The sequence below is a fragment of the Photobacterium lutimaris genome, from assembly GCF_003025555.1.
Lineage (GTDB): Bacteria > Pseudomonadota > Gammaproteobacteria > Enterobacterales > Vibrionaceae > Photobacterium > Photobacterium lutimaris.
In genome coordinates, this window is record NZ_PYMH01000015.1 from 56,676 (window position 1) to 114,346 (window position 57,671).

Consider the following 57,671-nt stretch of genomic DNA (forward strand, 5'->3'; position numbering starts at 1 on the left):
GCCGTCGGCAATGCTTCGGATCAGCAAGAACAAGGCCGATGATGCGTTGCGGATCAAAGAGCGGGTAGCAGCGTTTGTCGAGGCGGAAAACCAGCGGGCACCGACCGGAGTGACCCTGACGCTGACCAATGATCTCTCGTCGCTTTTGTGGGATCGCCTGACCATGATGATCAGAAACGGCTGGCAGGGCGTCGTGCTGGTCTTTGCCGTGATGTGGCTGTTTTTCTCGTTCCGCTATTCATTCTGGATCGCCGCAGGTTTGCCGGTCGCTTTTCTTGGCAGCATGTATTTGATGGCCGCTTTCTCTTTGTCCATCAATATTATGTCGTTGGTCGGCCTGCTGATGGCCATCGGGATCATGATGGATGATGCGATAGTGATCTCCGAGTCGATAGCCTCCCACCTTGATCGCGGACAGAAGATCCAGGATGCAGTGTACAACGGGGTGAAGAAAGTGCTGCCGGGGGTGGTGTCATCATTCCTCACCACAATCTGCATTTTCGGTAGCTTGATCTTCCTTGAAGGGGAGATGGGCGCGGTATTGCGGGTGGTACCGCAAGTCTTGATCCTGGTGCTGTCGATCAGTTTGGTTGAAGCGTTCTTGATTTTGCCTCGTCACCTTAGCCATTCATTGCACCGGCAAAAGCAGGAAACACTGCCACCTACATGGAAGCGGAACTTCCTGATCCGGTTTGAGCAATTTCGCAATGAGCGCTTGGTCAATTGGGTTGCGCTGGTGGTGCAATGGCGTTACCTGTTTGTCGGTGGGGTGATTGGTTTGCTGTTTGCCTCCTTTGCCTTGCTGGCAGGTGGCGGCCTGAAGTTTGTCGGCTTTCCGGAGCTGGATGGCGATATTGCCGAAGCGCGGATCATCTTGCCGCCGGGCTCCACACTAAGCCAGACGGAAGCGGTGGTGCATGAGGTGGTGACGTCGGCGAAACGTCTCAATGCGCAATGGAGCGAACGCAACGAAGATGGCATGTCATTGGTCAAGAACATTACCGAGCAGTTCAACTTCAATGCCGATGCTGACGAAAGTGGCCCGCATGTCGCAACTGTCAGGCTCGATTTGCTCAGTGCCGAGATCCGCAATAGCCTGATCGATGAGTTTATTGATGCGTGGCGGGAAGATGTCGGTGAGCTGGCCGCGCCGGTGGCGTTGGTCTTCAAGCAACCGGCGATGGGGCCGGGTGGCCGAGCCATTGAGGTGCGGATGCAGCATGATGACTTGGCGATGCTCAAAGCCGCCTCTATCGAGACCCAGCAGTTCTTCAATGAATTTGCCGGGGTATCAGGCGTGCTGGACGATATGCGGATGGGTAAGCCGGAAGTACTGATCCGTCTGCGTCCGGGAGCCGAGTCCTTCGGGGTCGATGGCAAAATGATTGCTTCACAGCTGCGGGCGGCGTATTTCGGCCAGACTGCCGATGAGATCCAGATCGGGCCCGAGAACATTGAAATCGAGGTGATGTTCAACAAAGAGCGGGCGGCAGATCTGCAGGTCCTCTCAAGCTTTCCGATCATTTTGTCTGATGGCAGCCAGATCCCGCTGGCCTCGGTGGCAATTCTTGAGCATCAGCGTAACTATGTGCGGATCCAGCGTATTAACGGGCTGCGCACCCTCAGTGTTTATGGTGATCTGCAAGAGAGCGTGATCAGCTCCGGCGAGGTGCTGAGCCAGTTCAAAACCAAGCTGATGCCTAAGCTGCAGCAGGATTACCCAGGGCTGCGCTTTGACTTCGAAGGGGCGGCCAAGGATACCGCGAAAACCGGGCAGTCGATGGCAACAGGGTTTATGCTGGGGATCTTCGGGGTGTTTGTGATCCTCAGCTTCCAGTTCCGCAGCTACCTCGAACCCTTCGTGGTGCTGCTGGCGATACCGTTGGCCCTGATCGGGGTATTCTGGGGCCACTTGCTGCTGGGCCATCCGCTCAGTATGCCCAGCATGATGGGTTTTGTCTCGCTGGCCGGGGTGGTGGTCAACGACTCCATCTTGCTGGTGCAGTACATCCGTCACCACCTTGATGATGGCGACGACATAGAAAAAGCCGTGGTAGAGGCAAGCCGAGAGCGCTTCAGGGCGGTTTTCCTGACATCGCTAACCACTGCTGCCGGCTTGTTACCGCTGATGCTGGAAACCAGCTTGCAGGCCCAGGTTATCAAGCCGCTGGTGATCTCGATAGTGTTTGGGATCTTTACCTCAACCCTGCTGGTACTGTTCATGATCCCGGCGGCATACGTGATCTTGTCTGACTTCAAATTGGTACACCGCCATGAAAATTTAGCCTCCGCTTAATTTCCGGCAAACCGTTGGCAATCCTTTCGCAACAGGTATGTATGCTGCGCGGAAGGATTGTCATTATCCCTCCTCTAAAGCGTCACTGCGTTGTCATATCCCTTTTCTAATCTGATCCAGAGTTAATCAGCTTAGGATCTCGACAATGACCTTACTGACACCGTTACAGCGAATTGATTACGCATTTTCGGCGCTTTGCCTCTGCCACCGTTTCAACCTTCAAGTTGCGCGTTTTAGTCGTGCGATATCCCATACCGGGGATGGTCACCTGTATGGGATTTTTGCAGCACTGGCATGGGTTGCTGATCCTCTGCAGGGAGCAGATGTAGTGACAACTGGGTTACTTGCATTCGCCCTCGAACTTCCGGTTTACCTTGTTCTGAAAAATTGCTTGAAGCGCAATCGCCCGGAAGCGTTGCCGAGCTTTATTACACCATCGGACAAGTACAGCTTGCCGTCGGGCCATACCGCCGCGGCTTTTGTTATGGCCTCGCTCATCACGGCATTTTATCCGGATACCGCCTGGTTTATCTGGCCGTGGGCGGTAGCGATAGGTTTCTCCCGTGTGCTGCTAGGGGTGCACTACATTACCGATGTCATTGCCGGGGCGCTGCTGGGCATATTGTGCTTTCAGCTCATGAGTTTCTAAGGAGTAGCCAGTCAATGAAGATTCTTTATGGTGTTCAGGGGACGGGCAATGGCCATATTTCACGGGCTCGAGAAATGGCCAGGGCATTTTCGGTTCTGGGAGCCGATGTCGACTTTCTGTTTTCAGGCCGTCCTGATAATCGCTATTTTGATATGGATTGCTTCGGTCAGTTCCAAACTCGGCGTGGGCTGACCTTTGTCACCGAAAATGGTGAAGTGAGCCGTTGGAAGACCCTGACCAGCAATCACTTGGCGACGTTTTGGCGTGATGCCCGCAATCTCGACTTAACCGGCTACGATGTGGTACTTAATGATTTTGAGCCGGTTTCTGCCTGGGCGGCGAAAAAACAGCAGGTTCACAGTATCGGGATCAGCCACCAGAACGCTTTTTTGCACGACATCCCAACCCAAGGCCAGACCTGGTTTGATGGCTTGGTACTGCGCAGTTTTGCTCCAACGGCCCAGCAGTTGGGCGTCCATTGGTTCCATTTCAACCAGATGATCCTACCGCCTATCGTGCCGATGGGGGAAGTATCGCTAGCCAGCGATCAGTCGGTATTGGTTTACCTGCCTTTCGAGAACCTGCAGGCGGTACTTGGTTTGCTGACCCGCTTTACTCAAGTCCGTTTTTACTGCTACCACCCCGAGGCCAGTCATGATAGTGAGTATGGCAATATCAGTATCCGTAAACTCAACCGAGAAGCGTTCCATCATCGACTGCACCGTTGCTGCGGCGTGATAGCCAACGGTGGGTTCGAGCTCCCCTCTGAGGCGATGCACTTGGGCAAGAGACTATTGCTCAAGCCATTGCATGGCCAATATGAGCAAATCAGCAATGTCATGACCTTGGAGATGATGGGGCTGGCCAGCTCGATGAGCTACCTCGATCCTGCTGCGGTGAGAAATTGGCTGGACAGTGATCCTGCCGGCCGGGTGAAGATACCCGATGTGGCGACGGCGATAGCTCATTGGGTACTATCGGGGAATTGGCATAACTGTGATGAATTATGGCAGCAGCTTTGGGAGCGGGTGGAATACCCCGAGATCGTCCAAGAGGCAATGATTGAGTGGTATACCAATCATGACGCCACTCGCTATAGAACATCGATAACGACGATTTAACATCTTCGCACTCGTTGTTAGTTGAAGGGCCGGTGTTGGCCCTTTTTGCTTTCTTTTAACCCTTTAATTTTGCTTATAATTAAAGCTTTATTTTAATTACAGATATTTTAGAACTTTTTACATTCCACCTAAGTATATGTATTGTAAGTCTTTGTATTCTGAATTCAGTTTTTTACATATAACGGCACCAATTTGCTGATACTCGCCTATTTATTTCGTCAATCTATTTGAAACATACTGGCCTCACCCCGCAAGAGGGAGTCAGTTTTCAGAGGCATCGGATTGCCCAACTATTCACCGGCGGCATAACGGATTTTGCCCCATAATGGTAATTAATAGAGGCAAATAATGGCACGCAGAAATTCATCTATTCACCCTGCTGATGGGTATAAAATGGAATCCAATTTACGTAGCGTTGATCTTAATCTACTGACCGTGTTCGATGCAGTGATGCAGGAGCAAAATATTACCCGTGCAGCGCACAACTTGGGTATGTCCCAACCGGCGGTGAGCAATGCCGTTGCGCGATTGAAAGTGATGTTCAACGATGAGCTGTTTATCCGCCATGGGCGCGGGATCCAGCCGACCCAGCGTGCCAAGCAGCTATTCGGTCCGCTTCGCCAGGCACTGCAACTGGTGAAAAACGAACTGCCATCTTCCATCTTTTCGCCGGATACCTCGACCCGCACGTTTAAACTGGCCGTTTGCAGCCCGTCGGATATGCGCTTTGCTCCGCGTATCTTGAGCCAAGTAACCGAGCAGGCTCCTTATGTCAGAGTACAGGTTGAAGCTGAGATGGATGCCGATCTGACCCAAAAGATGCGCTACCAAGATATTGATTTTGTAATTGATTATGTGCGTTTTGACGAGCCTGGTTTTTGCAGTACTGAATTGTTCAGCGATGAACTTGTTGTGGTGGCTGCCGGTAACCACCCGCGCATTGGCGAGACCATTACAGAGGCCGAGTTTGGCCAAGAGCAGCATGCCGTAATGACGTCGATCCCTGGGGTGAAGATGTTTGCCGACCATATCTACAACAGCCATGCCAGCTATCAGGAAGCCTACCAAGGGGTGAGCCTGAGCAACATCATGTATGTCGTTAGCCAGTCTGAGCTGATTGCCGTGGTGCCGCGCTGGCTGGCTAACGTGACTGCTGCCAGCCAACAGCTGAAAATTTTACCACTGCCGGTTGAGTCGGCCAGGATTTCGGGTTACCTCAGCTGGCACGAGTCTTCGCAGAAGGACAAAGGCCATATTTGGATGCGTGACCAACTGCTAGCCGTGTGTGGTGACAGCTCTATCTAATCGGATTGACTATCCTTTGCGAACAGACGCCAGCGATTGCTGGCTTCTGTTTTTCATAAAGAGTGAAATTATGCCGTTATACTGGTAGTAAACGGTTAGTTAGACGTATTTCCTTACATTTTGTAGCCACGCTATTAGGGAAAGGTAGAGCCTTTGTAATATCTGGCTTTTCAATTCTGGTCGTACCAGAGAAATAGGGTTTTTGTGAGGTCACGGAGTTGCCTTTCTCCCTACGTCACGGGTAGACTCCCCAGCGGAATAGGCTTACAGGTGTAAGCCAGAATGGCAGAGTAGTTATGGCTAAACGTGAATTTCATATCGTCAACCGTATTCGTTCACAAGTTGAACGCTTAGGTGATCAGGTTGCATTACGCCACCAAGTGGCAGGTCAATGGCAGGATATCCGCTGGAGTGAGTTTGGTGAGCAGATCCAACAGCTCGCGTTGGCTATGGTTGGACATGGCCTGAATGTCCAAGACAAAGTCGGTATTTTCTCCAACAACATGCCACGATGGACAGTGGCTGACTTTGCAACACTGTATAACCGAGCTGTAACTGTCCCCATTTATCCAACCAACACCCCGCAGCAAGCGGCATACATTATCAATGATGCCGGGATCCGCATCTTGTTTGTTGGCGAGCAAGCTCAGCTTGATGCTGCTGTTTCAGTGGCTGGTGACTGCCCAGAGCTTGAGCATATCGTGGTGATGGGTGAGGTAGAGAGCCTGACCGAACACCCGTTAGTCATCCGCTTTGACGACTTTGTAGCGGCTGCCGAGACTGCGGCGCAAGACACCCTGGCCCAGCGTTTGGATGACGCGGCAATGGATGATCTGCTGACTTTGATTTACACCTCGGGCACTACGGGCACGCCGAAAGGGGTGATGCTCGACTATGCCAACATCGGCTCACAGCTTGAAGGTCACGACCAGAAACTGGCACTGGAAGAGGGCGATGTGTCGCTGTGTTTCCTTCCTCTGTCGCATGTTTTTGAGCGCGCATGGACCTTCTATGTATTGCACCGTGGCGGGGTAAACTGCTACCTGTCTGATACCAACCTGCTTAAAGAAGCCTTGGCCGAGGTGAAGCCGAATGTCATGGCGGCGGTGCCAAGGGTTTACGAGAAGATTTATTCCACCGTCCACGACAAGGTTGCCCGTGCACCTTTCCAGCGCAAGGTGATCTTTACCTGGGCGGTTAACATGGGGGCCCGCATGGCCCTGGCGCGTCAGGAGTGCCGAGAGCCATCTTGGATGCTGAAAAAGAGCCATGCTCTGGCAGACAAGCTGGTATTGTCGAAGCTACGGGCCATTCTTGGCGGCAATATTAAGTTTATGCCGTGTGGCGGTGCCAAGCTGGACGAGGGCATTGGCCGCTTCTTCCATGCTATCGGTATCAACGTCAAGCTGGGCTATGGCATGACGGAAACCACGGCGACGGTATCGTGCTGGGATGACAAGTGCTTCAACCCGGATTCAATCGGTATGTCGATGCCGGGTGCCGAAGTGAAGATTGGCGAAAACAACGAAATCTTGGTGCGTGGCCCGATGGTGATGCGCGGCTATTACAATATGCCGGAAGAAACCGCCAAAAACTTCACCGAGGACGGCTTCCTAAAAACCGGTGATGCGGGTCATATCGATGAGGACGGTAACGTCTTTATTACCGACCGTATCAAGGAGTTGATGAAGACCTCCGGCGGTAAGTATATTGCTCCGCAGGTCATTGAAGGCGCCATAGGTAAAGATCACTTTATCGAGCAGATCGCGGTGATCGCCGATACGCGCAAGTTCGTATCAGCCCTGATTGTCCCTTGCTTTGAAACGCTCGAAGAGCACGCCCGTGAGCTGAACATCAAGTATCATGATCGGATGGAGCTGGTTAAGCACAGCCAGATCATCGAGTTGATTGAAAAGCGGGTGATTGAATTGCAAAAAGATCTGGCCCGCTTCGAGCAGGTGAAGAAATTTACCTTGCTTCCGAGCGCCTTCTCGATGGATAAGGGTGAACTGACACCGACCCAGAAACTGCGCCGTAAAGTCATTCAGGATCGCTATCACCAGCAAATCGAGCGGATGTACGAAGAAAGCCACAAGGCGGCGAGTAAGTAGTACTCGGTGCCAACCGGATGAAAAAAGGAGAGCCTCGGCTCTCCTTTTTTATTTGCCTATCGGTTCTGAGTATTGCCGCGAGAATTGGGATATTCCAGTCGTTAGTGAGCGCTGTGGTTTGAGCAGTTGAACCTACCGGTGATCGCTACTGCTACGAAGCTATATGCTGCTCACTACCGTTACTTCAGCCATTATCTTGATGGATATTTGCTCATTTCAGATGAAACTTGTTAACTGCTTTTGGGCAATAGACTTGATTGCTAAAAAAACGTTACAGTTGTTGCGGATTACTGCTTGAGTTATGACTCTGAGCAGATGACATAGCGTGAAAGCATGATTTCATTTTATTAGGCTAAAAATAAGCCCTAACTATGTTATATCAGCCTGTATAGCTAATTGAGGTAGTCAGGAACATTTGGCTGCGGTATTCCCGTTCTCAGACTAGCGCAACCCGTGCTGATCTCCCGCTGCTTGCCCCTCCAGTCAAGCCGCCGGTATCAGGCCGCTAGCCGACAGCAAGGAATGAATTAGCTATGCAGGGTGGTATACGCGACCTGGAGGCAGAAATATGGAAATGTTGTCCGGCGCCGATATGATTGTTCGTTCGATGATCGATCAAGGCGTGAAACATATCTTCGGATACCCTGGCGGTTCAGTACTCGATATCTATGATGCGCTGCATGAGAAAAGTGATATCGAGCATGTACTGGTTCGGCATGAACAAGCAGCGGTGCACATGGCAGATGGTTACGCCCGTGCTACTGGTGATGTCGGCGTGGTGCTGGTGACATCTGGCCCTGGCGCTACCAACGCGATTACGGGTATTGCAACTGCGTATATGGACTCCATTCCAATGGTCGTACTCTCCGGCCAGGTCATGAGCAACCTCATCGGTAACGATGCCTTTCAGGAATGTGACATGGTGGGTATTTCCCGCCCTGTCGTCAAACACAGCTTCTTGGTTAAAAAGCCGGAAGATATCCCAGAGATCATCAAGAAAGCCTTTTACATTGCCGCTAGCGGCCGTCCTGGCCCGGTAGTTATCGACATCCCTAAAGACATGCTCAACCCTGCAGAGAGTTACCCGTACAAGTACCCCGAGTCGATTGCGATGCGCTCGTACAATCCGACGACGCAGGGTCACAAGGGGCAGATCAAGCGTGGCCTAAAAGCTTTGCTCGCCGCCAAGAAGCCGGTGCTGTACGTCGGCGGTGGGGCGATCATGGCTGACTGTAGCCCGCAGCTGATCAAACTGGCCGAGAGCCTCAATATTCCGGTGGTCAACACCCTGATGGGACTGGGGGCTTTTCCTGGCTCGCACCCGAATAACCTCGGTATGCTGGGGATGCACGGTACCTATGAAGCGAATATGGCCATGCACAATTCGGATTTGATTTTCGGTATCGGTGTGCGCTTTGACGACCGCACCACCAATAATGTCGAGAAGTACTGCCCGAATGCCACCATCATGCACATCGATGTCGATCCCTCATCCATTTCCAAGACGATTGCCGTTGATATTCCGATTGTCGGCTCGGCCGATACCGTACTGAATTGCATGCTGAAAATGCTCGATGAGCAAACAGCCCATAATGACGACGCCGCAATTGACGGCTGGTGGAGCGAGATAGCATCGTGGCGTGGTCGTCAGTGCCTGAACTATGCCAAGGATAGTGAACGTATCAAGCCGCAGGAAGTTATTGAAGTACTTCACCGGTTAACCAATGGTGATGCCTATGTGGCTTCGGATGTCGGTCAGCACCAGATGTTTGCTGCCCTGTACTATCCATTTGATAAGCCTCGTCGCTGGATCAACTCTGGTGGCCTTGGCACCATGGGCTTTGGCCTGCCTGCCGCGATGGGGGTGAAATTTGCCCTGCCTGACGCCGAGGTCGTGTGTGTGACCGGAGATGGCAGTATCCAGATGAACATCCAAGAGCTGTCGACGGCGTTGCAGTATGATATCCCGGTTAAGATCATCAACCTGAACAACCGTTTTCTCGGTATGGTTAAACAGTGGCAGGATATGATTTATCAAGGCCGCCACTCGCACTCCTACATGGACTCGGTACCGGACTTTGCCGCGATTGCAGAGGCCTACGGCCATGTTGGGGTACGGATCTCCGATCCGAATAAACTGGAAGAAGAGTTGGAGAAGGCACTGGCGCTGAAAGACCGGTTGGTCTTTATTGATATCAGCGTCGATGAGACCGAACATGTCTACCCAATGCTGATCCGTGGTGGGTCAATGAGCGAAATGTGGCTGAGTAAAACGGAGAGAACTTAATATGCGCAGGATTGTATCAGTACTTCTTGAAAATGAGGCGGGCGCATTGTCACGGGTAGTCGGGTTGTTTTCCCAGCGCGGCTATAATATCGAGTCTTTGACGGTTGCCCCGACCGATGACTCGACGTTATCCCGCTTGAATATTACCACCAATGTTGAGGATGATGCGGCACTGGAGCAAATTGAGAAACAGCTGCATAAGTTGATTGATATTCTCAAAGTCAGCAACGTGACTGAAAGCGAGTATCTCGAGCGTGAGCTGATGCTGGTTAAAGTCAAAGCTAGCGGTTTTGCAAGGGCGGAAGTAAAGCGCACTGCCGATATCTTCCGTGGCCAGATCGTCGATGTGACCAGCCAGATCTACACCGTCCAGCTGGCCGGTACCAGTGATAAACTCGACGCCTTTATTTCAGCTGTCGGAGAGGCAACCGAGATTATCGAGGTTGCTCGTAGCGGAGTGGTGGGCATCGCCAGAGGTGAGCGGGCGCTTAAGGGCTGATCCCGAACGAGAGAGTGTCTCAGGTATACAACACCCGGTGCTTTCACCGGGTTTTGTTTTTTTTCCTCCCTGAAAGTCTAGCCTTATTAGACTAAAGTCTAATAAGGCTAGGTGCCAACCGGGTAGTATGGCACTAGGGGGAAGCGATGAATCATAAATTCTTGGCAAGGCTGACAGTGCTTGGCCTGTTGTTGCTCGGTTTCAATGTCAGCGCCTTGTATTTCCTGCTGGCGGTATTGGTGCTCAACACTCACCACAAGGAGATTTTCTGGTAGTGCCAGTAACTACTCCAGATCACCTTTGATCATTTCTAGGGCGCGCTCTGAATGCGTCGCCATAATCGCGAGCGCCTGCTCGGTATTGCGATCCAATACCGCCTTCATCATTGCCTCATGCTCGCCATTATCGTGGTAGCGCTGTTCAAACTGGCGGTGGCGGCTTACCCATATATGGCGATAACGTTCAATTTGCTCGCAAACCTGACGGTATAGCGCCAGCATCGTCGGTGACTGGCTGCCTGCCAGCAGGGCATGGTGAAAGTCGCTGTGCCGTTGCTCCCACTCAGAAAAGTCGGTGTTGGCTTGCGCCGGGTTTAACCGACTCAGCTTGTGAAAGCTGGTCAGGATATTGAGCTCCCAAGTTTCATCCCCGTGCTCAATGGCACGTCTTAGCAGGATTTGCGATAGCTCTTGATTGGTATTGAACAGATCTTCCAGTTCAGCTGCCGAGACATTGGCAACCCAGCAGCCTTTCTGCGGGGCGAAGTAGACGTATTTTCGCCAAGCCAGTTGGACAAGGGCTTCACGGATCGGTGAAGCGCCGACGTTGTATCGTTGCTTCAGATCGGCAACAACGAGTTTTTGGCCGGGGGGTAGTTCTCCTGTCAATATATCCTGGCGGATCATTTCCATGACTTTATCGGCAAGGGTAGGGCTGGACACGTTCTTCCTCATTGTGTTGTTTCAGCGCAGCAAAATACGCAGTGTTACCCGCAAAGTTAAACCCAAAAGGCATATGCTCCAAGGGAATATCGCATGGTGAAGTATATCGAGGAAAAAAGTGGAGGGCGATTGCTAAGTTTCATAATTGTGAGAGGTCATCACAGATCACCTCGGTGATTGGTTAGGAAACCAGCAGGGGATGTTATACCGACAGCAAAAAAAAACGGGAGCCGAGGCTCCCGTTTTAACAATCAGCGCAATGACACTTATAGTACGTGTACAGAAGCTGTGTTAGTTGTGCCTGAAGCAACTAGAGCGCCAGATACCATAACAACGATATCGCCTTTCACGCCTAGGCCAGTTTTCAGTGCAATCTCTTTACCGTGCGCGTAGAACGCGTCAGTGTTGTCGATAGACTCAACAACAACAGGAGTAACACCCTTAGTAAGAACTAGCTGTGCAGCCGTCTTAGTGTTAGTCGTTACAGCGATGATGTTTGCTGTTGGGAAGTACTTACGTACTGAACGTGCAGATTTACCCGCTTCAGTTGCAACAACGATCAGTGGAGCAGCTAGTTTCTCAGCTGTGTCTACTGCACCTTTACATACCGCTTCAGTGATACGTAGGCGTGGGCTGTCTAGGCGAGAACCTAGTTCTGCTTTAAGCGCGCCATCTGTACGTGAACAGATTTGAGCCATGATAGAAACAGACTCAACTGGGTATTTACCCTTAGCCGTTTCACCAGATAGCATTACTGCATCAGTACCGTCCATTACGGCGTTCGCAACGTCACCCGCTTCTGCGCGAGTTGGACGTGGGTTGTTGATCATAGAATCAAGCATCTGCGTTGCAGTGATAACCATCTTACGAGCGCGGTTACACTTCTCGATCATCATCTTCTGAGCGAAGATAACTTCTTCAGCTGGGATCTCAACACCTAGGTCACCACGAGCAACCATGATACCGTCAGATAGCTCAAGGATTTCGTCGAAGTTGTCAACGCCTTCCTGGTTCTCGATCTTAGAGATGATGTGGATGTTTTCGCCGCCGTTTGCCGTAAGGATCTCACGGATTTCCTTAACGTCAGACGCTTTACGGATGAAAGAAGCCGCAACGAAGTCAACGCCTTGCTCACAACCGAATACTAGGTCAGCTTTATCTTTTTCAGATAGTGCAGGAAGGTTTACAGAAACGCCAGGTAGGTTAACACCTTTGTTCTCACCTAGGTCACCGTTGTTAAGTACTTTACACTTAACTTCAGTTTCGTTGGTTTCTAGTACTTCCATTTCGATCAGGCCGTCGTCAACAAGGATAGTGTTGCCTTTTGCCAGGTCTTTAGCGAAGCCAGGGTAAGTTACCGCCACACGGTCTTGGTTACCGATTACAGAAGTGTCAGTTGTGAACGTGAACTCCTGACCAGCAACAAGAGAAAAGTCTTGACCGCCTTCAAGCTTGATAGTACGAATTTCTGGACCTTTAGTGTCTAGAAGAATCGCAAGTTGCTTACCTGTGTTGGCCATTACTTCACGGAAGTTAGTGATGCGTGCAGCATGCTCTTCGAAGTTACCGTGAGAGAAGTTAAGGCGCATTACGTTCATGCCAGCATCAACTAGCTTAGTAAGCATTTCTACAGATTCTGTTTTAGGTCCAATCGTACATACGATCTTGGTCTTTTTCATTGAGAATGGTCTCCGGACGAACTTTTACCCATGGGAAATTTGAGTCACAGGTTATACCTGAAAAAACGTGTGATTGATGTTGAAATACGCCTACAAAATGTGGCGAACGTCAAATAAACGCAACGTCGTTCCCGGTGTCGTCTGTGACAATACAAATTTTTCAAAAATATTGCCTTACAGAAGCAGTTGGATTGCTTTTGTAAGGCATCTCTTGTGAGCCAAAGCAGCCGTTAACACTGAAGGGCTATTGGCAAGGTGTCATCAGTATACTGTAGCTGCATGACGCTTGTGTGTCTCCCTGACATAAATTGGCAGGTCAAACAAGGGGCATATACTAGCATAGTCAAACTGTTTAATCACCTTGTGATAACGCGCAAAAATTTAACGCTTGCTCAAAGAGAGGGTGAGATTATCTACATATTTCACAGATTTTTTTTGTTTATTATCAATTGATGATTTATTTAGGAGAGAAAAATAAATCAAAAGTCGTAGGCCGGTTAAGCTTTCAGCAAGGCTGGGCGGAGTTGTGCTTTGGGAAGGGGGAAAGCTGTGCGACAAATAGCAAAAAGCCTGATGAGTTTCCTCATCAGGCTTTCTAAATTCTTTACCACAAGAGAAGTGGTGGCCCCTCCCAGACTTGAACTGGGGACCAAGCGATTATGAGTCGCCTGCTCTAACCACTGAGCTAAGGGGCCAGTGTGCGAGAAATTATATGGGATGGTCAGGCGCTTGTCTAGCGAATAAAGTGTTTGTTTTGCTTGCTTTTTAGGCAGTTAACAATGTTCGCGCGTTATTGCTGGCTGCTGAAGGTAAGTACTTGATGATGGAAACGAAAGGCATAAAAAAACGGGCCAGATGGCCCGTTTTTATCAATCGTGTCAGGATGCGTGGTTATTCATCCAGGAAGCTGCGCAGAACATCTGAGCGGCTTGGGTGGCGTAGCTTACGCAGTGCCTTGGCTTCGATCTGACGGATACGCTCACGAGTAACGTCGAACTGCTTACCTACTTCCTCAAGGGTGTGGTCAGTGTTCATATCGATACCAAAACGCATACGCAGTACCTTGGCTTCACGTGGTGTCAGGCCAGCCAGTACGTCGTTGGTTGCCATACGCAGGTTGGTTGCCGTTGCTGCATCCATTGGTAGCTGAAGCGTAGTATCTTCAATGAAATCACCTAGGTGCGAATCTTCATCATCACCGATAGGGGTTTCCATTGAGATTGGCTCTTTGGCAATCTTCAGTACTTTACGGATCTTGTCTTCCGGCATCTGCATACGCTCGGCCAGTTCTTCCGGTAATGGTTCACGGCCCATTTCCTGCAGCATCTGGCGAGAGATACGGTTCAGTTTGTTGATTGTCTCAATCATGTGAACCGGGATACGGATAGTACGTGCCTGGTCAGCAATCGAACGGGTGATAGCCTGACGGATCCACCATGTCGCATAAGTCGAGAACTTGTAACCACGGCGGTATTCGAATTTATCGACCGCTTTCATCAGGCCGATGTTACCTTCCTGGATAAGATCCAAGAATTGCAGGCCACGGTTGGTGTACTTCTTGGCAATCGAAATAACCAGACGTAGGTTAGCCTCAACCATTTCTTTCTTTGCACGGCGAGCTTTCGCTTCACCGATAGACATGCGGCGGCTGATGTCTTTGATGCGCTCGATAGACAAGCCGGTGTCTTGTTCCAGAATACGCAGTTTGGTCGTCGCACGACGAAGATCTTCTTCGTAGTTCTTCAGGCGCTCAGCGTAAGGCTTGCCAGAGTTCAGCGCTTCGTCAATCCACTCAGAAGAAGATTCGTTGCCGGCAAAAAAGCTGACAAAGGTTTTCTTTGGCATCTTGCTGTTGTCGACACACATGCGCATGATCAGGCGCTCGTTGGTGCGTACCTTATCCATCGACTCACGCAGTGAGCTGATCAGCTTATCGAACTGCTTAGGGATCAGGCGGAATTGCTTGAAGATTTCAGAAAGAACATCAACGGCTACGGCAGTTTTTGGATCCTGACGGCCGTGGGTATCAATCGCTAACGCCATGTTGTCATAGGCGATTCGCAGCTCGTTGAACTTTTCACGTGCAAGTTCTGGATCAATACCAGTATCTTCTTCTTCGTCATCCTCGTCTTCGTCTTCTTCCAGATCTTTATCTTCATCTTCAAGATCTGCATCGCTTAACTCAGAGCCGATGTGCGTGGCAGTGGGTGCTGCGGTTGCTTCTTCATTCGGGTCAACAAAACCAGAAATGATATCTGTCAGGCGAAGCTCCTCGGCTTCTACCTTGTCAAACTGCTCAAGCAGGTATGCGATGGCGCTAGGGTATTCGGCAACAGAGCATTGAACCTGGTTAATACCATCTTCAATGCGCTTCGCGATATCAATCTCGCCTTCGCGGGTAAGGAGTTCAACTGTACCCATCTCACGCATGTACATACGTACTGGGTCAGTAGTGCGGCCAATTTCGCTTTCTACACTTGATAGGGCCTGGGCCGCGGCTTCAATCGCGTCTTCGTCCGCATTGTCTTCTGTCATCATCAGATCATCGGCATCAGGGGCTGTTTCAACCACCTTAATACCCATGTCATTAATCATCTGAATGATGTCTTCCACCTGATCAGAATCAACGATATCTTCTGGTAGGTGGTCATTTACTTCGGCGTAGGTCAGATAGCCTTGTTCCTTGCCTTTAGCAACAAGTAACTTTAGCTGTGACTGCGGATTTTGCTCCATAGACGATATCCAACTTAGGGTCTGATTGAGAATAGTAGTATGCAGATATGCAAACCGATAATTATAACAAATTTCTTAATTGATGACTACTTACTAGCCGGGACGGTTGAGTATGAGTAACTGCAATTCCCGCTTCTCTTCGACTGATAAGCCGACGGTTCTTGATTTAGCCTGCAACTTTTCGATTTGTTGTTTAACGCACTGGCCAATGACTTTGTCCATTGCGTCAAGAAAAACATCTAGAGTGTTGTCCTCTTCCTTGACAAGAGGTAGCTGCCAGGCCGCCAGACGAGCTAGCATCCCTTCGCTTTTGCTTCCGCGCCAACCCTCTAGAAGTTGTCCAGTTTTAATATTGGGGTTTGCCCGACACTTTTCAACTATTGTTATCAATAAATTTAGTCCGGCAACATCGATCCCTTCAAATGCCGCCATATCAAATTCTAGGCTATTGACAAATTCTGGGTTCTGAACGAGCAGCGCGATCACTTCCCGCATCGGGGTGCGCTTAATTTCAGGTTGACCAACTTTCTTGGTTGTATTGGCCCCCTGTTTAGAGATTAGTTGCTGCAGCTGGCTTTCGTCGGGTAATCCCAGTTTTCTTCCCAGCATCTCACGCAAATATAGCCGCAGGGTACCGCCCGGTACCTTGTCGATCAGCGGAACGGCCAACGTACTGAGCTTGGCCTTGCCTTCGTTACTGCTGGTATCGACTTGCTGCAGCAGGGTCGTGAACATGAAGTCTGACAGGTTCATCGACTGGTTGACTTGCTGCTCAAACCCTTCTTGTCCGTATTGGCGGATATAGGTATCGGGATCCTCGCCATCGGGCAGGAACATAAACTTGAGCTGGCGGCCGTCATTGAGGTATGGCAGGGCTTGCTCCATGGCACGCCATGCGGCATCACGGCCGGCTCGGTCGCCATCGTAGCAGCACACCACGGTACCGGTCTGGCGGAACATCATTTGGATGTGATCGCCAGTGGTCGAGGTACCCAGAGAGGCCACGGCGTAGTCGACTCCGAACTGGGCTAGGGCGACAACATCCATATAGCCTTCTACCACCAGCAGCTTGTCTGGTTCGCGCTGGGCCTGCAGGACTTCGTACAGACCGTAGAGCTCGCGGCCCTTGTGGAAGATCGGGGTTTCCGGTGAGTTGAGGTATTTCGGCGTACCGTCCCCCAGCACTCGGCCACCAAAGCCGATCACTCGGCCACGACGGTCGTGGATCGGGAACATCACCCGGCCACGGAAACGGTCATAGCGGCGGCCGTTGTCGTTTTCGATCAGCATGCCGGCACTGACCAGTGCCTGCTGGGCTTCCATATCGCGACCAAAACGGTGACGGACCTGATCCCATTGATCCGGCACAAAGCCGATACCAAACTTTTTGACCACCTCGCCGGACAGCCCGCGTCCTTTGAGGTAGTCGATCGCAACCTGGCCTTCTTGGGTACGCAGTTGGCTTTGGTAGAACTGGGAAATCTGCCCCATCATATCGTACAAGCCAAGTTTTTCTTTGCTGCGGGTGCCTGACTGGCCGCCCCCGCTGCCTTGCTCGCGTGGCACTTCAAGGCCGAGCTGCGAGGCTAGCTCATCGATCGCCTCGACAAACTCGAGTCGATCGAATTCCATGACGAAGTCGAGGACATTGCCGTGGGCACCGCAACCAAAACAGTGGTAGAACTGCTTTTCCTGGCTGACAGAGAAGGATGGGGTCTTTTCGTTGTGGAATGGGCAGCAGGCACCAAAGTTCTTGCCCTGTTTCTTGAGCTTAACTCTGGCATCCACAATATCCACGATGTCATGCCGCGAGATGAGATCATCGATAAAGGTACGTGGGATTTTTCCTGCCATAGCGTGGTGTTACCTGCTGTGTGTGGGGTGCCAAATCAAAGTGTTATCAGCTGATGATAGCACTTTGATTTGGCATCGTTGAAATATAATTGACGGGATACTGAATACGAACAAGCCGCGCAGTCCGGAACCGGATAGCACGGCTTGTTGCAGAAATAGGGTAGGGATTAACCTAGCTTGGCTTTCACCAACTGGCTAACTTTACCCATATCGGCACGACCCTGAACTTGTGGCTTCAACACGCCCATCAGTTTGCCCATGTCTTGCATGCTGGCAGCACCGGTTGTAGCAATTGCCTCATCCAGCAGAGCGGCGACTTCGTCGTCGGTCAGTGGCTGTGGCATGAACTCTTCCAGTACTGTGATTTCAGCAAGCTCAACATCAGCAAGATCTTGGCGATTGGCTGCTTCGTATTGAGCAACAGAATCACGGCGCTGTTTTACCATTTTGGTCAATACTGCCAGCACGTCGTCATCGGTAAGAGTGATCTTTTCGTCAACTTCACGCTGTTTAATGGCAGCCATTACCAAGCGAATTGTGCCAAGACGAGGTTTGTCTTTGGCTTTCATCGCTAGTTTTTGTTCGTCTTTAAGACGTTCAATCAGAGTCATAACACGTTCCTTCTGTTAATCAGACAGATTAGTACAGACGAACGCGACGCGCGTTTTCGCGAGCCAATTTCTTCAGGTGACGCTTAACTGCCGCTGCTTTCGCACGCTTACGTACAGTAGTAGGCTTTTCGAAGTGCTCACGACGACGTACTTCAGAAAGGATACCTGCTTTTTCGCAAGAGCGCTTGAAACGACGTAGTGCTACGTCAAACGGTTCGTTTTCACGTACTTTGATTACTGGCATGTAATACTCACCTCAGAGTGATTCGGTTAATGCTGATGTTCATTAAAGTATCAGCTGATTAAAAATGGTGCGAAATTCTAATCTGATCTGGGGGCATTTGTAAAGCATTCTGCAACCCTGAACTGGTTAATTTCTGTCAAGGGCGGTAGTATGACCCTCAATTACCATAAGTATAGAGGTTGTTATGCGTATACTGGGCATCGAAACCTCCTGTGACGAAACAGGTGTGGCTATTTTCGATGATGAAAAAGGCCTATTGGCACACGAACTTTACAGCCAGGTGAAACTGCATGCCGATTACGGTGGCGTTGTACCTGAGTTGGCTTCTCGTGACCATGTCAAGAAGACGATTCCGCTCATCAAGGAAGCGCTTAACAATGCCGGCTTGACGCCTGCAGATTTGGATGGTGTGGCTTACACCGCAGGCCCTGGCCTGGTCGGCGCATTACTAGTAGGGGCAACGATTGGCCGAAGTCTGGCATATGCTTGGGATCTGCCCGCTGTCGCTGTACACCATATGGAAGGCCATCTGCTGGCCCCGATGCTAGAAGATAACCCGCCCCAGTTCCCGTTTGTGGCACTGCTGGTATCGGGTGGGCACACCATGATGGTGGAAGTCAAAGGCATTGGCGAGTACCAAATTCTGGGTGAGTCGATCGATGATGCCGCCGGCGAAGCGTTTGATAAAACCGCCAAGCTGATGGGGCTGGACTACCCGGGTGGCCCGCTGCTATCGCGTTTGGCAGAAAAAGGCACGGCTGGTCGCTTTAAGTTCCCGCGCCCGATGACCGACCGTCCGGGGCTGGATTTCAGCTTTTCTGGCCTGAAGACATTTGCCGCCAATACGATCCGCGCCAATGACGATGACGAGCAGACCCGCGCCGATATTGCTTATGCATTCCAAGAAGCGGTGGTCGATACCCTGGCGATTAAATGTAAGCGTGCTCTCAAGCAGACGGGCTTCAAGCGCTTGGTGATTGCCGGTGGTGTGAGTGCCAACAAGCACCTGCGTGAGCAGCTGGAAGCCATGATGACGAAGATGGGCGGTGAGGTGTTCTACCCGCGTACCGAATTCTGTACAGATAACGGGGCGATGATCGCCTATGCCGGTATGCAGCGGCTGAAAAACCAAGAGACGATGGATTTGGGGGTGAAAGCCTTCCCGCGCTGGCCGATCGACCAGCTTAAGCCTATTCAGGGCGAATAAAGCGGTTTAACCAATTAATCGGCCAGATAAGCAACCCTGCAACAAGCTGTGACTCAGTCTTGTGGCGGGGTTGTTTTGTTTTTGCGTTGGAATTTTGTCCAAATTTTACTTTCTTCACCTTCCAGTAGGCGACGGACATTATCGTGATGGCGCAAGACGATAAGGCATGACAGCATGGCTACCGGCATGGTGTATTCGGGTTTGACCCACCAGGTAAAAAGCGGTGCGGCAAGGGCTGTGATCATAGAGCCGAGCGAGGAATAACCGGTTACCAGCACGGTCAGTACCCACGAGCTGATCAGCAGGCCGCTTAAATCCCAGCCGATAGGTGCCAGGGCGCCCAGTGCGGTGGCCACCCCCTTTCCACCCCGGAAATGAAAGAAGATCGGATAGATATGACCGAGGCATGCGGCGATTCCGATGAATCCCAGCATGAACGGGTTGACCCCAGCTAAGTAGCTGAGCCAGACCGGCAGCATCCCCTTGAGGATATCGCATACCAGCACACTGGCGGCAGCCCCACGTCCACCCAAACGTAAGACGTTGGTCGCCCCGGGGTTCCCCGAGCCGTTTTCACGTGGATCCGGCAGGCCATACAGGCGGCAGATCAAGACGGCACTGGATATAGAGCCCAGTAGATAAGCGCCGATAATGATCATGAGTACAAGTGGTGTCATGCAAGGTCCTGTCGCTAGTGGCCTCAAGTCGCCGATTTATCTATCGTCAGCCATGTTGCATGGGCCGGCATATGGTATAGTGCTCCCCCAATGCCGATAGGCAACACGATGATCATATAAATCAAGATCATAGTATATTGACGATTACGACCTGATAATACGCGTTTTTGCTCAAATTAGGTATCCGACCTCTAACAAAATTAGCGATTGAACATGGATTCAGTATTTATCGAACATCTAGAAGTCATCGCCACCATTGGTGTGTATGACTGGGAACAGGAAATCAAGCAGAAATTGGTGCTTGATTTGGAAATGGCGCACGATAATCGTCCTGCCGCACAAAGTGATGATGTCGCCTATGCCCTTGATTATGCAGCGGTGAGCGATGCTGTGACACAGCATATTCAAAACGGCCGTTTTTTGTTGGTCGAGCGGGTAGCGGAGGAAATCGCTAATCTGATCATGACCCAGTTCTCTGTGCCATGGATCAAGGTACGCGTCACCAAGCCCGGAGCGGTGGCCAATGCCCGCGGTGTGGGGGTTGTGATAGAGCGAGGAAGCAAGTGACCACGGTCTATATAAGCCTAGGTTCAAACATTGATCGTGAACGCTACCTCCAAGCCGGTTTGGCTGGCTTGAGTCAGTTGGGCTCGGGGATGACGGTGTCGACCATTTATGAAGCCGAGCCGGTGGGATTTAGCGGGCCGAACTTTTTCAACTGTGTGGCTGTCATCGAAACGTCTTTGTCATTGGATACACTCCTGCAGGCGCTGAAGCAGCTCGAGTTGCAACACGGCCGCTCACCCGGTGCGGTCAAAAACCAAAGCCGTACCTTGGATCTAGACATCCTCCTCTACGGGGATACCGTACGAGATACTTATCCGGTTTTACCCCGTAGCGATATCTATAAGTTTGCCTTCGTGCTGCAGCCCTTGATGGAGCTGTGCCCACACCGGGAGATCCCCGGCGATGGCCGTACGGTTACCGAGCTTTGGCGTGCTTCTCGTTTTGAACAGGCTCTTTGGCCTGTAGAGCATCATTTTGTTGTTTAGGGATAGTTATGAGTTATTTTGAAGCCTTTGTTCTGGCCCTTATCCAGGGGTTGACTGAATTTTTGCCGATCTCGAGCTCTGCTCACTTGATCTTGCCTTCCGCCATTCTGGGGTGGGATGATCAGGGCTTGGCGTTTGATGTCGCGGTTCATGTCGGTACCTTGGCGGCGGTGATTTGGTATTTCCGCAAGGAAGTGGTTGCCCTGCTGTCGGCGTGGATCAGCTCTATTTTCCAAAAGGAGCACAGTGCCGAGTCCAAGCTGGCCTGGATGATTGTGCTGGCGACGATCCCGGCCTGTTTCTTTGGCCTGTTCATGAAAGATATCATCGAGATCTATCTGCGCTCGGCGTGGGTGATTGCCTGTACGACCATCTTCTTTGGCCTCTTGCTGTGGTGGGTCGATGTACGTGCCCAGCAGAAAGACGATGAATACCAAGCTGACTGGAAGCGCTCGCTGTTTATTGGCTTGGCACAGGCCGCAGCGATGATCCCGGGGACGTCTCGTTCGGGGGCCACCATGACGGCTGCGCTTTATCTGGGCTTCACTCGTGAAGCGGCAGCGCGTTTCTCGTTCCTGATGTCGATTCCGATCATCCTGTTGGCCGGTGGGTACTTGGGGATGAAGCTGGTGGTCAGTGGTGCGCCGATTCAGGTTGATGCTTTGCTCATTGGCATCGCGGTGTCTTTTGTCAGCGCTTACGCGTGTATCCATGCGTTCCTGAAACTGGTCACCCGTTTGGGTATGTTCCCGTTTGTGCTTTACCGCCTGCTGCTTGGCGCTGGCCTGATTGCGTTTCTGGTCACTCAGTAATTAGCATCGAGCGATGGAAACAGAAAGCCCGGCAATGGTATTGCCGGGCTTTTTCTTTTTCCGTGTGGAGGCTAGCGCATTTTCTGGCGCAATGTCGCCAGTACCGCTGTCACCGCATCTGCGCGCTTCAATGCCAGTTGTTCTTTGATTTCCTTTCCTTTGTACCCAGCTTCGACAATGGGTTTGACTTCGACGGCTTGGGCTGCGGCAAAGGCGCCCTCGAAGATATCAGCCTGCGGGTAGGGATCATTTTCAAACCCGGTTCGTCCACGTACATCAGCCCGGCAGCAGGTCGCTAGTTGTGCTACCCGTTCAGGCTTACGCCAGGCATCGATTTGATCAAAGATATTGATGAAGGTGGCTGGGCGTAGCTCGGCAGCAAAATGTAACTTGGTATGCTGGGCACAGACCATCAATGCGATATCGCGGTACTCATTGGGTACCCGTAAGCGCTGGCACAGCTCGCGTATCGCACCGAGCCCGGTGTGGCAGTGCATTTTGTGGCTCGGTAGATCTGCTTTCGGGGTCAGGGCCTTGCCAAGATCATGGACCTGGGCGGCAAAGCGGATCACCTTGGACTTGCTCAGCCTCGCGGCTTGCTCGGCGACCAGCAGGGTGTGGATGCCGCAGTCGATTTCAGGGTGCCATTTTTCTGGCTGGGGAACACCGAACAAGGCGTTGATTTCAGGCATGATCACCGCAAGCGCACCACACTGGCGCAGGACCTTGAGGAAGACTTCCGGGTTGCCCGATTGCAGTGACTTTTCCCATTCGATCCAGACCCGCTCTGGTGTGAGTGCAGACAGTTCACCGGCGACAACCATGTCCTGCATCAGCGCCATGGTTTCGGGGGCGACGATAAAGCCAAGATGGGCAAAACGAGCGGCAAAGCGAGCAACGCGCAGCACCCTGAGTGGATCTTCGACAAAGGCGGGCGATACATGACGAAGCTGGCGCAATGCCAGATCTTGCTGGCCATGATAGGGATCAATCAGGGTACCGTCTTGCGCTTGGGCAATGGCGTTGATGGTCAAATCACGGCGCATTAAATCCTGCTCCAGGGTGACATCTGGCGCTGAATAGCAGGTAAAGCCGGTATAGCCTTGGCCTGACTTACGCTCGGTACGGGCGAGGGCGTATTCTTGCTTGGTTTTCGGGTGCAGGAATACAGGGAAGTCGCTGCCGACTTGACTGTAACCTCGCTCCAGCATTTGCTCAGGGGTCGCGCCAACAACAACCCAGTCTTTGTCTTTGACTGGTAACTCCAGCAGGGCATCACGAACAGCCCCGCCAACTAAATACGTTTGCACTGTTTTATCCTTTTTCGTTCTGACTGCAGACTGTTATCGCTCGAGTATACCAAACCTTAAAGGCTCTCACGAATGGCTTGCCGTCGACCGCGCTTTAAAGGCTAATCGCTTGTCAGGCTTGAGCTGAAAGGCTATACATTCAGTAAAGGGACAGGTAACGTAGGGGCTTCCCCCTCCAGGCCAACAACAAGAGATCAAATGGCATGTACAAGGACTTTTTTGGGATCAACGAGTCACCATTTTCAATTGTGCCCAGTGCCCGTTTTCTATACTTGAGCGAGCGTCATCGTGAAGCATTGACCCATATGTTGTCGAGCCTCAATGGAGGAGGTGGGTTCGGTTTATTGACCGGCGAGGTCGGCACGGGCAAGACAACCGTTCTGCGGGCGCTGGTATCGCGTTTGCCACAGGAAACCCAGGTGGCAATTATCATGAACCCGTCGCTGTCGACCCGCGAATTGCTTGCCAGCCTTTGCGATGAGCTTGGCATTGAATATAGCGATGAAGCGACGATCAAAAATCTGACCGATGGGATATACCAACACTTGCTGGCCAATCACCGCGAAGGCCGTCAGACCCTGCTGCTGATCGACGAAGCTCAGCATCTGCTACCGGAGGTGCTGGAGCAGTTGCGTCTGCTGACCAACCTTGAAACCGACAGTGTCAAACTGCTCAAGGTGGTGCTGGTCGGCCAACCAGAGCTACAGCAGTTGTTGCAGCAAGACCGGTTACGTCAATTGGCCCAGCGGATCACCTCTCGTTATCATCTGCTGCCACTGACAGAAGAGGAAGTGCGGGAGTATATCCATTACCGTTTGCAGGCTGTGGACTGTCTGCATGAGGTGTTCCCGCCAGCCCAGACCAAGCAGATAGCCAAGGCGACAGGGGGGATCCCAAGGCTGATCAACTTGGTATGTGACAAGTCGATGCAGCTGGCCCACCAACAATCGACCCTTCTGCTGAACAAAGATCTGGTCGAGCAAGCTTGTCATGATGTGTTGAGCTGGCAGCTGCCGCAATATACAACACCGGGTCAACTTGATGCTCCTTCCACTTCACGCAAGCCGTTGCTGGTGGCTGTGGCCGCCGGGATCATCACGGCGGTTGGTGTGGGGTATGGGGCCGGGCTGCTGTCTTTACCTGCGACCTCAGCCTTGCCGGCAGAAGTGACCACAGCGGAAGTTACCAAGACGGCGGTCCCTGCCGCGGCATTCCAGCCAGCCAAACCGGTGTTGGCTCCAGCGCATACACAGTCGGTATCTTCAGCGCCGCAACTGTCTCCCCAAGCGCAGTGGCTGGCGGTCGTCAAGCAAGCGGGATCCGAGCGTCTTGCGATGCAAACCCTCTACAGCCTATGGGGCTACAGTACCCAGCTCAACCAGGCCAATTGCGAATCGGGGAGCCGTGTCCAGCTTAGCTGCTTTAACGGCAATGGATCATTGGAACAGTTGGCCCTGATCAACCGCCCCGCCATCGTTGCGCTCAATGAGCCTAGCGGAGAGGCATATTTTGCCACCATCTATGCCATCGGTAAGGATAAGGTTGAGCTGCTATTGGCCGGTCAGCGCTTTGCGGTCAGTGTACAATGGCTGTCACAGCGTTGGGACGAGCAGTACACCTTGTTGTGGCGTCCGCCGCTGGGTGATAAAACGGCAATACGCTACGGCCAGCAGGGGCCTCGGGTACAGTGGCTTGATCGTCAGCTGAGCCAGTTACTGGGCGTCATGCCGGAGAATCAAGATACCTTCGAGCAGGCTCTGCTTAATAAGCTGCGTCGTTTCCAACGGGCGCAAGATCTATCGGTAGATGGCATTGCCGGGCCTCGCACCCTGATGGTGATTGATTCCGCCCTGAATTTACCAGGACCGACCCTGCAACCGGAGAAAAGTTAATGTCGAAGTTACTCTCTGCTTTGGCCCAGTCAGATGCCCAGCGCGCCTCGGCAACGGTTTCGTCAGGGGCGGCTTACCGCACAGGTATTGCTCCCAAGCAAACAAAGCCATGGTTGCTACCGGGACTGGGATTTACTCTTCCGGTGATTGGCATACTTGGCTATCTGTCATTGCAGCCACCTCAGGCTGATATCAAACCGGTGTCGCAGGTTGTTGCAGCTAGCGTGGCAATGCCGGAGACGGTCCAACCTGTTGCCGTGCCTGTGTCTGTACCTGACACGGTGTTATCGGCAGTGGCGGATGTTGCATCGCTAACACACGTCTATCCGCACGGTATTGAACGACTTGATTACCCTTCGCTGTATACCGAGCCGTTGCCGAGCCTGGCAAGAGGCGCTCGGCAAGCCCGCTATAACCCAACCCAACCCTCCCCGCTGCCGGTGACACAGGCTAGCGGTTGGAACAGCGAACCAATCCCCGTAGGAAGCTCTGCCGTCAGGCCAGAGGCCGATAGCTGGGATCTTGAAGCGCTCGATTATTCTGAGCTGTCCCCTGAACTGGCCAGCCAGCTTCGGTCTGCCATCGCTGCCACTGGCGACGGGGAAACCTTGCCTCAGTTGCTGCAGGAACAACGCATGCCAGCTATGCCTGAGCCACAGGCACCGATGGCTGCGGTGCCCATTGGCAATTTGCCAGCATCGGTTCAAGATCGGATCCCCGCTCTGAATTTCCAGACTCATATCTACTCGTCCTCTCCCAATAGCCGCTGGGTGAAAGTGAACGGCAGTGAAGCCTATGAAGGGGATGAGATCGCGTCGGGGGTAACGTTACGGCGCATTGACCCACGCGAGGTGGTGTTCGATTTTGAATCGTATCTGATTTCGATGCCGGCGTTGTCGGAGTGGTAGCCATCAAGCTGGTGCGGATGTAGAGCATCGAAAAGCAGGCAATAAAAAAGGCAGCGAAGCTGCCTTTTTCTTTACCCGTACCATTGGCCGGGTTATGCCCAGCCGTTGTTGCGTTTACGGCGACGTGGGATAAGGTGAGGCAGAACCAGACCAAATAGCAAACCACCACCGGCAACCATTCCGCCATAGGTGAACCAGCGCATCAGCAGGTCGTCTTTTTGGGTGTCCAGACGGGCACGCAATTCGCGGATCTCTGCTTGCGATGTCATCAGCTGTTCGTTCAGCTGACCGTTCTGGGTTTCCAGGTCGGAAATCTGCTCATTGCGAAGCTTGAGTGAGTTCTGCAGGCTAGCGGTTTTCTCGTCGCCTGACTCAAGGGCTTCTTCAAGCTGGGCTTTGACCTCTGTCAGTTCTTTCTCCAGGGCCGGAAAACGCACTTTCAGACCAACTTGCGGTGAAACGAAATCAGAGTTAACCCAGCCGGTACGACCGCGGTTATCACGGACTTTACTGAATCCCGTCTCGCGGTTGGTTTCCAGCAGGTCAACTTTGGTGCCGGCGTTCACGCTGCCCGTAATGCGGTATTGGGTGCTTGGCCCATTGTGCATATAGGTAAATAGATTGTCGGATATATACCGAGTTTGAGCCTGTGCAGGCATGGTCGCCATTGCACAAGTGAATAATAGTAAGCTGATTAGCTGCTTCACAATTTGATTCCTTGGGGGAGAGCCTGTTTTTTCTCTAAGAGGCAAAGTCTAAGAATTTTGTGGGCTGGGTGCAAGAAAAGAGGGAGGCATCGCCTCCCTCTTTTGATCTTGAGCCCGCTTTGACGGTGTTTAACCAAACACTGCTTGCATTACGTAGAAGAAAATGACTGCAAGCAGGGCGCCAGCAGGCAGGGTAACAACCCAAGATGCAACGATATTACGTACCACACCAAGATTCAATGCCGCGATACCGCGAGCAAAGGCAACACCAATGACACCACCGACTAGGGTCTGCGTGGTTGAAATAGGAAGACCTGTACCAGAAGCAAGCACAACGGTTGATGCGGTCGCTAGCTGTGCAGCAAAGCCACGGCTTGGCGTTAGTTCGGTAATACCGGTACCAACGGTCGCCATCACCTTGTGACCCATGGTTGCCAGACCGACAACGATACCAAAACCACCCAATGGCAAGATCCACCAAGCGATTTGGCTCTTGGCCGTGATTTCACCCATATGTTGAACAGTAGAGACAACGGCAGAAAGAGGACCGATAGCATTGGCTACGTCGTTAGAGCCGTGGGCAAAGGCCATCGCACAAGCTGTAACCACCATCAGCAGGCTGAAAATACGCTCAACACCGGCATAACCGTTACTATCTACTGACGTACCGTCATCTGTGTACTTGCGATTAATATAAATGTAACCAAACACCATTACAATGAGTGACACTGCAATAGCGGCAAGCCATGCTTCACCGCTAGACAGGTGAAGACCGACATGCTTCAGACCCTTCTTGATAGTCACAAGAGCGATGACGATCGTGGTCATGAACATGTAGACAGGCACAAAGCGCTTTGCATTTACAATTGGATTATCGGTATCGAAAATCAGGCGCTGGGCGCTAATGAAAATGGCATAAGCAAACAGCCCCGAGATCAACGGAGTGATAAGCCAGCTACCGACGATGCCCTGTACCGAGCTCCAGTCAACAGCTTCTGTACCCGCTGAAACACAGGCAAAACCGATGATGGCACCAATAATGGAGTGAGTAGTCGACACCGGCCAACCCATATAGGATGCAACCAGTAGCCAAGTACCCGCAGCCAGTAGGGCCGACATCATGCCGTACACCAATACTTCAGGATTGGCAGCATAGAGAGAGGTTTCGATAACCCCTTTACGGATGGTATCTGTTACTTCACCACCTGCTAGGTAAGCACCCGCAAACTCAAAGATCATCGCAATGATGATTGCTTGTTTAACGGTCAGTGCTTTCGAACCAACCGAGGTACCCATGGCGTTGGCAACATCGTTTGCGCCAATACCAATAGCCATCAATAGACCAAAAAAAGCCGCCACCAAAATAAGAATGGTGCCGTAGTTAGCCAGGATTTCCATTGTAAAACCTTGTTTTTGTTACACTCTTTCGCTTATGAGCGCGATAGCATGATTTCAAGACGAGAGCCGACACGCTGTGCCTGATCAGCAATAGCACCAACCCACTCGAGAATCTTGTAAAGGAACATGATATCCACCGGACTGTATTGGTCTTCGATGGACATGAGCTGTTGGCGAAGTTTGATTTGCATGCTGTCAGTATCGTCTTCGATAACATCAAGCTGGTTGATCATCTCTGCCACGAGCGTTACTTCCCTACCTTTAAAGCCTGTTTCAAGAAGTTCGTCCAGTTCGTTGATCACTCGGTTCGCCTGATTGGCGGCGTCAAGACAACGTTGAACGTAGGCAATAAAGTCAGGGTACATTTCGGAAGGAATCTGAAGCTGGCGACCCAAGACACGACCTGCAATGTCTTTTGACAGATTGGCAAGCTTATCTTGCTGGGTCAGCAGGCCTAGCATGTCAGTACGATCGACTGGCATGAACAGACCACGAGGAAGTTTCAGACGGATCTCACGCTTGAGCACATCCGCATCTTTTTCAAGCTGGGAAATTTGCTCGCGCAGGACAGCCGCCTGCTCCCAATCACCCGCCTTACAGGCTTCGAAGAAAGGGACAAGTAGTTCACAACAATCATTTACGCGAGTAACGTGACGTTGCAATGGTTTGATTGGGGACTTAGCAAATAGCCCCATAATAGTATTTACTGGCATAGCCGAATAACCTAGAAAGTGCCTTAAGTGGCTAATTCTTGAGCGATGGTCATTAAGGCGCGCATGGTAACGCATAAGTAAGTATAGGGGAACTAATTTCGATCAAGGTTTTGTTGATATTTCATGCTTGCCCCTGAGTGCAATTGCCAATATCCTTGGTTTGCCACTGTTTATAGGTAGAACTATGGAAACTGAGATAGAACTGAAGTTTTTCGTCTCACCAGAATTTTCGAGCCAGCTACTCAAAAAAATCGCTGAAGCGAAAGTTCTGCAGCAAAGTCGTCGTGAGTTAGGCAATGTCTACTTCGACACCCCAGACCAAATTCTTCGCCAGCACGACATCGGTCTTCGGATCCGTCGTTTTGATGATGTATTTGTCCAAACATTAAAGACCGCGGGTCGCGTGGTCGCCGGCTTGCACCAGCGTCCGGAATACAATGCCGAAACCAAGAGTACTGACCCCGATCTCTGCCTGCACCCAGCGGATGCTTGGCCGGAAGGGATTGATATTGAGCATACTCAGCAGCAATTGAAACCACTATTCTCTACTGATTTTGTCCGTCAACAATGGCTCGTCGCGATGCCGGATGGCAGCCAGATAGAATTGGCCTTTGATCAGGGCGAAGTCAGTGCCAATGGCGAAACCTCGCCGATTTGCGAAGTCGAACTCGAGTTGAAATCCGGTCAGACCGACGCCTTGTTTACCTTGGCCCGTCAATTGTGTACTGAGGGTGGCATGCGGCTGGGCAACCTGAGCAAAGCAGCGCGGGGCTATCGCCTGGCGGCAGGCTACCAGGGTGATGATGTCGCTCAGCTGGCCCCGGTCAAACTCGATGGCAGCGAATCCGTCGAAGTGGTGTTTGTCAAAACGGTCGAGCATGCGCTTGGTCACTGGCATTACCATGAACAAATCTTTGCCGAGTGCCAAGAACCCGCTGCGCTGGTGCAAATTCAGCAGGCGCTGGGCTTGCTTCGTCAGACTTTGGTGATTTTTAGTGGCATGATCCCACGCCGGGCTAGCGCCTTGCTGCGCCAGGAACTGCAATGGCTGGAAGGCGAGTTGGACTGGCTGGGTGACGCGGCCGGTTTGGATTATTTGCTGGCGGAAAAAGGCCATGCCCTGAAAAAACTCAATGCGCGCAAGGAGCTGGTTAAACAGCTTGAAGCGTGTCAGGCAGATCTGCCTGATGACAATGAAATGTTGTTACTGCTGAGCTCGGCCCGCTATTGCGGCCTGTTGCTTGACTTGAGTCGCTGGCTGCTGAGTCGCGGCTGGCAGCCGTTCCTCGATGATAAGTCCCGGGCACGCCTAGCTGAACCGGTCAAAGGCTTTGCCGATAATATGCTGTCTCGCTCATGGCAGGAGCTGCTGGATGTCTTTCCGGCTGAGCGGCAGCTCAACCGGATTGATTATCTTGACCAGCAATCGCGTTTGGTCCGTAATCTGATGAGCGGTCTGAGCTTTGCTTCTTTATACGAAGAAGATAAGCGCTTGGTCTTTCGGATGCCTTGGCTGGATTTGTTGCAGGGAATTGAAGATCTGCGCCACCTCGAGCCGGTACGCCAGCTACTGGGCCAGCAGGATGATGAAGAGGATCGTAGCCAGATAGAGAAATGGCTGCAGCGTAAGGAAGAATCTCTGATCCATGCGATGGATCAGACCCGCCAGATGGGGATTGAGCTGGTCCCATACTGGCCGTAAGCGCCACAGCGAGAACTTACCAACACCCGGCCATGAGCCGGGTGTTTTTTTATGGGTTAGTTCTTGTCTAATTTATTTTCTATCGCCTCTAGGCGCTCTATCAGTCGCTGTTGGTTGGCCAGCATCGCTTGCCATTCTCGCTCGTGGCGGGCATCGTCCTGCTCTTTCTTTTGTTCGGGATCGGAAATGATAGAGCTGACCAAGCCCGCCACCATACCGAACAAGCCGACCCCACAAATAATAATCACGGCTGCCAGTACCTTCCCCATCATGGTCACTGGATAGTGGTCGCCATAACCCACCGTGGAAATGGTCACGAAAACCCACCATAGGGCATCAGTGGCGTCCTTGATATTGGACTCCGGCACATTGCCTTCCAGGATCAGCATCAGGGCTGAGCCGATCGATACCAATATCGTCAACAGCAAGAAAATACTGGCGATGGTGGCTTCACGGCGGTTGCTGCGGATTTGGTTGAGGATTTGGTGGCTGGAGCGGATCAGGCGGATCACCCGGAAGATTTGCAGTAAGCGGGCAAAGCGGATCTGCTCGATGATCGGGATACTGGCGACAAAATCAAGCCAGTGGGCTCTGAGGTAGCGGGGCTTGTCCTTGCTGCGGAATAAATCAGCCAGTAACTGACACCAAAAGACCAAACAGATAAACGTGTCGATACCAAGCAGCAGCAAATAACCGTTACTCTGCTTGGGCAAGAAAATCATGGTGGTCACAATAGTCAATGATATAAACGATAGCACGAGTGACATCAGGCTCATCGGATTGAGTTCATATTTGACGGAGTCGATCTTTTTCATCATTAAATTTTTTAACTGCGCAGCCGATAGATAGAATGAGGGTTATTGTTTCGGTGCGAAAAATAAATAGATTTTTAGGCACTGAATCCCTACTTCCCCATACATGGCGACCGGTCATAAGGATGACCAAGTAACTCTTGCTCTGGGGTGTAATAAGAATATATGGAGATAGTGCATGACCAAAATGGTTTTTAAGCCATGGGAAAAAGGGCTGACAAATATTCGCTTGGTTCCCAAGCTGTTATTGCTGATGGTGTTCAGTACCATCCTGCTGGTTGGTAAGCAGCTTTGGGATGCTAGCACCTTCTATCAATCGGTGGTGGAAATCCAGCAGGACAGGGCGAAAGAACAAGCGTTGGCTACGGCTGCTGTTATACAGGCGCTGCCATCGGCTAGCCAACAGGATATAGTGTTGGTGGAGAGTGTTGTCACCGCCCAGGCGGCAGCGATGAATGGCGGGGCTTATGTCTATTTAGTCGAGCGGGGAAGCAATAAAGTTATCGGCCACCCGGGTGCCCGGGCGTTGTCTGAACTGCAGGGCAGTGTTGACAGCCAAGGTAGCCTTAACCGTGCCTTGCAGCAACTGGCAGGACAGGCCAGCCTGAACTTCTCCGATCAGTCCCGCTTTGAATATGCGGTCGAATTACCGCGCCTTAATTGGGTGGTAGTGGCTTCCCAGCCCGCCTCAGAAGCCGATGCTTACTACCAGGATTACTTGGTGCAGGTTGCATGGCAAACCGCATTGATGATCTTTGCTTTTGTGGTGATCCTGCTAACTGGCTCCCATGTCATGCTGCGTCAGACCCAATATTTAGCCGATAACATCAAGCGCTTGGCTGCCCGCGACTTGACCCAACCCATTGTCATGGAATGCCGTGATGAGTATGGCAACTTGGCCAAAGAGCTGGAAAAGACCCGCCTTCAGCTCCGCGATGTGATCTGCAGTCAGCGCGATGCCGCTGGTGAACTCGCGGGCTTGGCCGAGGTGATGTCGATCAGCATGGTAGAAACCAAGGAGTCTGCGCAGGAAGAATTTAATGAAATCGACCAACTGGCGTCGGCGATGAGCGAAATGACCTCGACGGTGCAAACCGTTGCCGAGCATGCCCGCGAAGCATCCGGTGCCACGGAAGGGACGTCGGGCCAAGCCATACAGGGCCAGCAGTTCGTGTCAAAGACGATTGGTACCATTAACCAGTTGTCGCAGGACATCAGTCAGTCGGCCAATGCTGTTAATCAAGTGGAAGAGCGGGTTGAGCAGATCGGCAGTGTGATCGTCACGATCCAGAGCATTTCCGAGCAGACCAACTTGCTGGCACTGAATGCCGCTATCGAAGCGGCCCGTGCTGGCGATGCGGGCCGGGGCTTTGCGGTGGTGGCCGATGAAGTACGCAACCTTGCCCAGCGTACCCAGACCGCGACGGTTGAGATCCAAGAGATGATATCCCAATTGCAGTCCAGCGCTCAGCAGGCTGTCGGTCTGATGGAGCAAAGTGTTGTTGAAGCTGCCGAAGGGGTTGAGCTCGTAACCAGTGCCGGTGGGGAGCTGGATAAGATTGTCGAGCAGGTGGGGCTGATCAATGACATGAACTTCCAGATTGCCTCGGCGGCCGAGCAGCAAAGTGGCGTGGCCGATGAAATGAACCAGAACTTGACCAATGTCCGTGAACTGGTGGAAGCATCGGTCGTGGTGGTCACCGAGCTGTCGGAAACATCGGATGCCATGCAAGGTCATGCCTCTGAACTGGAAAAGAAAATCCAAGCCTTCCATGTGTAGGTTAACGGCTTAGCAATACGCTGAAATTCAGCCAAATCAACGCCCGCCCTTGGCGGGCGTTGTGCTATCGTAATGACAATCAATATCCGGCTTGGCAGTGCGGTTTTTCTCGCTGTCACCTGCTGGGCAGATTAAGACGACAGGTATTTGAAAAGGAACCCCTATGACCGTGCAGGATCACCTCCAGGCCGCAATGGAAAAGGCGTGGGACAAGGTTAGCAATGCCCAGCCTGATGCAATCGCTGGCTGGCCTCAGGATAAGCTCGACGAGCTCAAACAAGTATTGGCTTACAGCGACTTTGTGACAGCCTCGGTCGTACGTGACGCCGCCTTATTACCGTGGCTGGCCTTACATTTAGACGATCCTGGCCGGGCGGATGATTACCGAGCCGAGCTTGCCCAGTTGCTAGCAACCGTGCAGGATGAGGCGGGCATGATGCGGATTTTGCGTCAGTTCCGCCAACGCGAAATGGTCTGGATTGCCTGGCGTGATTTTATCGGCCACAACAGTCTGGACTTAAGCCTGAACCACCTGTCTATGCTGGCAGAAGCGATGATCATGGAGGCTTATAACTGGCTCTACGATCAGTGCTGCCGCGAGTGGGGAACCCCGATGAACAGCAACGGCGAGGCTCAGCCAATGTTGATCCTCGGGATGGGCAAGCTGGGTGGCGGTGAGCTGAACTTTTCATCTGATATCGATTTGATCTTCACTTATCCGGAAAACGGCGAGACCCAGGGCGGGCGGCGCAGCTTGGCCAATGCCCAGTTCTTTACCCGTTTGGGCCAGCGCTTGATCAAAGCGCTCGATCAGCAAACCTTTGACGGGTTCTGCTATCGGGTTGATATGCGCCTGCGTCCGTTTGGCGACAGTGGCCCTTTGGTGATGAGCTACGCGGCACTGGAAGATTATTACCAGGAGCAGGGGCGTGACTGGGAGCGCTATGCCATGATCAAGGCCCGAGTGATGGGCAAAGAAAGCTTCTCTCAGTACCAGGAACTGCGGCAGATGCTGCGGCCGTTTGTGTTCCGCCGCTATATAGATTTCAGTGCCATCCAGTCGTTGCGGCGCATGAAAGCGATGATCAGCAGTGAAGTTCGCCGCCGCGGTTTGACCAACAATATCAAGCTTGGGCCGGGCGGGATCCGTGAAGTGGAGTTTATTGCCCAGTCGTTCCAGCTGATCCGCGGAGGCCGGACACCGGAGTTGCGTGGTCGTGGTTTGCGCGAAACCCTCCAGGCGATGAAAACGCAGGGGCTGCTGCCTCAGAAGCAGGTTGATGACTTGGAGCGGGGTTATGCGTTTTTGCGCCGACTGGAAAATCTGCTTCAGGCTATCGATGATAAACAAACACAGGCTTTGCCGGACAAACCGCTGGACCAATGCCGGCTGGCCGTGGCGATGGGGTTTGAGGACTGGCTCGGGCTGCAGCGGGCTGTTGAGCAGCATATGGCGGCAATCCATGACGTCTTTGATGACATTATCGGTGCCGATGAGGAAGAGCCGCAGAGCGTGGCGACAGCCCAATTCCATGAAATGTGGGCAATGATCAAAGACGCCGAGGTCGTGACGGCGGTTCTTACCGAGCTCAACGCCCCTGAGGCCGACAGCCAGCTTGCCATCTTGACCAATATGAAAGCCGAGCTCTCCAAGCGCACCCTTGGCCCCAGAGGGCGCGAGGTATTGGCCAAGTTGATGCCGGCGGTACTGATGTTGATAGTCACCCGTGATGATGCCCCAGCGGTCCTGGAGCGGGTGTGTAAACTGATCGTCCGGATCGCCACCCGGACCACTTACCTCGAGCTGCTCAGTGAGCACCCGGCGGCCCTTGATCAGTTGGTGCGCTTGTGCGCCGCCAGTCCGATGGTGGCAACCCAGCTGGCCCAGTATCCGATTTTGCTCGATGAGCTGCTCGATCCCCAGCACTTGTATAACCCGACACCGCTGGAGCATTACGGTGACGAGCTGCGCGAGTTCCTTGCCCGGATCCCGGAAGAGGATATGGAGCAGCAGATGGAGGCGATCCGTCAGTTCAAGCAGACCCAGTTACTGCGCATTGCGGCGGCAGATATTGCCGGGGCACTGCCGTTGATGAAAGTGAGCGATCACCTGACCTATCTGTCCGAGGCCATTGTTGCGGCGGTGGTCAATCAAGCTTGGTTGCAGATGGTGGAAAAATTCGGCGAGCCGACTCACCTGCTCGAGCGAAGCGGGCGCGGGTTTGCAGTATTGGGCTATGGCAAGGTCGGTGGCTGGGAGCTGGGCTATGGCTCGGATTTGGATCTGGTGTTCTTGCACGACTGCCCCGATCATGTATACACCAACGGCCGCAAAGAAATCGACGGCCGCCAGTTCTATCTGCGTCTGGCACAGCGGATTGTCCACTTGTTTTCTACCCGCACCGCCTCGGGCGTGCTGTATGACGTCGATGTTCGCCTCCGCCCATCGGGAGCCTCAGGGTTGCTGGTGAGTACCATGGACGCGTTTGCCGATTACCAGCAGAAAGACGCGTGGACTTGGGAGCACCAAGCTTTGGTCAGAGCCAGGATGATATATGGTGATGGCCCGCTCAAGCAGGCATTTGCCGCAGTGAGGCAAACGATTCTGATGAGCCCCCGAGAAGCCGACCCTTTGCGCAAGGAAGTGGTGGAAATGCGCCATAAAATGCGCGATCACCTGGGCAGCAAAAAGGCTGGCATGTTCGGCCTTAAGCAGGATGAAGGCGGGATCACCGATATCGAGTTTCTGGCCCAGTACTTGGTGCTGCTGCATGCGGCAGAGGAAAAAGCCCTGATCCGCTGGTCTGATAATGTCCGCCTATTCGAGACCATGGCGAACTACGATATCTTGGCGCCAGAGCAAGCGATGCAGCTCAAGCACGCTTACTGTGTGATGCGTGATGAAATTCATCGCCTGAGCCTGCTCGGCCTACCGGCTTACGTGGAAGAAGGCCGGTTTTCAGCTGAACGCTTGGCGGTGCAGCAGATCTGGCAGGCATTGCTGGAGCCCGGTACCTAACCCGGGCGCGCAGAAAATCTATGTGCGGGGGCATGACCCCGCTCTTTGTAATTGAATTACCGTTGAAATCCCCTGAGCAGATGCATGCTAATTTGGCTTTGTGTTAATATTTGGGGGTTAACACAATCCCGGAGAAAAAAATGAAACTGACTCTTCCTGATTATGATCAAGCAGGCGTGCTGGTCGTGGGTGATGTCATGCTGGATCGTTACTGGTATGGGCCGACAGGTCGTATTTCCCCTGAAGCCCCCGTTCCTGTGGTAAAAGTTGATCAGGTTGAGGAGCGTCCGGGTGGCGCCGCGAATGTGGCAATGAATATTGCAGCATTGGGTGGACACGCCCGGTTGGTTGGTCTGACGGGGATTGATGAGCCGGCCCGTGCGCTGTCTGAAAAACTGTCGTCACTGGATGTACGCTGTGACTTCGTGACGCTGCCGGATTACCCGACCATCACCAAGCTGCGCGTCATGAGCCGTGGCCAGCAGATGATCCGGCTGGATTTCGAAGAAGGTTTTCATAATGTGCCAGCGGATGTGATTTTACCGCGTATGGAGCAAGCACTGCCTTCAAGCAAGGTCGTGGTGCTGTCTGATTATGCCAAGGGTGCCCTTGAGCATGTGCAGGCGATGATCCAACTGGCGCGCAAGTCCGGCATCCCTGTGATGGTCGACCCGAAAGGGGCGGACTTTGAACGCTACCGTGGTGCCACTTTGCTTACTCCTAACCTGTCCGAGTTTGAAACCGTAGCGGGTAAAACCCAGTCGGATCAAGACTTGGTTGAGAAAGGCCTGGCCCTGATCGAGCGTTATGAATTCGATGCACTGCTGGTAACGCGCAGTGAGCATGGCATGACGCTACTGCAAAAAGGCCAAGAGCCACTGCATATGCCGACGCAGGCCAAGGAAGTGTATGACGTGACCGGTGCCGGTGATACGGTCATATCGATACTGGCTGCATCGTTAGCAGCGGGTAAGTCGCTGTCTGACTCATGCAAACTGGCGAATGCCGCGGCTGGTGTTGTGGTCGGCAAGCTGGGTACCTCGACCCTATCGACCATTGAGCTGACCGAAGCGATCCATGGTAGCCAGGACAGCGGTTTTGGGGTGATCAGCGAAGCTCAGCTCAAGCAGGCAGTGAAAACAGCCCGTGCCCGTGGTGAGAAAGTGGTGATGACCAATGGCTGCTTCGATATTTTACATGCTGGTCATGTGGCGTATCTTAATGAGGCGGCGAAATTGGGTGACCGCCTGATCGTAGCCGTGAACTCTGACAGCTCAGTACAGGCTCTCAAAGGCCCGGGCCGTCCGGTCAATCCGGAAGATCGCCGTATGGCGGTATTGGCAGGTTTGGGCGCGGTTGACTGGGTGGTGCCATTTAGCGAAGAGACGCCACAGCGCTTGATCAGTGAAATTTTGCCAACCCTGCTGGTAAAAGGCGGCGACTACAAACCGGAAGAGATCGCCGGTGGTCAGGAAGTGATTGCTGCTGGCGGTCAAGTCTTGGTGCTTAACTTCGAAGACGGTTGCTCGACCACTGAAATTATCGAGGCAATCAAAGGGGGCCGAGGCTAGTCACCTCCGGGTCTTATCAAGATAATAAAAAAGCGCCATCATTGCTGATGGCGCTTTTTTTATGCCTGGCTTGTTTTGCTAGGTTGTGATTATTTCGCTTTGACTAGGCCGGCGTTCACGTCGACTACGTCCTGCTCGGTCAGTGAGCCTACAGCTTGTTTTAGCTGAAGCTGGCTGATGATGTAATCGTAGCGGGCATTGGCCAGCTGGCGGTTGGCATCATACAGGCGACGGGTCGCATCCAGTACATCGACAATCGTACGGGTACCGACATCGAAACCGGCTTCAGTCGCTTCAAGTGCTGACTGGGCAGACACAACGGACTGTTGGTAAGCGCGCAGGGCACCGATAGACGCATTGATGTTGTTGTAGAAAGCGCGAACGTCTCGTACAACGCTGCGGTAGGAGCCTTCCAGATCTTCACTGGCGGAAACATAGCCGAACTGGGCCTGCTTCACTTCAGACGTCACGCGGCCACCGGTGTAGACAGGTAGCGCCAGGTTGATCCCTGCGTTCAGTGTACCGTCGTCATTAAATGACTGTTTTTCATCGTAGTTGTAGCCGGCATTGAAAGACAGGGTTGGCAAGTGGCCAGATTCTGCCAGAGTGATTTGATCACGGGCGATATCTTGTGAAATGCGAGAGGTCAACAGGCTAAGGTTTTCTGTCTCGGCATCTTTAAGCAGGCTTTCCACGCGAGACTTTGGTGCACTGGCACTAAAGCGACGGGTATCCAGAATGCTCAGGTTAGTGTGCTCTTGACCCGTGATTTCACGTAGGCCTTCGTAGCTGTTGGTCAGGGCATTTTCTGCCAAGATCTCATCAGCCAGCACGCTATCGAACTGAGCTTGGGCATCGTGCACATCGGTAATCGCCGATAGGCCGACTTCGAAACGCTGTTTGGTTTGCTCTAGCTGGCGGCCAACGGCGGCTTTCTCTGCACGGACGAATTCCAGATCGTCCATTGCACGAAGCACGGCAAAGTAGGCGTCAGAAACACGCAGGATCAGGCCTTGCTGGGAGGTTGCATAGAATGCATCGCTCTGGCGGGCAACCTTCTCGCTAATATCTAGGTTTACCCAGCTGGCGCGGTTGTAGATCGACTGATCTAGGCTTATACCGCCGTTGAAACCGTCGGCATCACCATCCATACGGGAGATGTTATAGCCAGCCGTTAGGTTAATCTGTGGTAGCAGCGCACTTCGGGTTGAGTTAATCGCTTCGAACGCAGTGTCTTTATCGGCAGCCGCACGTAGCAGCTGGGGGTCATTTTGTTTTGCTTGTTGGTAGATTTCGGCGAGATCATCAGCCAGTGCAGTATGGCTAAGACCGCCAAGCGCAAAGCTAACAATAAGCGGAAGCAATTTTTTCATGTATGCCTATCCTGATCCTGACAAAAATAAGAGCAAGGCTCCAGTTTAACCTATGTTTCCTTGCCTGAAACTGATCTTTGAACAATTTACTTTATTTTACGATATTTTACTGGATTAATTGTGATTCTAATCCGTTCGTTAGCGAAATGGACTTAAAAAAAATCATAAGTATTGTCATAAATGTTGAATTAAATCATTGCCGTTCCTTGGCGGGGATGGAATCATATACGACTTTCGTCGGCCGGAGGCCGCGTTCGCAAGGGCTAAAGGGATAAAACATGGCAAAAAATGCAAATAAGAACAGTGGCCCGGAACAATTTTCGACAAGTGATGTCGACGTCATCGCGCGGGAACCATTGTTCAACGGTTTTTTTAGCATGGTGAAGTACCGTTTTCGCCATCGCTTATTTGCTGGTGGCTGGAGCGAGCCGATGGATCGCGAGCTGTTCGAGCGCGGCCATGCTGCGGCCATGCTGCCGTATGATCCTGCTACCGACCAGGTGGTGCTGGTTGAACAGTTCCGGGTTGGTGCGATGGCGGCCGAGGGCTGCTCGCCGTGGCAGCTGGAGATCGTGGCCGGCATTATCGAACCCGGCGAGCAGCCGGTCGAGGTCGTGCGCCGGGAAGCCGTGGAAGAAGCCGGTCTTGATGTTGGGCCGCTGCATAAAATTACCCGTTACCTGTCAAGCTCCGGTGGTTGCTCCGAAACGTTGGATATCTTTGTCGGTGAGGTCGACAGCACCCTTGCCGGTGGTATCCATGGCTTGGCAGAGGAAGGCGAAGATATCAAAGTGCACGTGGTTTCTCGAGAAGATGCCTACCGTTGGGTAGAATCTGGTAAAATTGAGAATGCAGCCTCGATCATTGCCTTGCAATGGCTGCAATTGAACTACACTCGGTTGCAAGCTGCTCCTTAGACGATCACGACCACTGAGGATACCGATTGAATAGAAGATACACTGTTGATTTTGCTGGTATCATGCGACTCTACGAAACCAACTATGCGAAGCTGCTCCCATTGCTACCAAAAAGCGATCAGGTCGGCGATCATTGCATTTATTGTGTTTTGGAACAGGAATATCATCTGACCATTACTGAGTCGACCCGTTATACCACAGTGGTTGAATTACAGCTCAAGGCAGAGGAATCGCTGCCGGATTACCTGATCCCGAAAATGACGATCAGGCTGTACCACGATGCTAGGGTCGCAGAAGTGTGTTCCGCTCAGCAGACTTCGCGTCTGAAGCCAAGGTATGATTACCCCAACATGCGGATGCACCAGAAAGATGAGAAGCATCAGGTTAACCGTTTTCTGGGAGACTGGTTGGTATACTGCCTTAAAAACGGGATCAGCAGACAGTCGGTTTGTTAACAGAATCAGATAGACAAGGTTTTTGACGTTTTGCAGACTTTTACTCTGCCACAGACGAGCCGCGATAGTGTGGTTCTCCTGCAAATTACCGATACCCACCTTTTTGCCGACGATGGCGGCAGTTTGTTGGGTGTTGCGACAAAAGACAGTTTTCATGCCGTGTTGGATGCGGTAGACACTGCTGCGCGCCCTTTTGATGCCATTGTGGCGACGGGTGACATCTCACAAGATCATACCGAACATTCCTACCAGCGCTTTTGCGATGGTATTGCTCGTTGGTCGCAGCCATGTTTCTGGCTGCCGGGTAACCATGACTATCAGCCGAGCATGAAAGCGGTTTTGCCTTCAGCACAAATCAAGCCTTGCCACCAGGTTTTGGCCGGTGAGTACTGGCAAGTGATCCTGCTTGATAGCCAGGTCCAAGGGGTCCCCCATGGCGAGTTGAGCCTGGCTCAGCTCGAGATGCTAGAGCTGGCGCTATCAGCCCAGCCGGAGCGCCATGCACTGGTCCTCTTGCATCATCACCCGTTGCCAGCTGGAAGCACTTGGCTGGATCAGCATCAGCTGCATAACAGTGAGCCGTTCTGGCAGGTAATTGGACGCTACCCGCAGGTGAAGACGGTTTTGTGTGGCCATATTCACCAAGAGCTGGACCGAATCCAGCAAGGGGTAAGGGTGCTCGCGACACCGTCGACTTGCATCCAGTTTCAGCCTGACTCCCATGACTTTGCACTGGACCAGAAAGGACCGGGATGGCGCTATCTTATTTTGCATAGCGACGGGCAGCTCGATACCCAAGTCTGCCGCCTGGAAGGCCATGATTTTACACCCAACTTTGAATCTGCAGGTTACTAGATGAAGCCATTGCTACTGTATATCCATGGCTTTAATAGCTCTCCGAAATCGCTCAAGGCAACCCAGATGGCGGAATACTGCCAGCGTGAGCGACCGGATATCCGGGTCGAGATCCCGCAAATGCCTTGCTATCCTTTGGAGGCGGCGACGTTTATTGATGAGCTGGTGCAATCATTACGTCATGAATACCAGATAGCGTTGGTCGGCAGTTCGCTGGGAGGCTACATCTCCACATGGCTCAATGACCGTTATCAATTACCAGCTGTCTTGGTTAACCCTGCGGTTAAGCCTTATGAGCTGTTGCAGGACTATTTGGGTGAGCAAGAAAATCCTTACACCGGTGAGCGTTACTTCCTTGAGCCCCAACATATGGATGAACTGCGCCAGATGGATGTGGCCCAACTTAGCCGTCCCGAGCAGCTGTGGCTGCTGCAACAAGAAGGTGACGAAGTGCTGGATTATCGCCAGGCTGTCGAGAAATACTCGTCCTGCCGGCAAACCGTTGAACCCGAAGGGGATCACAGTTTTGTCGGATTTGATCGTTATCCTGAACAAATCATTCAATTCTTGGGATTGTAATACCTTTCGAGCACCTGTTGCTTGAGAGGAATTTGTCCCGACTTGGATCAAATTCGACTCACATTTGTGGGCCACATTTTCGACCCCAGCTTGACAACCGAGCTGGGGTTACTGACTATTGTGGCAAAAAATTATTCAGTAACTTTCCGTAATTATGACAGATCAAAGCTATAACGCTGGAGCCATAGAGGTTCTAAATGGCCTTGAGCCAGTACGCCGCCGTCCGGGGATGTATACCGACACGGTACGGCCAAACCACCTTGGCCAGGAAGTCATCGATAACAGTGTCGATGAAGCCTTGGCTGGCCATGCCCGCAAGGTAGAGGTCATTCTTCATGCGGATCAGTCGCTGGAAGTGATTGATGACGGACGGGGGATGCCAGTAGATATTCATCCGGAAGAAGGGGTTTCCGGGGTCGAACTGATCCTATGTAAGCTTCACGCCGGTGGTAAATTTTCAGGCAAAAACTACCAGTTCTCTGGTGGTCTGCACGGGGTAGGGATCTCGGTAGTAAATGCCTTGTCTAACCGGGTAGAAGTCACGGTGAAACGTGATGGCCAGGTCTACCAGATCGCCTTTGAAAATGGCGATAAGGTCAGTGAGCTGGAAGTGATTGGTACTTGTGGCCGCCGTGCCAAAGGAACCAGTGTTCATTTCTGGCCGAATCCGAAGTATTTCGACAGCCCGAAGTTCTCTGTCTCTCGCCTCAAAAGCAACCTCAAGGCCAAAGCGGTGCTTTGCCCGGGACTGGAAATTGTCTTTACCGATAAAACCAATGATGAAACCATCCGTTGGTGCTACGAAGACGGATTGAAGGACTACCTGGCTGAAGGTGTCAAGGGGTATACCCTGCTGCCGGAAGAACCGTTTACCGGTGTCTTCAGTGGCCAGAGTGAAGCGGCTGACTGGGCATTGCTATGGTTGCCGGAAGGCGGTGAGTTGATCACCGAAAGTTACGTTAACCTTATCCCGACGGCTCAAGGTGGTACGCATGTCAACGGCCTGCGTCAGGGGTTGCTCGATGCAATGCGTGAGTTCTGTGAATTCCGTAACCTGTTGCCCCGCGGCGTGAAGCTGACGGCCGATGATATCTGGGATCGCTGTGCTTACGTGTTATCGGTGAAGATGCAGGATCCGCAATTTGCCGGCCAGACCAAAGAGCGCTTGTCATCGCGCCAGTGTGCAGCATTTGTCTCTGGTGTGGTAAAAGATGCCTTTAGCCTGTGGTTGAACGAGCGTCCGCAACTTGCTGAGCAGTTGGCTGAGGTGTGTATTGCCAATGCCCATCGCCGGATGCGTGCCAGCAAGAAAGTGGTACGTAAGAAGGTCGCTTCGGGCCCAGCATTGCCGGGTAAGTTGGCAGACTGTTCGCAGCAGGACTTGTCTCGAACTGAACTGTTCTTGGTCGAGGGTGACTCGGCTGGCGGCTCGGCCAAGCAGGCCCGTGACCGTGTATTCCAGGCGATTATGCCGCTGCGAGGTAAGATCTTGAACACCTGGGAAGTCTCTGCCGATCAGGTACTGGCCTCGCAGGAAGTGCATGATATTTCGGTGGCACTGGGGATCGACCCGGACAGTGATGATCTTAGTGGCTTGCGCTACGGTAAAATCTGCGTTCTTGCCGATGCCGACTCGGATGGTTTACACATTGCGACTCTGCTATGCGCTCTGTTTGTCCGCCACTTCGAGTCTCTGGTTCGTGCTGGCCATGTGTATATTGCCATGCCGCCGCTGTACCGGATCGACCTTGGTAAGGAAGTCTATTACGCCTTGGATGATGCAGAGAAAGACGGGATCCTCGATCGTCTTAGCAACAAGCGCGGCAAGGTCAATGTTCAGCGCTTCAAAGGTCTGGGTGAGATGAACCCACTCCAGTTGCGCGAAACCACCATGGATCCCAATACCCGCCGTCTGGTTCAGCTGACTATCGATGATGATGAGCAGACCAACGAGATGATGGATATGTTGCTGGGCAAGAAGCGAGCGGAAGACCGCCGCCACTGGCTGCAGAGCAAAGGCGATATGGCCGAAGTGTGATTGACCGGGCCTGCCAGTACAGTCCTGTATGGCGGCGGGCCTTGCCTGATGATTTGATAGCTCGAGTGATGTTATGCGCCCGGGCTGGAAACATAAACGGAATACCCAACGATGACTGATGTCTCAATGGATGGCGTAGAACAGCTTCCGCTACGGAAGTTTACCGAAGATGCCTACCTCAATTACTCCATGTACGTGATCATGGATCGTGCCTTGCCGTTTATCGGTGATGGCCTCAAGCCCGTTCAGCGCCGCATTATCTATGCGATGTCCGAGCTAGGACTGTCGGCAACGGCGAAATACAAGAAGTCGGCGCGTACCGTCGGTGATGTACTGGGTAAGTACCACCCGCACGGCGACTCGGCATGTTACGAAGCCATGGTCTTGATGGCGCAGCCATTCTCCTACCGCTATCCACTTGTCGACGGCCAGGGTAACTGGGGTGCACCGGATGATCCGAAGTCCTTCGCCGCAATGCGTTACACCGAATCTCGTTTGTCACGCTTCTCTGAAGTGCTACTCGCGGAGTTGGGCCAAGGCACGGTTGACTGGGGGCTGAACTTTGACGGCACGATGAAAGAGCCGAAGATGCTGCCTGCTCGCCTGCCGCATATCTTGCTAAATGGTGTAACCGGTATTGCCGTCGGTATGGCGACGGATATCCCGCCGCACAATGCCCGTGAAGTGGCCAATGCCGCGGTGCACCTGATTGAGAACCCGAAAGCGGAACTTGATGAGGTCATGGCGTTTGTCCAAGGGCCGGACTACCCGACCGAAGCAGAAATCATTACCTCGAAAACCGATCTGAAAAAAGTCTACCGCAGCGGCCGCGGCAGTATCAGAATGCGTGCGGTATGGCACAAGGAAAGCGGTGATATCGTGATCACCGCCTTGCCACACCAAGTCTCGGGCTCGAAGCTGCTTGAGCAGATCGCCAGCCAGATGCGCGCCAAGAAGCTGCCGATGGTCGAAGACTTACGTGATGAGTCAGATCATGAAAACCCGACCCGTATTGTCATTGTGCCACGTTCTAACCGGGTTGATAGTGAGCAGTTGATGAACCACCTGTTTGCTTCTACCGATTTGGAAAAGAGCTTCCGTGTTAACCTCAATATGCTGGGCCTTGATGGCCGTCCGCAGGTTAAGGGGTTGGTTCAGATCGTTTCTGAGTGGATCGAATTCCGCCGTACCACGGTGCGTCGCCGCTTGCAGTATCGTTTGGACAAGGTGAATGCCCGTTTGCATATCCTTGAGGGTTTGTTGGCAGCTTACCTTAATATTGATGAGGTTATCGAAATCATCCGTACTGAGGATGATCCGAAAGCCGAGTTGATGTCTCGTTTCGAGCTGTCAGCCATCCAAGCAGATGCGATCTTGGAAATCAAGCTTCGCCAGTTGGCCAAGCTGGAAGAAATTAAGATCCGTGGTGAACAGGATGAGCTATCGAAAGAGCGCGATTACTTAGAGAAGTTACTGGGCTCAGAGCGTCGCCTGAACACGTTGATCAAGAAAGAAATCTTGGCTGATGCCGAGAAGTATGGCGATGATCGCCGCTCGCCATTGGTTGAGCGAGAAGAAGCGAAGGCGTTGACCGAGCGTGAGCTGATCCCGTCTGAAGCGATTACGGTTGTATTGTCTGAGAAAGGCTGGGTCCGCCATGCCAAGGGACATGAGGTTGACCCTACTTCCTTGAGCTACAAATCGGGAGATGGCTATCTGGCCCATGCCCGTGGCAAGAGTAACCAACCGGCTGTTTTACTGGGGTCGGATGGACGCAGCTATGCGTTGGAATCCCATAGCCTGCCATCAGCTCGCAGCCAAGGCGAACCGGTCACTGGCCGCCTCAACCTGACTCCGGGAAGCCATATCCGTCAGGTCATGATGTCCGATGATGATCAGCTATGGTTGATGGGGTCGGATGCCGGATACGGTTTCATCTGTAAATGCAGTGACATGGTGTCTAAGAACAAGAACGGCAAAGCCTTGTTGACGGTACCGGAAAATGCCGAAGTGGTGCCGCCGCAGTGTATTGCTGATTTGGACAATGACGAGATCCTTGCGATTACCAACGAAGGGCGGATGCTGCTGTTCCCGATCAAAGAACTGCCTCAGCTCGGCAAAGGTAAAGGGAACAAGATCATCAATATTCCAGCGGCCCGCTCGAAGTCGCGGGAAGAGTTTTTATCACAGTTGGTTGTGTTGCCAAAAGGTAGCCACCTGACATTGTATGCTGGCAAGCGTAAGCTAGGGCTCAAGCCTGCTGACCTAGATAATTTCCGAGGTGAGCGCGGCCGGCGGGGTAGCATGCTGCCACGTGGCCTGCAGCGGGTGACTCGTTTTGAAATCGACTCACCACAAACGCCTGAAGCAGAATAAGCCTAGCGAATGAAGCATGATTGAGGCCCTCCAGACGGAGGGCTTTTTTTATACTTTTTCCTGCTGTTCGGGGCAGAAAGAGGTTGGATGTGGTCTAATTTCTGCACATAAAAGGTGTTTTTTCCCGCAGCCTAAGTATACTAGCGAACGCTTGTACGCTGAGGAGAATCTGATGTTATTTGTATTGCGCATGATTGCTGTAGCAGTGTTTACTGTTGTCATGTTTGTATTGGGTTGTGGCTATTGCCTGCTAAGCCCGCGTAACCCTAGAAATGTTTATATTGTCGGTCGCCATTTCTGCAAGATGGCACGCATCTTCGGTATTAAGCTGGAGTTCCGTTACCCAGATGGAGAGCTACCAGCGCCAAGCGTATATTTAGCGAACCACCAGAACAATTACGATTTGTTTACCGTCTCGGGGGCTATCCAGCCAAGAACGGTGACCGTGGGCAAGAAAAGCATCTCGTGGATGCCGTTATTTGGTCAGCTGTATTGGCTAACCGGTAATATTCTTATCGACCGCGCCAATCGCAGCAAGGCGGTCGGTACTATCGGCCAGGTGGTTGAGCAAATCAAACAGCGTGATGTCTCTATTTGGATGTTCCCTGAAGGCACTCGATCCCGTGGCCGTGGCTTACTGCCGTTCAAAACGGGGGCTTTCCATGCCGCTATCTCTGCCGGTGTGCCTGTTGTGCCGATTGTGTGCAGTAGCACGGAAAATGTTAAACTGAACAAATGGGACAATGGTGTGGTGATCGTCGAGGTACTGCCATCCGTATCGGTGGACGGCATGACCAAAGAAGATGTCCGCACCCTATCGAACCAGTGCCGCGATATGATGGCGATTAAACTGGACGAGTTGAATGCTGAGGCTACTCGCCGATCGATAAAATAATCGAGTTGGATTGGCCGCAGTGTGACAGATGAAGGACATGCCTGTGCGTGTCCTTTTTGTTTTTTTACCAACCAAGATATATCCAAGCCCCTTGACGTTACTGGGGTAAGTCTTTGACCTAGTCTCTGTTGAGGTTGGTATTGTATGTAGATGAAAACACCATGATTGAAGAACAGGTAATATTGGTCGATCCGCAAGGCAGGGAGCTTGGCGTTCAGGAAAAAATGCAGGCTCACCGGGATGGTGCCCTTCATCTGGCTTTTTCGGTTTTGTTGTACCGGGACGGAAAAAACGAACGTGAGTTTCTGATGCATCAACGTGCATTGGGCAAATACCACAGTGGCGGGTTGTGGACCAATACCTGCTGTTCGCACCCACGCCAGGGCGAATCGATGACACAAGCAGGGATCCGCCGACTGGGTGAAGAGATGGGGATCGCCGATATTGCGACGTTGTCTGATGTCGCGAGTTTTGTCTACCGTGCCGAGTTGGATAATAACTTGGTTGAACACGAGCTGGACCATGTTCTGGTGGCTCCGGCTCCTGATATCGCGATCAATCCGAACCCAGAGGAAGTGCTGACTTATCGCTGGTGGCGTCAGAGCGAATTGCTGACAGCGCTAGAGCAAGCGCCCCAACGGTTTACAGCATGGTTCCCACAGGTACTGGCACTGGCATTGGCAAACACCTAATGCCGTGGGAAGACATCGTGCTGTGACAGAAACGAAAAAAGCTGCCTTCAGGCAGCTTTTTTGTATGCTTTACAGCAAATCGACGAAATGATTATTTACGTACTGCAATCGCTTCGATTTCGATTTTCACGTCTTTAGGTAGGCGAGCAACTTCGACGCAAGAACGCGCAGGGTAAGGGGCATTGTGCTCGTCAAAGAACTTGCCATACACTTCGTTAACCGTGCCGAAGTCATTCAGATCTTTCACAAACACCGTCATTTTGACAATGTCAGCCACTTTTAGGCCAGAAGACTCAACAACTGCCTTTACATTTTCTAGTGACTGGCGAGCCTGCTCAGCGATATCGTCAGACACTTCACCGGTTTCAGGGTTCACAGGGATCTGGCCTGAGGTCAGAACCATGTTACCTAGGTCAACACCCTGTACATAAGGGCCGATTGCAGCTGGAGCCTGCTCTGTGTGAAGTACTTGAGTCATTACTTGTCCTTACTTTAATTATGTTAGGTCATCGTTAGAGGTCTAGTTTGCAACCCATTGGCGAAGACGTCAAAGGGTTTCAGATAGGCTGGACAAAAAGGCAGCATGATTTAGCTCAGGCTGCCTATAAGCCTTATGGTCGGTGATATGTCAGCGCTGGGATACCCCGGTTTTAGGATGGGATCCCAAGCCTTGCCTTGACCACTTTTTCGCACTCGTCAATACGGGAGATATCCTTCGGCGCGACCATGACGGTGTCATTGCCGCCGACAGTACCGAGGATCTCGGCATGCGGTTGGATGTCGATCAGCCGAGCGACAAGCTGGGCGCCGCCGGGATGGGTTTTTACGACCACAACGAGCTGGTTGTGGGTGATAAACTCAATCTGGGAAGCAATTGATGAACCGACTTGTACCGGCTCGCTTTCCACCGTCAGGCAGTAGACTTTCTTGCCGTAGGCATTAGGTACTTTCGCTACGCCCAGTCTTGATAACAGGCGGGACACGGTGGATTGGCTGACATCTTCAAACCCCATATTGATGAGTTGCGTGCGGATATCATCTTGGGTTGAGAAGCTTTGTTGCTGCAATAATCGCTTACAGGCGGAAGTCATGCTTTCTTCTTGGCAGAAAGCGTCTATCGCTCCGTGCATACTGTATCCACTCACGGGCAACTCCTTGTTATTCTGTTGGGTCTTTGATCGTATCTCGTGGACAGCCCTCGCATCGGCTTATTGTTCGGGAAGTCTGTGCTTCTTTACGATGCGAACAATGGGCTGCTTGTTGGCAAAATATAATGCCTTGGTTGCATAATCTTGCAATGGCATCATATCAACAATACAACCGTAATTTATTGACCCCTATCACCAAAATAAAACGCCATCCACATGGTTAGAATGAGGAATTATATCCCGACCTATCCAGAAGGGTCCGAGGATTTAACTTACCCCCCTGCTGTGACTGGTTTGCTGCCATGCCGTCGTTTTCCTCGGGCAAATTAAGTCCCGACAGGTTGTTTGTCGAGTAGGTGCTGTTTGTTGGGGCAGGCAGAAAAGCGCGGCGCTGTGGGCTGTCTGCTGGGGGAGGTGAACTACTGCTGACAACCTGGATCCCTGCTGTACCCAGACGGTTGAGTCGGGTGACGTAGTCCGAGACCTGGATCCCCGCGAGCTCGGGGCTGGCCGATTGCGCCTCAATCCCCAGAGCGTCCAGCCAATCAAAGATCAACGGCGAGGGGACAAATTGGCTGTAGCGGGTGGCTGGTTGTAGGTTCTGCAACTCTTCCGGATTGTCGACGATGGCCACAGTGATACCGGCAATCTCTCCATCGGCGTTGAATACGGGGCCGCCGCTCATACCCGACATCACAGGAGCATCGCTGAGCGAGTAAAGACAGTCGGTATTGGTATCGATCACATCTTGGAGATATTTGCCTCCACCGCTAACGGCGGTTCCTACCAGAGAATGGCCGTGGTGAATAACGGGTTGGGTGGGGTAAATTAAGCCCCAGGTAGGTTGGGTATTTGAGGAACGAGGAACCAATGCCAAATCACACGCTGGATGGTAGATGACACCGGTATCCCAGGACAACAGGGCCACATGCTTGGCGGTGATCATATAGTCACTGTTGACCGGCACCGCGGAGCCAAAGCCACCCAGCAGCATAGGAACGCCAATGACCACCATTTCATTAGCTGAGTGCTGGTAGGTTTGCTGTACCGGACCATTGCTGGCGACACAGCCAGACAGGGCAATGGTGGTAATACAGATCTGACTGGGACGGGAAAGCAGGCACCAGACTGCTTGGATAAGGTGCGCAGTTTTTCTCATTTTACTAGCCTTATTATTTTATTATTTTATTGTTTCTTTGTGCCGGCTTGCTGGACCGGAATACTAAAGGTAGTGAGCAGAGAGAAACGGGGGAGGGTTGGAATTGAGAATAAAAAAGCCTGCTCAATTTTGAGCAGGCTTTCTTTTTACTTGGGCAGGAATTGTCGCTAATGAGACTACTTTTTCAGCGGGTTAGCGATGTTTTTAGCCTGTTTTTTAGCTGTTCTCAGTAACGATTTCGCGTGAGAACACTTTTTCGCAGTACTTACACTTAAGCTGGATATCTGCTTTTTTGGTGACGACTTTGAAGCTGCTGTCGACGGGCTCACCATGCGAAATACAGTTGGTGTTTGGGCATTTGAATATCGCATTGATTCGCTCAGGCAGAGTCAGGGTCAGCTTTTTCACGACTTCGTAGTTTTCGATTTGGTTGACCGTCGCCTGCGGAGCATACAACGCCAGTTGGCTCGCCTGCTCTTCACTGATAAAGATGTTTTCGATCTTGATCAGATCTTTGCCGCCGAGCGCAGAAGAAGGCAGGTTAAGACCCACAGTGACGCGCTGGTTAGTCTTGTGCATTTTGAACAGTTTCAGCACTTTGAAGCCAACATTTGCAGGAATATGGTCGATAACCGTACCGTTCTTGATCGCTTCAACCTGTAGTTGTGTTTCCTTCGTCATTGTTTTCTCTCCTGCTTAGATTGCTTCGTTTAGGACCAGTGCCAGTAGGGCTTCACGTGCATAGACACCGTTTTCTGCTTGCTGGAAGAAGTAAGCGTGTTTTGTCTTGTCGACGTCAGTGGTGATTTCGTCAATGCGTGGTAGCGGGTGCAGAACTTTCAGGTTGCTACGGGCATCGGACAGCATGGGTGCGGTCAGGATATAAGCCGCTTTCATGTGGGCGTATTCTGACTCGTCAAAACGCTCTTTCTGGACGCGGGTCATGTACAGGATATCCAGCTCAGGGATCACCTCTTCCATGGCGCTGTGTACGCTGTAGCTGATGCCGGCTTCGTCCAACTCTTCGCAAATATAATCCGGCATGGCCAGAATCTCAGGTGCGATGAAGAAGAACTTCACATTGTTGAACTTAGCCAGTGCTTGGGTGAGAGAGTGAACCGTACGGCCGTACTTCAGGTCACCGACAAAAGCGACATTGAGGTTATCCAGCGTACCTTGGGTTTCGTAGATGGTGAACAGGTCTAGCAGGGTCTGGGTTGGATGTTGGTTGGCACCGTCACCACCGTTAATCACTGGGACACCGTTTGAAAATTCAGAGGCTAGGCGCGCTGCCCCTTCTTGCGGATGGCGCATCACGAAGGCATCAACATACGAGGAGATGACCTGGACGGAGTCAGCAAGGGTTTCACCTTTCTTCGCCAGTGACGTGTTACCGCCGTTGTCAAAACCAATCACGGTACCGCCCAGGCGCTGGATAGCGGTTTCAAACGATAGGCGGGTACGGGTGGATGGCTCGAAGAAACAGCTTGCAACGACTTTGTTCTTCAGAAGTTCAGGGTTCGGATCGGCTTTCAGTTTACCAGCAGTCTCGACGACTAGCTCAAGTTCACTACGGCTCAGTTCCGGAATGGAAATGATGTGCTTTTGAAACAGCGAATTCGCCATGGCTTCTCTTCCCTTTTAATTACGATGATGAACGACAGGTGCCTGCTGGTGTGGGCAGCAGGCAAAAAAAAGCCTCCTTAACAAAGGAGGCTCTTTTTACAAAAAACAGGAAAAACAAAAAACGGCGCCTGCACCGAAAGTCGGTGTAGGGTCATCAGGTTTAGCTGAAAAGACGGGCGCATTTTTTATCTCTCTCTGGACAAATTGCGAAGGATTATACCCCCATTTTCATCGAACGCAAGCGTTTGCCTAAAGTATTCATTTGGTGGAACTTTATGCAGTTTTTCTGGGTATTTTACGGGCCAGGAAAGGCGTGCTAACCCTGTGATCTGTAAGGGCTTGATTATGTCAGTCGAGAACGGAAAGTGGATAGGGGGGCATAAAAAATACCGGCCCGCGGGCCGGTATGGGTTTGAGAGTAATTACACTCAAGAGAGTCGATTACTGACCTAGCGTGGCAACCATGATTGCTTTGATGGTGTGCATACGGTTTTCCGCTTCGTCGAATACGATAGAGTGCTTAGACTCAATCACTTCGTCTGTTACTTCAACGCCATCTTTTAGCATTGGGTATTCTTGAGCTAGCTCTTTACCAACCGTTGTGTCTTCACCGTGGAAGGCTGGTAGGCAGTGCATGAATTTCACATGTGGGTTGCCTGTTGCTTTAAGCATATCCATGTTTACTTGGTAAGGTAGCATTAGGTTGATACGCTCGGCCCATGCTTCTTTCGCTTCACCCATAGATACCCATACGTCAGTGTATAGGAAGTCACAGCCCTGAACGCCTTCTTGTACGTCTTCTGTCAGGGTGATTTTCGCGCCGGTTTCTTCAGCGATTGCGCGGCATTGTGCAACTAGCTCGTCTTCAGGCCAGAACGCTTTTGGTGCAACTAGACGGATGTCCATGCCCATTTTCGCAGCGCCAACCATTAGTGAGTTGCCCATGTTGTTGCGAGCATCGCCTAGGTAAGCGAAAGTGATTTCGTGTAGTTGTTTACCACGGCCGTGCTCCATCATAGTTAGGAAGTCAGCTAGGATTTGTGTTGGGTGGAATTCGTCTGTCAGACCGTTCCATACTGGAACACCAGCATGTGCGCCTAGCTCTTCAACGATCTCCTGACCAAAGCCGCGGTACTCGATACCGTCGTACATGCGACCCAGTACACGTGCTGTATCTTTCATTGACTCTTTGTGACCGATCTGAGAACCCGATGGGCCCAAGTAAGTCACTTTAGCGCCTTGGTCGAATGCCGCTACTTCGAATGCACAACGAGTACGCGTTGATGATTTTTCAAAGATGAGCGCGATGTTCTTACCTGTTAGGCGAGGTTGCTCGTAACCGTTGTACTTCGCTTTTTTCAACTCAGCAGATAGGTCTAGCATGTGTTGAATTTCACGAGGAGTGAAGTCTAGTAGTTTTAGGAAGTTACGGTTGCGAAGGTTAAAAGCCATGATGTTATCCTCTCTGAATCTGTATCTCTCTGGCCGGAGGAGGCAGGGATTATATGAGCCTGCCCCACGACCGGAAGTTATTATGTATTGTTTAACGTATTATTTATGATTTGTGAATAAATATTCTTTTATTCTGCAATAATATTTGTGCCAGCTTCACCTTTTAGGATGGCTAGGCCATCTGCAAGGGCACCGATCCCAACCAGCTTGCCGCCTTTGTTGATGAACTCGCAAGACGCATCGATTTTGGGTCCCATGGAGCCAGCATCGAAGGCATACTGAGCCAGTTCACGTGGGGTGGTGCTGCGCAGTGCTTTTTGGGTTGGTTTACCCCAGTCTAGGTAAACCGCGTCGGCATCGGTCAGGATAAGCAGCGCGTCGGCGTTAAGCTGCTGGGCAAGGTATGCCGCAGACATGTCTTTGTCGATCACCGCTTCTACACCGACCAATTTGCCATTTTCTTTCTTGACCGGGATACCGCCGCCGCCAGTGCAGATCACAAGGTGCTCTTGTTTGATCAAGGTTGTGATCGCATCGCTCTCGACAATACCGGTTGGTAGTGGGCTTGGTACCACGCGTCGGAAGTACTGGCCGTCAGGCTTGACGGTCCAGTGGTATTTCTCCGCCATTTCGCGGGCTTCGGCTTCTTCGTAAACCGGACCGATAGGCTTGGTTGGATCCGCAAAGGCCGGATCGTTCGGGTCTACTGTCATCTGGGTTAGCATGCAGGAGACATCTTGCTCCGGCAGTAGGTTTTTCAGTTCTTGCATCAGCATGTAGCCAATCATGCCCTGGGTTTCTGAACCCAGTACGTCCAATGGGTATGGGCTAACTTTTTTGTATTCCAACCCTTGTAGCGCTAGCAGGCCAACCTGTGGGCCATTGCCGTGCACGAGAACAACGTTGTAATCCTTGCCAATTTCCGCGATGGTTTGTGCCGCTTTGGCAATGTTCTGGCGCTGAACATCGGCTTCTAGTGGCTCGCCGCGACGAAGCAGGGCATTACCGCCCAGTGCTACTACAACAGTTTGCTTGGTCATGTGATCGTCTCTCTTGGTTTACTCTCAGTTATTGTGTTTTGTTTGGCTTTTCGCCTGGATTCTGAGAGGTCTTGCCGTTTGGTAGCCGGTGCCAAGCACCGGCCGTCAGGTTTGGCTAATTGCCTGGTATTAGATACCGTCACGCTCGATTGGGCAGCTCATGCAGCGAGCACCACCACGGCCGCGGCCTAGTTCATCACCTGGGATAGGCAGTACCGTAATACCAGCCTTGTCGTATTTCTCGTTGGTGTAAGTGTTGCGCTCGTAACCAATAACCACACCTGGTTTCACTGTCAGTACGTTGTTTGCATCGTTCCACTGCTCGCGTTCTGCTTCGAAGCTGTCGCCACCAGTCGTGATTAGGTTTAGCTTGTCTACGCCAAGTGCTTTCTCGATAGCGGTCACGAAGTAACCTTCTTCCTTCACGCTGACTGCACCAGATTCGTCGCCAGTTAGGCTCCAGCATTGAACGTCTTTACGTACAACTTCTGGGTATACAGAGAACGTATCTTCACGCATGTGCGTCATGACAGTATCTAGGTGCATGCAAGAGCGGTGCTTAGGTAGTTGCATGGCGATAACTTGTTTCGCTTCACCGTGCTTGAATAGGCTTGATGCTAGTTGCTCAACACCCTGTGGGGTTGTGCGCTCAGACATACCGATAAGTACCGCGCCTTTACCGATAACCAGTACGTCACCGCCTTCGATAGTGGAGTTGTCGTACATCTTCTCTTCGTCGCCGAAGTACTTGATGAAATCCTGGCCTGCGAACGTTGGGTGCCAGCGGTAGATAGCACGAACGTGGTTAGTCTCACGCTGACGGGCTGCTTTCGCCATTGGGTTGATAGACACACCGCCGTATACCCAGCAAGATGTATCGCGGGTAAATAGGTGATTTGGTAGTGGTTCAATGATGAAGTCAGTTGGCTCGTGCATGCCTTGCATCATTGAAGATGATTGAATTGGTAGCTCAGCGTAGCTAAGGCCGCCAAGAAGAATTGAAGATAATTCTTTGCTTGGTAGGTCTGCAAGGAAGCAACGTACATCGTTAGCGAATGCCATACCTAGGCGGTAGTCAGAGATTTGCGTTTGAAGAAGCCAATCTTTTGCTTCTGGCACTTCTAGCGTATCTGCAAGCAAATCACCAAGAAGCATTACTTCAACACCTTGCTCACGTAGTGTGTTAGCAAATACGTCGTGTTCTTGGCCTGCGCGCTCAACCGCTAATACATCATCAAATAGTAGATCGTGACAGTTTGATGGTGTTAGGTGAGTTAGCGCACGCTCTGGACGGTGGATAAGAACGCGGCGTAATTGACCTACTTCAGAACCTACGTAGAACTTACTCATGATCGTATCTCTCTTTATTTATTGCCAATTTTTTGGCTGTATTTATTTTATTGCAAAGTAAGAAGTTGTTTATTTCTTTGCTTTCGTATCTGGGGTCCATTTTACTCCAAAGGGGGGGGCAGTCTTAGAGGTTTATCACACTTTTCTTATTAAAGTGGTAACGCTATATATTTGATTTATTAACATTTTTAATGCACTTGTCACTGAGTTACGCGCATGAGTATTTATGTGTTTATGCTAGGTTTTAAGTGGCTTTGTTGTGGTTAAGTTGTTGTTTTGTAGGGTGCCGACTGGTGGTCTTGGAATCTTATTCAGATGGCGTTACGTTATCGCGATGTAAAAAGTATAATCTTATGCATTAAAAGTGTTTGTCTATATAAAAACAAGCTGAATGTTACTGTGTTGGTAACAAATATTTTTCCTTTTATTTGAAGTAAGTACTTTTTTGTAATTTATATACACCGGTTTCCCTGCGCTTTTTTATTGATTAATTTAAGGTGTTAGTGATGGTGAAAATATAACGCGTGTCGATTTCATGGTGTTTTTTATATTTGGATTAATAAAACTTCATGACGATGGAATATGAGTGCGGAGGCGTTCTAGGCTAAGTACTGGTATAACCAGAAGATCTTAAGTCGCTGGGGCAGATCGTGAGCAATAGGGTCAGTTTAAAGTGGGGAATAGAATGGCATTGACGGCCTATGCTGAGGTGAGTGACCTAGCTGTTATGCGGGGTATCACGACCGCTTATTGCGCTGTCGTAGTTGGCGGTATGGTTGGATAAGATAAAAAAAGCCGCCCCAAAAGGGGCGGCGAAACAAGCAAGATCGAAAGGGGGATTGTTATTTACAGCATGGCGCCGACACTCAGCATCACCATGATCAGAACGGTTAGGATACCCAGCAGCGGAGCCACCCACTTCACCCAGCGTACATAAGGGACACGAGCGATAGCCAGACCACCCATTACCACCGCTGATGTCGGTGTCATCAGGTTCACAATACCTGACGCAGATTGGTAGGCTGTTACGACAAGGTCACGGCTTACACCGGCAAAGTCTGCCAACGGTGCCATGATAGGCATGGTCAATACCGCCAGGCCTGACGATGAAGGCACCAAGAACGACAGTAGGATCTCCAGCCAGTACATGACGTTGATGAATACGATAGAAGACAGGCCTGTCACGGCATGCTCTGCAGCATTAAGGATGGTGTCTGTGATCATACCGCGGTCCATAATGACCACGATACCGCGGGCAATACCGATGATAAGTGCAACACCCAATAGGTCACGCGCACCGTCGATGAAGCTTGACGTGAACTCTTCTTCACTCATGCGGGCAATCAGACCGATGATGATGGTTGAAGCCAGGAACATGCCTGAGATTTCAGCCATCCACCAGCCAGCAACGGCTACGCCATAAATCATGATACCGAATGAAGCAGCGAAGATAGCCAAGATCACTTTACGTGTTGTGGTGAACTCGAGCATTTCGCCAGACTGGTTACCCAAGAAGTGGGCTTTGTTTTCTTCGTATTTGTCGTAGACAATTGACTTGGTTTTGTCAGCACGGACCATTTTGGCATAGCGCATGACATAAGCGACACAGATCAGCCAGCCGACCACCAGCATCGCGACGCGAAGCATGATGCCATCGGTGAATGGGATACCGGCAGCGTTGGCCGCGATAACGGTGGCAAATGGGTTGATGGTTGAGCCCAGAGTACCGATACCAGCACCGAGTAGTACTGTTGCTGCGGCAACAACGGGGTCAAAGCGAGCAGCCATCATGACTGGTACCAGCAAGGTGTAGAACGGCAGGGACT

At 51.8% G+C, this 57,671-nt stretch carries 48 protein-coding genes and 1 tRNA gene (2 of these 49 cut by a window edge); 26 read left to right on the forward strand and 23 right to left on the reverse strand.

Annotated elements, in window-relative coordinates:
* The 8 genes from C9I99_RS22775 to C9I99_RS27610 form a co-directional block, all read left to right on the forward strand.
* On the forward strand, positions 1-2,296 hold the 3' portion of the coding sequence (locus C9I99_RS22775; RefSeq protein WP_107351131.1) for an efflux RND transporter permease subunit. Its footprint begins 815 nt before the window's first position; only the last 2,296 of its 3,111 coding nucleotides appear in the window; its start codon lies off the left edge, out of view; its stop codon occupies positions 2,294-2,296.
* 145 nt (positions 2,297-2,441) lie between these two features.
* A complete protein-coding gene (locus C9I99_RS22780) occupies positions 2,442-2,945 on the forward strand; it encodes a phosphatase PAP2 family protein (protein WP_208113450.1) in 504 nt (167 codons plus the stop codon).
* 14 nt (positions 2,946-2,959) lie between these two features.
* Positions 2,960-4,066, forward strand: coding sequence for an MJ1255/VC2487 family glycosyltransferase (locus C9I99_RS22785; RefSeq protein ID WP_107351133.1), 1,107 nt, complete (start codon positions 2,960-2,962; stop codon positions 4,064-4,066).
* A gap of 348 nt (positions 4,067-4,414) precedes the next feature.
* Positions 4,415-5,371, forward strand: coding sequence for a transcriptional regulator LeuO (gene leuO / locus C9I99_RS22790; protein ID WP_107351134.1), 957 nt, complete (start codon positions 4,415-4,417; stop codon positions 5,369-5,371).
* Positions 5,372-5,667: 296 nt separating this feature from the next.
* Entirely contained in the window at positions 5,668-7,482 is a 1,815-nt protein-coding gene (locus tag C9I99_RS22795) for an AMP-dependent synthetase/ligase (RefSeq protein WP_107351135.1), read from the forward strand.
* Positions 7,483-8,050: 568 nt separating this feature from the next.
* On the forward strand, positions 8,051-9,769 hold the full coding sequence (locus C9I99_RS22800; protein WP_107351136.1) for an acetolactate synthase 3 large subunit: 1,719 nt from the start codon (positions 8,051-8,053) through the stop codon (positions 9,767-9,769).
* Position 9,770: 1 nt separating this feature from the next.
* The gene (ilvN, locus tag C9I99_RS22805) at positions 9,771-10,268 is read left to right on the forward strand and encodes an acetolactate synthase small subunit (RefSeq protein WP_107351137.1); all 498 of its coding nucleotides are present in this window, start codon (positions 9,771-9,773) and stop codon (positions 10,266-10,268) included.
* A 146-nt stretch (positions 10,269-10,414) separates the two neighbouring features.
* Positions 10,415-10,543, forward strand: coding sequence for a hypothetical protein (locus C9I99_RS27610; RefSeq protein WP_275937938.1), 129 nt, complete (start codon positions 10,415-10,417; stop codon positions 10,541-10,543).
* Between the two features lie 9 nt (positions 10,544-10,552).
* Here the strand turns inward: C9I99_RS27610 and C9I99_RS22810 are convergent, their stop codons facing one another.
* From C9I99_RS22810 to rpsU, 7 genes are all read right to left on the reverse strand, one after another.
* Positions 10,553-11,221 (reverse strand): GntR family transcriptional regulator, encoded by a 669-nt coding sequence (locus C9I99_RS22810; protein ID WP_208113451.1) that lies wholly within the window; start codon positions 11,219-11,221, stop codon positions 10,553-10,555.
* 254 nt (positions 11,222-11,475) lie between these two features.
* A complete protein-coding gene (gene pykF / locus C9I99_RS22815; RefSeq protein WP_107351138.1) occupies positions 11,476-12,888 on the reverse strand; it encodes a pyruvate kinase PykF in 1,413 nt (470 codons plus the stop codon).
* 619 nt (positions 12,889-13,507) lie between these two features.
* Positions 13,508-13,583, reverse strand: a tRNA-Ile gene (locus tag C9I99_RS22820).
* Between the two features lie 196 nt (positions 13,584-13,779).
* Complete coding sequence (gene rpoD, locus C9I99_RS22825) at positions 13,780-15,621, reverse strand: RNA polymerase sigma factor RpoD (RefSeq protein ID WP_107351139.1); 1,842 nt, start codon at positions 15,619-15,621, stop codon at positions 13,780-13,782.
* Positions 15,622-15,714: 93 nt separating this feature from the next.
* Positions 15,715-17,475 (reverse strand): DNA primase, encoded by a 1,761-nt coding sequence (gene dnaG / locus C9I99_RS22830; protein WP_107351140.1) that lies wholly within the window; start codon positions 17,473-17,475, stop codon positions 15,715-15,717.
* A 167-nt stretch (positions 17,476-17,642) separates the two neighbouring features.
* A complete protein-coding gene (locus C9I99_RS22835; protein ID WP_107351141.1) occupies positions 17,643-18,086 on the reverse strand; it encodes a GatB/YqeY domain-containing protein in 444 nt (147 codons plus the stop codon).
* Between the two features lie 28 nt (positions 18,087-18,114).
* Positions 18,115-18,330, reverse strand: a complete 216-nt coding sequence (gene rpsU / locus C9I99_RS22840; protein ID WP_005301411.1) for a 30S ribosomal protein S21 — start codon at positions 18,328-18,330, stop codon at positions 18,115-18,117.
* A gap of 184 nt (positions 18,331-18,514) precedes the next feature.
* Here rpsU and tsaD point away from each other — a divergent pair, with 184 nt between their 5' ends.
* On the forward strand, positions 18,515-19,537 hold the full coding sequence (tsaD, locus tag C9I99_RS22845; protein ID WP_107351142.1) for a tRNA (adenosine(37)-N6)-threonylcarbamoyltransferase complex transferase subunit TsaD: 1,023 nt from the start codon (positions 18,515-18,517) through the stop codon (positions 19,535-19,537).
* A 53-nt stretch (positions 19,538-19,590) separates the two neighbouring features.
* Here tsaD and plsY read toward each other — a convergent pair whose 3' ends face one another.
* A complete protein-coding gene (gene plsY, locus C9I99_RS22850) occupies positions 19,591-20,214 on the reverse strand; it encodes a glycerol-3-phosphate 1-O-acyltransferase PlsY (protein WP_107351143.1) in 624 nt (207 codons plus the stop codon).
* A 213-nt stretch (positions 20,215-20,427) separates the two neighbouring features.
* On the opposite strand from plsY, the gene folB reads away from it, so the two are divergent.
* From folB to C9I99_RS22865, 3 genes are read left to right on the forward strand one after another with little or no spacing between them, the layout of a single operon-like run.
* On the forward strand, positions 20,428-20,781 hold the full coding sequence (gene folB / locus C9I99_RS22855) for a dihydroneopterin aldolase (protein ID WP_107299591.1): 354 nt from the start codon (positions 20,428-20,430) through the stop codon (positions 20,779-20,781).
* Positions 20,778-21,266 carry a 2-amino-4-hydroxy-6-hydroxymethyldihydropteridine diphosphokinase gene (gene folK, locus C9I99_RS22860; protein WP_107351144.1) on the forward strand — a complete coding sequence of 163 codons (489 nt, stop codon included), beginning with the start codon at positions 20,778-20,780 and terminating at the stop codon, positions 21,264-21,266. The genes folB and folK overlap by 4 nt, the downstream gene beginning before the upstream one ends.
* Before the next feature lie 8 nt (positions 21,267-21,274).
* Positions 21,275-22,078, forward strand: a complete 804-nt coding sequence (locus C9I99_RS22865; protein WP_107351145.1) for an undecaprenyl-diphosphate phosphatase — start codon at positions 21,275-21,277, stop codon at positions 22,076-22,078.
* A gap of 71 nt (positions 22,079-22,149) precedes the next feature.
* Here C9I99_RS22865 and C9I99_RS22870 read toward each other — a convergent pair whose 3' ends face one another.
* Positions 22,150-23,388 (reverse strand): multifunctional CCA addition/repair protein, encoded by a 1,239-nt coding sequence (locus tag C9I99_RS22870; RefSeq protein WP_107351146.1) that lies wholly within the window; start codon positions 23,386-23,388, stop codon positions 22,150-22,152.
* A gap of 203 nt (positions 23,389-23,591) precedes the next feature.
* Here C9I99_RS22870 and C9I99_RS22875 point away from each other — a divergent pair, with 203 nt between their 5' ends.
* Entirely contained in the window at positions 23,592-25,280 is a 1,689-nt protein-coding gene (locus C9I99_RS22875; RefSeq protein WP_107351147.1) for an ExeA family protein, read from the forward strand.
* On the forward strand, positions 25,280-26,188 hold the full coding sequence (locus tag C9I99_RS22880) for a general secretion pathway protein GspB (protein ID WP_107351148.1): 909 nt from the start codon (positions 25,280-25,282) through the stop codon (positions 26,186-26,188). Before C9I99_RS22875 ends, C9I99_RS22880 begins: the two co-directional genes overlap by 1 nt.
* Positions 26,189-26,280: 92 nt before the next feature.
* Here the strand turns inward: C9I99_RS22880 and C9I99_RS22885 are convergent, their stop codons facing one another.
* The 3 genes from C9I99_RS22885 to C9I99_RS22895 all read right to left on the reverse strand — a co-directional run bounded on the left by C9I99_RS22885 (position 26,281) and on the right by C9I99_RS22895 (position 29,006).
* Positions 26,281-26,895 carry a TIGR04211 family SH3 domain-containing protein gene (locus C9I99_RS22885; RefSeq protein ID WP_107351149.1) on the reverse strand — a complete coding sequence of 205 codons (615 nt, stop codon included), beginning with the start codon at positions 26,893-26,895 and terminating at the stop codon, positions 26,281-26,283.
* 129 nt (positions 26,896-27,024) lie between these two features.
* Complete coding sequence (locus tag C9I99_RS22890) at positions 27,025-28,293, reverse strand: inorganic phosphate transporter (protein WP_107351150.1); 1,269 nt, start codon at positions 28,291-28,293, stop codon at positions 27,025-27,027.
* Between the two features lie 32 nt (positions 28,294-28,325).
* On the reverse strand, positions 28,326-29,006 hold the full coding sequence (locus C9I99_RS22895) for a TIGR00153 family protein (RefSeq protein WP_107351151.1): 681 nt from the start codon (positions 29,004-29,006) through the stop codon (positions 28,326-28,328).
* A gap of 184 nt (positions 29,007-29,190) precedes the next feature.
* Between C9I99_RS22895 and C9I99_RS22900 the strand changes: the two genes are divergently transcribed.
* The gene (locus tag C9I99_RS22900; RefSeq protein ID WP_107351152.1) at positions 29,191-30,708 is read left to right on the forward strand and encodes a CYTH and CHAD domain-containing protein; all 1,518 of its coding nucleotides are present in this window, start codon (positions 29,191-29,193) and stop codon (positions 30,706-30,708) included.
* Positions 30,709-30,764: 56 nt separating this feature from the next.
* On the opposite strand, the gene C9I99_RS22905 is transcribed toward C9I99_RS22900, so the two are convergent.
* Positions 30,765-31,523, reverse strand: coding sequence for a potassium channel family protein (locus C9I99_RS22905; RefSeq protein ID WP_107351196.1), 759 nt, complete (start codon positions 31,521-31,523; stop codon positions 30,765-30,767).
* 175 nt (positions 31,524-31,698) lie between these two features.
* Between C9I99_RS22905 and C9I99_RS22910 the strand changes: the two genes are divergently transcribed.
* From C9I99_RS22910 to hldE, 3 genes are all read left to right on the forward strand, one after another.
* Entirely contained in the window at positions 31,699-33,300 is a 1,602-nt protein-coding gene (locus C9I99_RS22910) for a methyl-accepting chemotaxis protein (protein WP_107351153.1), read from the forward strand.
* A gap of 163 nt (positions 33,301-33,463) precedes the next feature.
* Entirely contained in the window at positions 33,464-36,319 is a 2,856-nt protein-coding gene (glnE, locus tag C9I99_RS22915) for a bifunctional [glutamate--ammonia ligase]-adenylyl-L-tyrosine phosphorylase/[glutamate--ammonia-ligase] adenylyltransferase (RefSeq protein WP_107351154.1), read from the forward strand.
* A gap of 140 nt (positions 36,320-36,459) precedes the next feature.
* On the forward strand, positions 36,460-37,890 hold the full coding sequence (gene hldE, locus C9I99_RS22920; RefSeq protein WP_107351155.1) for a bifunctional D-glycero-beta-D-manno-heptose-7-phosphate kinase/D-glycero-beta-D-manno-heptose 1-phosphate adenylyltransferase HldE: 1,431 nt from the start codon (positions 36,460-36,462) through the stop codon (positions 37,888-37,890).
* Between the two features lie 89 nt (positions 37,891-37,979).
* Here hldE and tolC read toward each other — a convergent pair whose 3' ends face one another.
* Positions 37,980-39,263: an outer membrane channel protein TolC gene (gene tolC, locus C9I99_RS22925; protein ID WP_107351156.1), complete on the reverse strand. Its 1,284-nt coding sequence runs from the start codon at positions 39,261-39,263 to the stop codon at positions 37,980-37,982.
* Positions 39,264-39,541: 278 nt separating this feature from the next.
* Here tolC and nudF point away from each other — a divergent pair, with 278 nt between their 5' ends.
* From nudF to idi, 8 genes are all read left to right on the forward strand, one after another.
* Entirely contained in the window at positions 39,542-40,180 is a 639-nt protein-coding gene (gene nudF / locus C9I99_RS22930; RefSeq protein WP_107351157.1) for an ADP-ribose diphosphatase, read from the forward strand.
* A 26-nt stretch (positions 40,181-40,206) separates the two neighbouring features.
* Positions 40,207-40,635: a DUF1249 family protein gene (locus C9I99_RS22935; RefSeq protein WP_107351158.1), complete on the forward strand. Its 429-nt coding sequence runs from the start codon at positions 40,207-40,209 to the stop codon at positions 40,633-40,635.
* 30 nt (positions 40,636-40,665) lie between these two features.
* Positions 40,666-41,490: a 3',5'-cyclic-AMP phosphodiesterase gene (cpdA, locus tag C9I99_RS22940; RefSeq protein ID WP_107351159.1), complete on the forward strand. Its 825-nt coding sequence runs from the start codon at positions 40,666-40,668 to the stop codon at positions 41,488-41,490.
* Positions 41,491-42,069, forward strand: a complete 579-nt coding sequence (gene yqiA / locus C9I99_RS22945) for an esterase YqiA (protein ID WP_107351160.1) — start codon at positions 41,491-41,493, stop codon at positions 42,067-42,069. It begins immediately after the preceding gene.
* Positions 42,070-42,223: 154 nt separating this feature from the next.
* Entirely contained in the window at positions 42,224-44,107 is a 1,884-nt protein-coding gene (parE, locus tag C9I99_RS22950) for a DNA topoisomerase IV subunit B (RefSeq protein ID WP_107351161.1), read from the forward strand.
* 111 nt (positions 44,108-44,218) lie between these two features.
* Positions 44,219-46,483 (forward strand): DNA topoisomerase IV subunit A, encoded by a 2,265-nt coding sequence (gene parC / locus C9I99_RS22955; protein ID WP_107351162.1) that lies wholly within the window; start codon positions 44,219-44,221, stop codon positions 46,481-46,483.
* 172 nt (positions 46,484-46,655) lie between these two features.
* Entirely contained in the window at positions 46,656-47,378 is a 723-nt protein-coding gene (locus C9I99_RS22960) for a 1-acylglycerol-3-phosphate O-acyltransferase (RefSeq protein ID WP_107351163.1), read from the forward strand.
* A gap of 161 nt (positions 47,379-47,539) precedes the next feature.
* A complete protein-coding gene (gene idi / locus C9I99_RS22965; RefSeq protein ID WP_107351164.1) occupies positions 47,540-48,070 on the forward strand; it encodes an isopentenyl-diphosphate Delta-isomerase in 531 nt (176 codons plus the stop codon).
* 91 nt (positions 48,071-48,161) lie between these two features.
* Here the strand turns inward: idi and C9I99_RS22970 are convergent, their stop codons facing one another.
* The 9 genes from C9I99_RS22970 to C9I99_RS23010 form a co-directional block, all read right to left on the reverse strand.
* Complete coding sequence (locus tag C9I99_RS22970) at positions 48,162-48,548, reverse strand: RidA family protein (RefSeq protein ID WP_107351165.1); 387 nt, start codon at positions 48,546-48,548, stop codon at positions 48,162-48,164.
* Between the two features lie 172 nt (positions 48,549-48,720).
* Positions 48,721-49,200: an arginine repressor gene (locus tag C9I99_RS22975; protein WP_107351166.1), complete on the reverse strand. Its 480-nt coding sequence runs from the start codon at positions 49,198-49,200 to the stop codon at positions 48,721-48,723.
* 238 nt (positions 49,201-49,438) lie between these two features.
* A complete protein-coding gene (locus tag C9I99_RS22980; protein WP_107351167.1) occupies positions 49,439-50,377 on the reverse strand; it encodes a S1C family serine protease in 939 nt (312 codons plus the stop codon).
* A gap of 216 nt (positions 50,378-50,593) precedes the next feature.
* Entirely contained in the window at positions 50,594-51,058 is a 465-nt protein-coding gene (gene pyrI / locus C9I99_RS22985; protein ID WP_107351168.1) for an aspartate carbamoyltransferase regulatory subunit, read from the reverse strand.
* Positions 51,059-51,073: 15 nt separating this feature from the next.
* Positions 51,074-52,003, reverse strand: a complete 930-nt coding sequence (gene pyrB, locus C9I99_RS22990; RefSeq protein ID WP_107351169.1) for an aspartate carbamoyltransferase — start codon at positions 52,001-52,003, stop codon at positions 51,074-51,076.
* A 441-nt stretch (positions 52,004-52,444) separates the two neighbouring features.
* Entirely contained in the window at positions 52,445-53,455 is a 1,011-nt protein-coding gene (locus C9I99_RS22995; protein WP_107351170.1) for an ornithine carbamoyltransferase, read from the reverse strand.
* A gap of 128 nt (positions 53,456-53,583) precedes the next feature.
* A complete protein-coding gene (arcC, locus tag C9I99_RS23000; protein ID WP_107351171.1) occupies positions 53,584-54,495 on the reverse strand; it encodes a carbamate kinase in 912 nt (303 codons plus the stop codon).
* 129 nt (positions 54,496-54,624) lie between these two features.
* Positions 54,625-55,845: an arginine deiminase gene (gene arcA / locus C9I99_RS23005; RefSeq protein WP_107351172.1), complete on the reverse strand. Its 1,221-nt coding sequence runs from the start codon at positions 55,843-55,845 to the stop codon at positions 54,625-54,627.
* An 846-nt stretch (positions 55,846-56,691) separates the two neighbouring features.
* Positions 56,692-57,671: the 3' portion of a YfcC family protein gene (locus C9I99_RS23010; protein WP_107351173.1), read on the reverse strand. It continues 466 nt past the right edge of the window; 980 of the gene's 1,446 nt are visible here — the last part of the coding sequence; the start codon falls outside the window, past its right edge; the stop codon is at positions 56,692-56,694.

Excerpts from the sequence above, each read along its gene's own strand:
- C9I99_RS22780 (WP_208113450.1), top strand. The coding sequence starts at position 2,442 with ATGACCTTACTGACACCGTTACAGCGAATTGATTACGCATTTTCGGCG.
- C9I99_RS22785 (WP_107351133.1), top strand. The coding sequence starts at position 2,960 with ATGAAGATTCTTTATGGTGTTCAGGGGACGGGCAATGGCCATATTTCA.
- leuO (WP_107351134.1), top strand. The coding sequence starts at position 4,415 with ATGGCACGCAGAAATTCATCTATTCACCCTGCTGATGGGTATAAAATG.
- C9I99_RS22795 (WP_107351135.1), top strand. The coding sequence starts at position 5,668 with ATGGCTAAACGTGAATTTCATATCGTCAACCGTATTCGTTCACAAGTT.
- C9I99_RS22800 (WP_107351136.1), top strand. The coding sequence starts at position 8,051 with ATGGAAATGTTGTCCGGCGCCGATATGATTGTTCGTTCGATGATCGAT.
- ilvN (WP_107351137.1), top strand. The coding sequence starts at position 9,771 with ATGCGCAGGATTGTATCAGTACTTCTTGAAAATGAGGCGGGCGCATTG.
- C9I99_RS27610 (WP_275937938.1), top strand. The coding sequence starts at position 10,415 with ATGAATCATAAATTCTTGGCAAGGCTGACAGTGCTTGGCCTGTTGTTG.
- C9I99_RS22810 (WP_208113451.1), bottom strand. The coding sequence starts at position 11,221 with ATGAGGAAGAACGTGTCCAGCCCTACCCTTGCCGATAAAGTCATGGAA.
- pykF (WP_107351138.1), bottom strand. The coding sequence starts at position 12,888 with ATGAAAAAGACCAAGATCGTATGTACGATTGGACCTAAAACAGAATCT.
- rpoD (WP_107351139.1), bottom strand. The coding sequence starts at position 15,621 with ATGGAGCAAAATCCGCAGTCACAGCTAAAGTTACTTGTTGCTAAAGGC.
- dnaG (WP_107351140.1), bottom strand. The coding sequence starts at position 17,475 with ATGGCAGGAAAAATCCCACGTACCTTTATCGATGATCTCATCTCGCGG.
- C9I99_RS22835 (WP_107351141.1), bottom strand. The coding sequence starts at position 18,086 with ATGACTCTGATTGAACGTCTTAAAGACGAACAAAAACTAGCGATGAAA.
- rpsU (WP_005301411.1), bottom strand. The coding sequence starts at position 18,330 with ATGCCAGTAATCAAAGTACGTGAAAACGAACCGTTTGACGTAGCACTA.
- tsaD (WP_107351142.1), top strand. The coding sequence starts at position 18,515 with ATGCGTATACTGGGCATCGAAACCTCCTGTGACGAAACAGGTGTGGCT.
- plsY (WP_107351143.1), bottom strand. The coding sequence starts at position 20,214 with ATGACACCACTTGTACTCATGATCATTATCGGCGCTTATCTACTGGGC.
- folB (WP_107299591.1), top strand. The coding sequence starts at position 20,428 with ATGGATTCAGTATTTATCGAACATCTAGAAGTCATCGCCACCATTGGT.
- C9I99_RS22865 (WP_107351145.1), top strand. The coding sequence starts at position 21,275 with ATGAGTTATTTTGAAGCCTTTGTTCTGGCCCTTATCCAGGGGTTGACT.
- C9I99_RS22875 (WP_107351147.1), top strand. The coding sequence starts at position 23,592 with ATGTACAAGGACTTTTTTGGGATCAACGAGTCACCATTTTCAATTGTG.
- C9I99_RS22880 (WP_107351148.1), top strand. The coding sequence starts at position 25,280 with ATGTCGAAGTTACTCTCTGCTTTGGCCCAGTCAGATGCCCAGCGCGCC.
- C9I99_RS22890 (WP_107351150.1), bottom strand. The coding sequence starts at position 28,293 with ATGGAAATCCTGGCTAACTACGGCACCATTCTTATTTTGGTGGCGGCT.
- C9I99_RS22895 (WP_107351151.1), bottom strand. The coding sequence starts at position 29,006 with ATGCCAGTAAATACTATTATGGGGCTATTTGCTAAGTCCCCAATCAAA.
- C9I99_RS22900 (WP_107351152.1), top strand. The coding sequence starts at position 29,191 with ATGGAAACTGAGATAGAACTGAAGTTTTTCGTCTCACCAGAATTTTCG.
- C9I99_RS22905 (WP_107351196.1), bottom strand. The coding sequence starts at position 31,523 with ATGAAAAAGATCGACTCCGTCAAATATGAACTCAATCCGATGAGCCTG.
- C9I99_RS22910 (WP_107351153.1), top strand. The coding sequence starts at position 31,699 with ATGACCAAAATGGTTTTTAAGCCATGGGAAAAAGGGCTGACAAATATT.
- glnE (WP_107351154.1), top strand. The coding sequence starts at position 33,464 with ATGACCGTGCAGGATCACCTCCAGGCCGCAATGGAAAAGGCGTGGGAC.
- hldE (WP_107351155.1), top strand. The coding sequence starts at position 36,460 with ATGAAACTGACTCTTCCTGATTATGATCAAGCAGGCGTGCTGGTCGTG.
- tolC (WP_107351156.1), bottom strand. The coding sequence starts at position 39,263 with ATGAAAAAATTGCTTCCGCTTATTGTTAGCTTTGCGCTTGGCGGTCTT.
- nudF (WP_107351157.1), top strand. The coding sequence starts at position 39,542 with ATGGCAAAAAATGCAAATAAGAACAGTGGCCCGGAACAATTTTCGACA.
- yqiA (WP_107351160.1), top strand. The coding sequence starts at position 41,491 with ATGAAGCCATTGCTACTGTATATCCATGGCTTTAATAGCTCTCCGAAA.
- parE (WP_107351161.1), top strand. The coding sequence starts at position 42,224 with ATGACAGATCAAAGCTATAACGCTGGAGCCATAGAGGTTCTAAATGGC.
- parC (WP_107351162.1), top strand. The coding sequence starts at position 44,219 with ATGACTGATGTCTCAATGGATGGCGTAGAACAGCTTCCGCTACGGAAG.
- C9I99_RS22960 (WP_107351163.1), top strand. The coding sequence starts at position 46,656 with ATGTTATTTGTATTGCGCATGATTGCTGTAGCAGTGTTTACTGTTGTC.
- idi (WP_107351164.1), top strand. The coding sequence starts at position 47,540 with ATGATTGAAGAACAGGTAATATTGGTCGATCCGCAAGGCAGGGAGCTT.
- C9I99_RS22970 (WP_107351165.1), bottom strand. The coding sequence starts at position 48,548 with ATGACTCAAGTACTTCACACAGAGCAGGCTCCAGCTGCAATCGGCCCT.
- C9I99_RS22975 (WP_107351166.1), bottom strand. The coding sequence starts at position 49,200 with ATGCACGGAGCGATAGACGCTTTCTGCCAAGAAGAAAGCATGACTTCC.
- C9I99_RS22980 (WP_107351167.1), bottom strand. The coding sequence starts at position 50,377 with ATGAGAAAAACTGCGCACCTTATCCAAGCAGTCTGGTGCCTGCTTTCC.
- pyrI (WP_107351168.1), bottom strand. The coding sequence starts at position 51,058 with ATGACGAAGGAAACACAACTACAGGTTGAAGCGATCAAGAACGGTACG.
- pyrB (WP_107351169.1), bottom strand. The coding sequence starts at position 52,003 with ATGGCGAATTCGCTGTTTCAAAAGCACATCATTTCCATTCCGGAACTG.
- C9I99_RS22995 (WP_107351170.1), bottom strand. The coding sequence starts at position 53,455 with ATGGCTTTTAACCTTCGCAACCGTAACTTCCTAAAACTACTAGACTTC.
- arcC (WP_107351171.1), bottom strand. The coding sequence starts at position 54,495 with ATGACCAAGCAAACTGTTGTAGTAGCACTGGGCGGTAATGCCCTGCTT.
- arcA (WP_107351172.1), bottom strand. The coding sequence starts at position 55,845 with ATGAGTAAGTTCTACGTAGGTTCTGAAGTAGGTCAATTACGCCGCGTT.